Below are 57,671 nucleotides of genomic sequence, written 5' to 3'. Positions count from 1 at the left end.
GGTGGCAACTTTGGTGGACGCCGATGCCCTGATTATCCTGTCGGATATTGAAGGGCTTTATACAGCTAATCCGGCGACCCATCCGGAAGCTGAGCTTATCGCCGAAATTCCCGAAATCACGCCCGAAGTTGAAGCGATTGCCGGTGGTGCCGGTTCCAAGCTGGGCACGGGCGGCATGATGACCAAGATTCAGGCGGCACAAATTTCCATGAGTGCCGGCGTGACGATGGTCATTGCTTCGGGCTCACGGGAAAATGTGCTGAGGGATATTTTGAACGGTCAAAATATCGGTACAGTGTTCCCGGCACGGGAATCGCATCTCCGGGTGCGCAAGTCATGGCTTGCCTTTGGCAAGCGCCTGACCGGCGAAATCGTGGTGGATGCAGGCTGTGCCAAGGCCATGCGGGAACAGGGAGCAAGTATCCTGCCCGCAGGAGTTATCGCCTGTGACGGTGACTTTGCTGCCGGCAGTACCGTGCGGGTGCTGACCGAATCGCAGCAGGAAATCGCCCGGGGAATTGTGAATTTCTCTGTGGGAGATTTGCAAAAAATCCTGGGCTGTCAGACCGAGAAAATTACGGAGATATTAAATGGTGATGTACCGACAGAGGTTATTCACCGCGATAATATGGTGTTAATGGTGTGATGGTCTGGTAATGGACTGATTTTTGATGGGGAGGAATCGGATTGGATATTCAGGCAGAAGTACGCAAAAAGGCAGAAGCGGCAAAAGCTGCGTCCTATAAGCTGGGCACGCTTTCGACCAAGGTGAAAAATGAAGCCTTGCTGGCGATGGCACATGCCTTGGAACAGCGCAGCAGCATGATTTTGGCAGCCAATGCGCAGGACTTGGAAGAAGCCCGGCAAAAGGGCGTCAAGCGCTCCTATCTGGACCGTCTGATGCTCGATGAAAACCGCATTGCCGGCATGGCTGAAGGTCTGCGGCAGACGGCGGCTCTGCCTGACCCCATCGGTCAGGGCGATTATTCGTGTGTACGTCCCAATGGCCTTTCCATCCGTCGCGTGCGGGTGCCGCTGGGTGTGGTGGGCATCATCTATGAAGCCCGCCCCAATGTCACGGCAGATGCTTTGGCGCTCTGCCTGAAATCCGGCAATGCCGTGCTTTTGCGCGGCGGCAGCGAGGCGATTCGCTCGAATATCGCCATCAGTTCACTATTGGCAGAAGAGGCCTATAAGCATGGTATCCCCGAAGGGGCAATCCAGTTTATCGACTTTACGGACAGGGAAGCTGTGGGCGTAATGACTCATTTGACCGGTTTGTTAGACGTCATCATTCCGCGCGGCGGTGCAGGGCTGATCAAGCGGGTGGTGGAGGACAGTTCTGTACCCGTTATTGAAACCGGCACCGGTGTCTGCCATACCTATGTGGACGAAAGTGCGGATTTACAGATGGCGCTCGATATTGCTATCAATGCTAAGACCAGCCGTCCTTCGGTCTGCAATGCCATGGAAACGCTGCTTGTGCATAAGAATGCGGCGGAAAATTTCCTGCCCATGCTTTATAAGACCATGACGGCAAAGAAAGTGGAGCTGCGGGGCTGTGAACAATCAAGAGCCATCTGCCCGGAAATGCAGCCGGCAGAAGAAATTGACTGGTCAACGGAATATGGTGATTTGATCCTGTCCGTCAAGGTGGTAGATGATGTGGCAGCAGCGATAGAACATATCAACCGCTACAACACTGGTCATTCGGAAACGATTGTCACGAGTGACCTCGTGAATGCTACGCGCTTCCAGAAGGAAGTGGATGCAGCGGCGGTATATGTCAATGCTTCGACCCGCTTTACGGACGGTTTTGAGTTTGGCTTTGGCGCGGAAATCGGCATCAGCACGCAGAAACTCCATGCCCGTGGGCCAATGGGTCTTATGGAGCTCACAAGCTCCAAGTATCTCATCATGGGTGAGGGGCAGATTCGCTGATGTTTCATTTGCAGGGCTATTACCGGGCTATGCGCCAGTATCTGTCTACCCCCAAAGGGGCGCATGACAGCAAGGACTATGCTCAGGCAGTAGTGCTAATATTATTGACGGTAGCGGCAGTATATCTGTTGCTTTATGTATGGGGAGGAATCCGGTGATGAAAAAGCGAATCGGGCTGATGGGCGGTACATTTGACCCCATCCATCTGGCTCATTTGCATATTGCCGAGGAATCCCGGCAGGCTTTCCAACTGGACGAAGTGCGCTTTATCCCTGCTGCGCAGCCGCCGCACAAGCAGGGGCGGAAAATCGCCTCGGCAGAGCAGCGCATCAAGATGGTGGAGCTGGCTATTGCTGATAATCCGTTCTTTACGCTTGACCTTTTGGAAATGGAGCTGCAAGGGCCGTCCTATTCGTGGCGGACGGTGCAGGAAATGCAAAGACGTCTGGGGCAGGAGGCAGAACTATTCTTTATCACTGGCTCGGATTCCATTAACGATTTGCCCACCTGGAACCATCCGAAAGAATTGGCAGCGGCCTGCCATTTTATTGGCACAACCCGGCCGGAGGTGCCTTTTGATGAGGACATGCTGCTGGATTTTTTTGGTGCGGAGTTACGCAGGCGTATTCATGAACTCGAGGTGCCGCGTATGGAGATATCTTCAACCCTTATCCGGCAGCGTATTGCGCAGGGAAAGTCCATTCGTTATTTAGTACCAGAAGCAGTTGCAGAATATATCGAAAAAGAAGGGTTGTATCAATGAGTTTTGCTATGGGCTATGAAGAAATGCGCGCATTACTGGAAAAGAGCCTGAAACCATCCCGCTATCAGCACTCGTTGGGCGTAGCGGAGACGGCGGTGTTTTTGGCCCGGCGTTTTGGCGTGGACGAAGAGCAGGCTAAGATTGCCGGCCTTCTCCACGATTGTGCGCGGGAATTTCGCAACGAGGATTTAATTGCCGAAGCGGAAAAACGCCTGATTATGGTGGGCAATATTGAACGGCAGATGCCTTTGCTGCTTCATGCCTATATAGGTTCCCGGCTGGTGACGGAAAAATACGGCGTCAGCGACCATGCGATTGAGCAGGCGATCTGGCGTCATACCGTGGGCGGCGCGAAGATGACGGAGCTGGATAAGATTATCTGGTTTGCGGATATGATTGAACCGAACCGGGATTATCCTGGTGTAGAGCGCTTGCGTGAACTTGCCCAAACGGTTTCCCTTGATGATATGGTGCTGGCCGGTCTTACGCAGTCTATTGCCTTTGTCCTGCAAAAGGGCGGGCTGATTCATCCCAATACGGTGATTGCCAGAAATGAAATATTGCTTAACAGATAGAAGGTCAGGCCGATGGACAAGATAAATGTCACCCAGCAAAATATAAAACATAAACGTAAACTGCTGGCGCAAAGACGGCGGCGGGCACGTCTGCGGCTGTTGATTTTGTTGATTTTTCTAGGGCTGGTGCTTACCGGTGTACTTTTTGCCGGTTATGCGCTGGTTTCGCTGGGCGCCCGCATCAATCAGGAATACCAGGCCATGTATGATGGTTACAGCCAGCGCCAGCAGGCAAGGCGGGGACAGATAGACCCGCGGTTTGATGGTTATACCAATGTGCTGATTGTAGGGCTTGATGAAGGCGTGGATACTGATGGCAGCACGGAAAAGAAGGCCGATGGCATAGTCGTAGCCAGTTTTGAAAACAGCACGGGCAAGCTGCGCTTTATCCACATTCCGCAGGATACCTGGGTGAATGTTACGGGGAGCCGTGAGCAGATGAAGATGAAATATCTTTATGCCCTGGGCGGTGCGCCCCTGATGACTCGTCAGGTCAATGCGCTGCTGGGGATCTCCATTCACCAGTATATTGTGCTCGATATGCAGGTCTTTAGCGAGCTTATCGATGCTATTGGCGGCGTGGATATTTATGTGGAAGAGGATATGAACTACGACGATGCCGAGGGGGGCATTGCCATTCATCTGCCACAGGGCTATCAGCATTTAGATGGCAGACAGGCGCAGGGGTATCTGCGCTATCGCAGTGATGATTTGAACGATTTGGGCCGTATGCAGCGCCAGCAGCGTTTCTGTAAGGCACTTTACCAGAATCTCCTGCAGTTTAAGACACTGACGAAGCTGCCCGTTATTGCGGACATCATTAAGCAGCGGGTGGAAACCAGTGCAGAAATCTTTGATTCCATGTATCTGGCTAATACCTTGCGGCATTTGAGCAATGTAGCGCCGGAGAGCATTATTCTGCCCGGTGAGCCTGCCGCCGATGACCCTTCGATTTGGGTGATTGACGATACGGCGATGGAGCAGCGAATGAAAGAACTTTTCCCTGAGGCAGGCGCCAAGGAATGATGATAGGATAATGATATATCGATTGGAGGATTTTACATGACGATTGAAGAAATGAGCCAGGCAATCTGCAAGGCAGCCAGCGACAAAAAAGCGCGTGATATTGTGGTGATGGATATGCGGGAAATCTCCCCGTCCACGGATTATTTTGTGATTTGTTCGGCCAATACGGCAACGCAGGTACGCGCGATTGCCGACAATATCGAAGATGAACTGGGGGAGGCCGGTGTGGAATTTAACCACAAGGAAGGCTACCGGGAAGGCGAATGGGTGCTGCTGGACTTCGGTGATGTGGTTGCCCATGTCTTCATGCAGGAAGCCCGTGAATACTATGCACTGGAACAGCTTTGGGGTGATGCCAAGCTGTCCGTCTATGAAGACTGATTGAGGCCGTTATGGAAGAACAACGTAAGAAAAAATACGGCCCGAGCACAGTGGCCACGCTGAAGGTGGTGCGTGAGTCGGAGTTGGGCGCCTTCCTCGATGCGGAAACCGGCAATACCAATGATGATATTTTGCTGCATAAGAATCAGCAGACCCATCCGGTAAATATCGGTGATGAAGTGGAAGTGTTTCTGTACCTTGACCCGAACCGCAAGCTGACCGCCAGCATGCGGGTGCCGAAGATGAAGGAAGGGCAGATTGCCCGCCTGAAGGTCATCAACGTGAGCCGCGATGGTGCGTTTGTTGATGTAGGCGCGGAACGCGGCATCTTCATGCCCTATGCGGGTATGCGCGGTCGTCCGCAGATTGGTGAAGTGGTCTGGGCAAAGCTATACACCGATAAGTCGGGCAGACTGGCCGTCACCATGGAAGTCGAAGACGAAATGCGCCGCGCCTCCCAGCCGGCCAAGGGCGTCAAAAAAGGGCAGATGGTCACCGGTGCGATTTACAACTATACCGATGCCGGAGCCTTCCTGTTCAGCGAAGAACGCTATATTGTCTTTATCGCCAATAAGGAAATGAATCCGCAGTCCCGCCCCAAAGTCGGGCAGGTGGTCACGGCCCGTGTTACCTATATCCGCGATGACGGCCGCCTGAATGCTTCGTTAAAGGAGAGCAAGGAAAAGGCACTCATTACGGATGCGGAAAAAATCATGGAGCTTTTGCGTAATCGCAATGGCAAAATGCCTTACAGTGACGAATCCTCCCCAGAGGTTATCCGCGACAAGTTTGGCATTTCCAAGGCTGCGTTCAAGCGGGCTTTGGGTCATCTTTTGCGGGAAAATCGCATTGTGGAAGAAGATGGCTGGACCTATCTAAAAGAAAATTAAACAAATTCAAGCAAATTTTTTCAACAGTTGAAGGAATTTACCCGCAAAGGGCGAATTAAAAAGCTAGAGATGAATTTGATGGGATATAAAATATAGATGGGGGCGAAGTAGATGGCAGCAGAAACGAGTGGAGACAAGAAAGGAATCTTGCTGGAAACTGGCACTAATGAATTTGAAATTGTGGAATTCAGCATTGGACAAGTTAACTATGGCATCAACGTGGCAAAGGTACGCGAGGTAATTACCTGTCCACCGGTGACGGCTATGCCGCAGGCTCATCCCTATATTGATGGTCTGTTCACCCTGCGTGGCAAAGCAATTCCTTTGGTAAATCTGCCGCGATGCCTGAATGTGCAGTCCAAGGCAGAACCGCGCAATGTCATTGTGACGGAAATCAATAATTATAACATTGGTTTTTTGGTAGAAAATGTTTCCCGCATTCATCGCATTTCCTGGAAGGATATGGAGCCGGCTCCGGAAGTTGGCGACCAGTCCCGTGTAGTTGGCATTATCAAGATGGAAGACCGCATTGTCCTGCTTATTGACTTTGAGACGATTATTGCGGAAATCAATCCGGAAATCAATGCGAAACTGACGACGTATGAAGAGGCACCGGAAGATGTCAAGAGCAAACGCGCCGACGTTCATGTTGTTGTGGCAGAAGATTCGCCGATGCTGCGCGATTTGCTCGTTACGACGCTGCATGAATCCGGCTATCGTTATGTCCGTGACTTCGGTAATGGTCAGGATGCCTGGGATTATCTGCAGGGTCTGGCCAAGAAGCCGGGCAAAATCGAAGAGCATGTGCGCGTGATTATCTCCGATGTCGAGATGCCCAAGATGGATGGTCATCGCCTGCTCAAATTGGTGCGTGAAGATGAAACGCTTGGACAGGTGCCACTGGTACTGTTCTCCTCGCTGATCAGTGAGGAAATGCGCATCAAGGGCGAACAGCTGGGGGCTTCCGGACAGATTGCCAAGCCGGAAATCAATCAGCTGATTGGACTTTTGGACAATCTCGTGTTTGGGGTGCCCATCAAAGACCCCGATGCAGATGAAGAATAAGATTGGTTGACATATCCGTGTGATAAGACGCCCGATGGCTGATAATACTTTCCCTATGCTTATGCAGGCTTGCCTAACGCACCGGGAAAGCATCATCAGCCATCGGGCTGTTTTCTTGCATTACATGTAAAGGCTAAGATGCCTGCGGGGCTGGTAATATTTTTCCTTCGCATAGACAAAACAGGGTTCTTTTGTTACAATGATATATCGAGTTAGATTGTGTAAAAGGACTGAATAAATAAGTATGAAGATTATAGATGGCAAAGCCCAGCGCTATGTCAAATTTTTGGTTTATGGCTGTCAGATGAATGTTGCCGATGCCGAGCGCATGGCCGGGCAGCTGGCCGATATCGGCTATGAGCGCTTAGCTGATGATGCGCCGATGGAAGATGCTGACCTTCTCATCATCAATACCTGCGCCGTACGCGAAACGGCGGAGGACAAGGTCTATGGTAAAATTGGGGAAATCAAGAACATCAAGCGTAAGAATCCTAAGCTGATTTTCGGCATCACCGGCTGCATGGCGCAGAAGGAAAGCGACAAGCTCATCAAGCGGGCGTCGCATATCGACTTCGTGCTCGGCACGGGCAAGGTGCATGAACTCAACGCGGTTGTGCAGGAAATCGAACGTGAACGTGGTCATGTGGTCAATACGGAATTGGATGCCAAGACAGCACCGGCTATCGCGGAAGACCACCGTGTGGCCCGTGATGGCAAACTGTCGGCCTGGATTCCTATCATGTATGGCTGCAACAACTTCTGCACCTACTGTATTGTTCCCTATGTGCGCGGGCGGGAGCGCAGCCGCCGTCCCGAAGATGTGGTGAAGGAAGTCGAGCAGGCTGTGGCACAGGGCTATAAGGAAGTCACCCTGTTAGGCCAGAACGTCAACTCCTATGGCAAGGACCATAAACTCGCGACCTTTGCGGAACTCTTAAAGATGGTGGACAAGGTGGAAGGCATCAAGCGGGTGCGCTTTATGACCTCACATCCCAAGGACTTGAGCGACGAAGTGATTGAAGCCATTGCTACAGGCGAGCACCTTTGCGAGCATATCCATCTGCCGGTGCAGTATGGCAGCAATCATCTGCTGAAGGCCATGAACCGCGTTTATACGGTGGAAAGCTATAAGGAACTTGTGCGCAAAATCCGTGCCCGCCTGCCGCAAGCATCACTTACAACGGACCTTATTGTGGGCTTCCCGGGAGAAACGGAAGAAGATTTTGCACAGATGCTGGACTTCCTGAAGGAAATCCGCTATGATTCGGCCTATACCTTTATCTATTCCAAGCGCAGCGGTACGCCGGCGGCCACGATGGACAATCAGGTGGACGATGCGGTGAAGAAGGAACGGCTCAACGCCTTGATGGCGGTGCAGAATCAAATCAGCTTAGAGAAGAATCAGGCGTTACTCGATTCGGTTATGGAAGTTATGGTCGAAGGCCCCAGTAAGAATGATGATTCCGTCTGGACAGGCCACACTCGTACGAATAAAATCGTGCTTTTCAATCATCAGGATGAGCAGCCCGGTGATTTTATCAGTGTGAAGATTACGCACCCGCAGACCTGGGTGTTAAAAGGTATTCGTGTATAATAGTACGGAGAGCTCCCTCAGGTGAGGGAGCTTCTGCCGTTTTTTATGTTTATCGTTTTTGGGATTTTAGTGGAGGTGCAGCGCTTACATGGAACTTACGCCCATGATGCAGCAATATTTGGCTACGAAGGAACAGCATCCTGAGGCCATTTTATTTTTCCGGTTGGGGGATTTCTATGAAATGTTCTTTGACGACGCCCGTATTGTGTCCAAGGAACTGAGTCTGACGCTTACAAGCCGCAGCGGCAATACGGATAAGGCGCCCATGTGCGGCGTGCCCTATCATGCGGCTGAAGGCTATATCAATAAGCTCGTGAGCCGCGGCTATAAGGTGGCCATTGCCGAGCAGATTGGCGACCCCAAGGCCAAGGGGCTGACCAAGCGTGAAATCATCAAGATCATCACGCCGGGTACGGTACTGTCTGAATCCGCGCTCAAGGATTCGGCCAACAACTATATTGCCCTTGTCTATGAAAAGGGTGAGCAGATTATCTTAGCAGGCGCCGATATTTCCACCGGTGAATGTTTCTATGGCCTTTATGGCGGCGGCAGCCGGGAACAGATGCTTTATGATGAACTTTACCGTTTGGCGATGCCGGAACTTTTGGTGGTGGGGCAGCCCTCCTTTATGGAACGGCTCAAGGAATTTACGGACTTGCGCCTGCCGGCAACGTCCTATACCCGTATTGCCGAGGTTTCGGCGGCTGTAGAGGATCGCATTATCGAGCATTTTGCCGCGGATGTCCGTCCGGCTGACGAAGGGGCAAAAGAGGCTGTGGCCACGCTGTTGGATTATCTCCATGATACGGTGATGACGGACTTAACCCACCTCAATCAGCTGGCTTTTCTGGATGCCTCGGAAAATCTCGTCATTGATACCTATACCCTGCGGAACCTCGAAATCACGCGCAATCTGCGGGACGGAGGCAAGAAGGATACCCTGCTCGATGTGCTCGATTTCACCAATACGGCTATGGGCAGCCGCCTGCTGAAAAAATGGCTCGAATATCCGCTGTTGAATATCCTGCCCATCAATCAGCGTTTGGATGCGGTGGAAGAACTCACAAAGGACTTTGCCCTGCGCGGGGGGCTGAGGGAAGCCTGCAAGGATATTCACGACTTTGAGCGCCTGCTTACGCGTATTGAAGTGGGCACGGCTAACGCCCGCGATTTAATTGCGCTGAAGATTTCCCTGATGAGCCTGCCGGCTATCAAAAACAAGATGGCGAGTGTGCAGGCTAATGTGCTGGTAAACTGTCAGCAGAATATTCATGTGTTCGACGATTTGGTGGATTTACTGCAGCGTGCCATCGTGGATGAACCGGGGATTTCCCTGCGGGATGGCGGCATTATCAAGACTGGCTATAATGCCGATTTGGACGAATACCGCCGCATTGCCCACGACAGCAAATCCATGCTGCAGGAAATCGAGGAGCGGGAGAAGGAAGAAACCGGTATTCGCTCGCTCAAAATCGGTTACAACAAGGTTTTTGGCTATTATATCGAAGTGCGCCACAGCGGCGCGGATTTGGTGCCGGACAGGTATATCCGCAAGCAGACACTGGCTAACGCCGAGCGCTATATCACCGAGGAACTCAAGGAATTTGAAACCAAGATTCTCGGCGCACAGGAAAAGATTGTCAGCATTGAGTACAACCTCTTTACCGAGGTGCGCGAGGTCGTCAAGAGCCGCCTGACGGAGATTCAGGGCACGGCCCATGAAATCGCCATTGTCGATGTGCTGAGCAGCTTGGCAGAGGCGGCCGTTGCCTATAACTATGTACGCCCCCGTATGGCAAATAACGGCGAGATTGATATCAAGGACGGCCGTCACCCGCTCGTGGAACGGATTCTGACGCGCGACCTTTTTGTGCCCAATGACACGAAACTCAACCATAGCAGCTGTGAAATCATGCTGATTACCGGGCCGAACATGGCGGGTAAATCCACCTATATGCGGCAGACGGCGCTCCTTACACTGATGGCGCAGATTGGCAGCTTTATTCCCGCCCGCGAGGCAACGATTTCGCCGGTGGATAGAATCTTTACCCGTATCGGCGCCAGTGATGACCTCGTCAGCGGGCAGAGTACCTTTATGGTGGAGATGAACGAAGTGGCGCAGATACTCAAATACGCCACGAAGAACAGTCTGGTAATTCTCGATGAAATCGGCCGCGGCACGAGTACCTTTGACGGCATGAGCATTGCCCGCGCCGTGATTGAACATATCGAGCAGAAAATTCATGCCAAGACCCTCTTTGCGACACATTACCATGAACTCACGGATTTGGAAGACGATATCGTCAAGAATTACTGCGTGGCGGTAAAGGAGCGCGGCACACAGGTGGCCTTCCTGCGGCGCATTGTGCCCGGGGCGGCAGATAAGTCCTATGGTATCCATGTGGCGCGGTTGGCGGGGCTTCCTAAGAGTGTGACCAAGCGGGCGGAGGATATTCTCGCTGAACTCGAGTCGGAAGCGGCCACCGCTGTGCCCGCAACGGAAAATGCCAAGCAGGCCCCGGCGTCCATGGATATGATGGGGTCGCTCTTTGCAAACAGCCTGAGCGACAAGCTGCTCGCACTTGACGTAATGACCATGACCCCGCTCGAGGCCATGAATGAACTCTATAAACTGCAGGAGCAGGCGAAAAGGGAGGCAGGACAGGCATGACGAAGATTCATGTGCTTGACGATAACACCATCAACAAAATCGCCGCAGGCGAAGTGGTGGAGCGTCCGGCATCGGTAATTAAAGAACTCATCGAAAATGCCATGGATGCGGGGGCAACCCGCATTGAAGTGGAAATCATGGCAGGCGGCACATCCTTTATGCGGGTGACGGATAACGGCAAGGGCATGAGCAAAGAAGATGCCTCCGTGGCTATCCTGCGCCACGCCACGAGCAAGATTCAAGAGGTTTCGGACCTCAACAGCATTTCTACCATGGGCTTCCGTGGTGAGGCCCTGCCGACCATTGCTTCCGTGTCCCGCTTTACCATGCTGACCCGTGAGCCGGGCAGTGATTTGGGGACGAAAGTGGAAATCAGCGGCGGCAAGGCGCCGGATATCATCGAAATGGGCTGCAATGTGGGCACGAGCATCAAGGTGGAAGACTTGTTCTTCAACACGCCCGCCCGCAAGAAGTTCCTCAAGACCAACCATACCGAGGGCGGCAAAATCAACGATTTCATCATCAAGCTGGCACTGTCCCGTCCCGATATCGCCTTTCAGTTTATCAACAACAACAAGACCTCAGTGGTGACGCCGGGCAACGGTAATCTTTTTGATACCGTGCAGGCCATTTATGGCGGGCAGGTAGCGGATTCTTTGCTGACCCTTAATCTGGAGGATGAAGACCTGAAGATTTCGGGCTTTATCACCAAGCCCTCCATGCTCAAGAGTTCCCGCACCTGGCAGACCTTTATCGTCAACGGCCGTATCATTCAGAACCGCGCCATTGCCAAGGCGATTGACAATGCCTACCGCTCACTGATTCCGAAAAGCGGCTTTCCCTTCACGGTGCTCAACATCGAAGTGCCCCAGCGTACGATTGATGTCAATGTCCATCCGCAGAAAAGCGAAATGAAGTTCGAGGACGAGAGCCGCATTTTTAAGGCTGTCTATAAGTCGGTCTTAGATGCCATTCGTCCAAGCTCTGGCAATTTGACGGAAGTGGCGGCGGTCGTGGAAAAGCCCAAAGTGGAATACAGCATGGAGCCCATGCAGTTTGTGCCGGCCAGTGCTCCGGCACCGCAGGTGAGCGCGTCACAACCTGCACAGGGAAGTTACCAGCCCAAGACCATTTACGAGGCAGTCAGCCGTCCGGCAGTGAAACCTGCGGTAAGCTTTGCCGAAGCACAGGCTAAGCTCCAGCAGGAGCGGCAGGTGCATTACCAGCCGCAGGAGCGCCATGAGCAGGTAGCCGACAGTCCACAGCCTGACCTGTCCAATGCTGACAATGCTGACGCGTCAAATGACCCGTCAAAAATGGACCTGTCAACTGTTGACCAGTCAATTGCAGAGAAGCCTGCCGAAAATACAGGGCGCATGATTCCCATTGGACAGGTCGACTTGACCTATATTATCGCGCAGGATTTGAAAGGGCTATACATAATCGACCAGCATGCCGCCCATGAGCGCATCTTGTTTGATAAGCTCTCCGCTATGGCGGATGGCATTCCCTCCCAGCAGCTTTTGGTGCATCAGCTCCTGACCTTTGACCGCAAAGAAGCGGCCTTGGTGGAGGACAACAAGGAACTCTTTGCCAAATTGGGCTTTCATTTGGAGGCGGCAGGCGACTATGACTACCGCCTGATGGAAGTACCGGCTGATGTGCCTGTGGGAGAGGCCGAGGATATTATCCGGGAAATCTTGACGGATTTGGGCAATATGCATGAGACAACCGCCAAGGAAATCCGTCAGGCGTGCCTTGCGACAACCGCCTGCCGGGCGGCCATCAAGGCGGGCGAAGAACTCAATATGCGGCAGATGGAGATTTTGCTCGATGAGCTTTCTACGACGGCCTTTCCCTATACCTGCCCCCATGGCCGCCCGACGATTTTGAAATTCAGCAGTGAAGATTTAGCCAAGATGTTCAAGCGGACAGGCTTTGGCTTTTGAGAAAGTGTGGATAGATATTGAACGAAAATAAATTGTCGGCCATAGCGACTACCGGCCGCAAATGGAACCGTCCCAGTGAAAAACTGGCCCGGGAGATGGCAGAGCGGCTGCATATTCCCTATGCCGAACGCGGGCGCACGAATATACCAGAGCTTTGCCAAAGCTATGACGCCAAGTTTGCTTTGGTGGCGAAAAAAGGCCTGCTGACCCTCGTTACACCGGAAGCGGAGCTCTTTTTTCACCCGAATATGGCACATCTGCGCATGAAAAATCTGCGCTTCGGTGATGGCGACCGCATGGCAGAAGCTATGGGGCTAAAACCGGGCATGGATGTGCTGGATTGTACATTGGGATTCGGCGCAGATGCCATTGTGGCCAGTGCTGTAGTGGGCGAGAGCGGCAGCGTTACGGGCCTTGAATCCCAGCCGCTCATTGAAGCGGTGGTGGGCTATGGGCTGGCCAATTATGAAAAGGACACCGAACAGATTATTATGGCCATGCGCCGGGTAAAGACCGTCTGCACCGAGGCTTATGAATACCTCAAAGCCCAGCCGGACAATTCCGTGGATGTCATCTACTTTGACCCCATGTTCCGCCATCCCTTTGCCGAGAGCAAAAACATTGCACCTTTGCGGCCCGTGGCCAACAAAAATCCGCTGACACTGGAAACCATCGCCGAAGCCCGCAGAGTGGCAAGACAGCGCGTGGTGCTTAAAGAATCCAGCAAGAGCCGGGAATTTGCGCGCCTAGGCTTTACGGAACGGGCTGGGGGCAGGTATAGCAAAGTGCAGTATGGGGTAATGCGGCTGTGCTAAAGCAACATATAAATTGCAGTTTGTCAGCGCGTTCGTGCTAAAGGTATCCTGTTCATACGCAGTCAGGGGTTCACGGGGGAGTACTTTTTCTGTTTCCGCTAAAACGACCCTCTCGGCAATTTTAGAGCTGTTTAGCCAGATGGCGCCGGGCAAGACCGGCGCAGGTTACTGGAAGATGCGTACTTCTGCTGGCGGGACATTTAGTGAAGCGGCGGAAAAGTATTCCCACCGCCGCCTCACTGAGCTGTACCAAATGTGTTCAGGCTCGCACCTACAAACTGCAATTTATCAAAAAATCCGTTGACCTTTGTTCTATCAACGGATTTTTTTGCAATGAGGAGCAGGTCACAGTGTGTAATTATCTTGCCTGAATTTTGCCTTTATGTTACACTTTGTGTAAGATGATTACACAAAGTGGAGGGCTTTTTATGAAGCGTGTCATCATACATGTGGATATGGATGCTTTTTTTGCCTCTGTGGAAATCCGGGACAATCCTAAACTAAAGAACAGGCCGGTAATTATCGGTGCCAAGCCCCATGAGCGAGGCGTTGTCTCCACCTGTAATTATATTGCCCGGAAGTATGGCGTTCACTCGGCCATGAATATCAAGGAGGCTTACCGGCTTTGCCCGCAGGCAGTCTTTATGCACGGTGACTATGAAAAATACCGTCGGATATCAATGGAACTTCATCATATTTGGGAAACTTATGCGGATGTCACGGAGTACATTGCCTGCGATGAAGGCTATTTGGACGTTACCCGTTCCGTAAAAAATTTTCATAGTCCCGAGGAACTGGGCCTCTTGATAAAAGCCCGGGTAAAGGCCGAGACGGGACTGACCTGTTCTGTGGGTATCGGCTATTCCAAGTCGGCGGCTAAGATGGCGAGCGAGGAGAAGAAGCCGGACGGCTTTTTTGTGATTCCTGACCGGGAGTCGTATTGTAAGCTGATTAGCGAGCGGGATATCCGCGTGATTTTCGGCATTGGCAAGCGCACGGCAGAAAAATTAAATGGCTATGGTATCTATAAGGTCAAAGATATCATTGCCAAGTCGAAACAGGTGTTGGAAATGTTTGGGCCAAAACACGGCAGCTTTATCCTCAATTCTGCATTAGGGTTGGATGAACGCCCGGTGATTCATTATGATGCCGCCGATGCCAAGTCATTGAGCAGGGAAATGACCTTTCAAAAGGACCAGCGGAACTTTTTCTTTTTGCAGGATGTGCTGCTGATTTTGGCCCGCAATGTGGATGAACGGCTCAAGAAACGGGAACTTTACGGCCGGACGGTAACGCTGAAGATTACCTATGGGGATATGAAATCCATTACCCGTTCCCAGACCTGTGAAAGTACCAATGATGGCTATGAGATTTACAAAATTGCGGTGGAACTGCTGCGAAAGGTAAAGCGCCAGCCTGTGCGCCTCATAGGTCTGGGCATGCAGAATCTCAGCAAGGACTATATCCGTCAGCTCTCGTTTGCCGATTTGCAAGCCGGGAAGCAAACAGACGGCATGGAACAGGGGATAGGTCAGCTGGAACGACGTTATGGCGTGGATTTGTCGCCGGAAAAAATGCATTCTGCCCTGGGCTATATCTATCAGGTGGTGGAGGAGATGGCGGCAGGGAGTTTGCAATAATACAGTCCAAAACAATAAACATTCAACCGTCATTTTTTTCTGCGCATAGCGGTGTCTTCGAAGCAAAAGTAATCTGGCTGATGACGGGATTGTGTGTATTCGAACTGTACGCCGTCAGCGTTGTAGGTTTGTCCGGTAATTACGGCCAGACAGTTGTAATCGCCCAAGGCCAGAAAAGCTTCGTCTTCGCGGGTGGCCCGTTCGACGGTCATACGCCGCTTACTGGTGACAATGGTCATACCCAGAACATCCTCGATGTATTCGTAAATGGAAGTGGCGGCAATGGCTTTTGTGAGGCCGGGAACGAGATCCTTGCGGAACATGTTGATATCCATAATCAGGGCTTTGCCGTCTAAGCAGCGTACCCGCCGGATATCGTAAAGAACGCTGCCTGCGGGAAAGCCGGTTTTGCGGGAGAGACGCTCGTCGGTGACGATTTCTGCAAAGCGCAGCACTACCGTAGAGGCCTTCATGTGATTCCGGGCAGCGGATTCTTTGAAGGACTCGATGCCGCCGATGGTGAATTCATTTTGCGCAATGGGCTGGTAGATGACGCGAACGCCCCGGCCATGAAGGGGCTGTACATAGCCAAGTTCTGCCAGGCCGCCGACAGCACGGCGGATGGTGTTGCGGGAGCAGCTGTAGATTTCTGTCAGTTGGTTTTCTGAGGGCAGCAGACTTTGGAAGGGATACTGTCCTTCTTCTATGCGCTGTCTGAGATCGTGAAAAATGGAATCGAATTTTGCTTTAGGCATAAAATCACCTCTGGTCTTTCTTGCAGATTTCATTATAGTATAGATTCAGGTCTTTTACCAGCGAAGAATTTACTGATTATTCTTTCTTATCGAAAAAGAATAATTACACTTGACTTGTTTGAACAAGTGTGGCATGATATAAATAAAGTTGTTTAAACAAGTTCTGGAAAGGGGCATGAATATGGGTCAGTATACGGAGGACGCAAAGGAACTTTTACGTCTGGTAGGCGGCAAGGAAAATATCGCTGCTGTATCGCACTGCATGACGCGGATGCGCTTTGTGTTGGGAGACCCCAAGAAAGCAGATGTCAAGGCCATTGAAGCGATGAAGGTAGTGAAGGGCAGTTTTACCCAGGCCGGACAATTTCAAGTCATCATTGGCAACACGGTAAGCGAGTTCTACAAGGATTTCACGGCGGTCGCCGGAATTGAGGGCGTTTCCAAGGATGCAGTCAAGGAAGCAGCCGGGGCCAATCAGAATGTTTTTCAGCGGGGCGCGGCGATTGCTGCAGAGATTTTTGCGCCGCTGATTCCGGCGATTATTACCGGTGGTTTGATTTTAGGTTTTCGCAACTGCATTGATTCCTTGTATCTTTTCGAGAACGGCACCAAGACTTTGGTGGAGCTCAGTCCGTTCTGGGCAGGCATGGACCACTTTCTCTGGCTGATTGGCGAAGCGGTCTTCCATTTAGGGATTCCCGTGGGTATCTGCTGGTCTGTGGTACGGAAGATGGGAGGCACGCCCATTTTGGGCATCGTGTTGGGCCTGACCTTGGTTTCCAGCCAGCTGTTGAATGCTTATGCGGTGGCCACGACTCCGGCGGACAAGATTCCCTTTTGGGATTTTGGCGGCTTCAAGGTGGATATGATTGGTTATCAGGCGCAGGTCCTGCCTGCTATTCTGGCGGCTTTGACCCTGGTCTATCTGGAGCGGTTCTTCCGTAAGATTACTCCTGCCGTGATTTCCATGATTGTGGTGCCGTTCTGCAGTCTGGTGCTGACCGTATGCGCTGCTCATTTTATCCTGGGGCCGATTGGCTGGAAGATTGGTTCGGCGATTTCGGCCGTGGTTTTCTCTGGTATTACGGGGGATTTCCGAGTGATTTTTGGCGCCATCTTTGGTTTCATCTACGCGCCGCTGGTTATCACGGGGCTGCATCATATGACCAATGCCATTGATTTGCAGCTGATTGCCGATTACCATGGCACCATGCTCTGGCCCATGATTGCCCTTTCCAATATCGCGCAGGGTTCGGCAGTCCTGGCCATGATTTACCTGCAGCGAAAAAATGCAGCTGCGCAGGAAATCAATGTACCTGCCTGGATTTCCTGTTATCTTGGCGTTACGGAACCGGCTATCTTCGGTGTAAATTTGAAATATTTCTTCCCTTTCATCTGTGGTATGACCGGTTCTGCTTGTGCAGCCGTGATCTGTGTGTCCACATCGACCACAGCCAATGCCATCGGCGTAGGCGGTGTTCCCGGCATTCTCTCTATCCAGCCCCAGTATATGCCCAGCTTTGCGCTGAGCATGTTGGCTGCCATTGCCGTACCGTTTATCCTTACCGTGCTCGTGGGCAAGAAAAAGGGCGTGGACAAAGAGATGGTGCTAGAAGAGGTTTCTGCGGCCTTTGCAGAGGAGCATATTGTACCGGTACAGGCTGCTGCAGGTGTGCATGAATTCCGGGCTTATTTGGACGGCGAGGTGATTTCTTTGCCGGAAGTGAATGATGGCGTATTCTCGGCAGGATTGGTTGGCGAGGGGCTGGCTATCCGTCCGCATAGTGAAACCTTGCTTGCTCCTGTGGCGGGCAGAGTAGCGGTACTTATGGAAGATTCCCGCCATGCAGTGGGACTGGTGCTGCCTGATGGTGTAGAGATTTTGCTCCATGTGGGCCTGGATACAGTCGATATGCAGGGCGATGGCTTTGCGTATCTGGTGAAGGTGGGCGATGAAGTGCAGGCTGGTACGCCGCTGCTGAAATTCGACCGTGAAAAGATTAAGGGAGCAGGTCATGACGATGTGACGGTCTGCATCATCACCAATAAAAATGGGGTGGACCGTTTTGACTTCCAAACCGGCATGCAGGGCAAGGCCGGTGAAACGGTCATCGCTGCATATTGATAAGGAAATAGGAGGAGTGTTTATTATGGCAGATTTCCATAATAAAGTTGTCTATCAGATATACCCAAAATCCTTTCGCGATGCCAATGGCGATGGTTTGGGCGATTTGCCGGGCATCCTTGAGAAAATGGATTATCTTGCTGAGCTGGGGGTAGATTACCTTTGGCTTACGCCGTTTTTCGTATCGCCTCAAAGGGATAATGGTTATGATGTAGCGAATTACCGCTGCATTGACCCGCGCTTCGGCACCATGACCGATGTGGAGCGGCTTATTGCTGAAGCAGATAAGCGTGGCATAGGCCTCATGTTTGATATGGTGTTCAACCATACGTCCACGGAACATGAATGGTTCAAACGCGCTCTGGCCGGGGAAAAGGAATATCAGGACTACTACATTTTCCAAGCTGGTGAGCCGGACAAACCGCCGACCAATTGGGTTTCCAAATTTGGCGGCTCTGCCTGGGAATATGTCCCTGAACTGGGCAAGTGGTATTTGCATCTCTTTGACAAGACCCAGGCCGACCTCAACTGGGAGAATCCAGCTGTGCGGCGTGAACTTCAGGATATCCTGCGCTTTTGGAAGGCAAAGGGATTAAAGGGCTTCCGCTTCGACGTAGTGAACCTTATTTCCAAACCGGAAGTCTTTGCAGACGATTATGAGGGAGATGGCCGCAGGTTCTATACCGATGGCCGCCATGTACATGAATTTTTGCAGGAAATGGTGCGAGAAAGCGGTATTGAAGGCATGGTGACGGTGGGGGAAATGTCCTCCACCAGTCTGGAAAATTGCATTCACTACTCCAGTCCCCGGTATAAGGAACTGGCCATGGTGTTCAGCTTCCATCATTTGAAGGTGGACTACAAAGCTGGGGACAAATGGCAGCTGATGAAGCCGGATATCACAGAGCTCAAGCGCCTTTTTACCCAATGGCAGGAAGGTATGCAGGACGGGGAAGGCTGGAACGCCACCTTCTGGTGCAATCACGACCAGCCCCGGGCTGTTTCACGCTTCGGCGATGATGGCCCCTTGCGGAAGGAATCGGCTAAAATGCTGGCAGCCTGCATTCATCTCATGCGGGGAACGCCTTACATCTACCAAGGGGAAGAAATCGGCATGACCAACGCACATTACAATTCCTTGGAACAGTATCGGGATGTGGAAAGCCTTAACTATTGTAAAATCCTGCAGCAGCAAGGGAAAACTTCTGAGGAAGCCTTGGAAATTCTTGCAGCCCGTTCCCGGGATAATGGCCGCACGCCCATGCAGTGGTCAGCAGAAAAATATGCGGGCTTTTCTGCGGTCACACCATGGATACTGCCGCCTGACAATTACCGCCAAATCAATGTGGAGTCCGAACGGCAGGAGCAGGATTCCATCTTTTCCTTCTATCAGCAGCTTATCCGTTTGCGTCATGAACGGCCAATCATTGCCGAAGGTTCAATCACTTTTCTGGAGAGAGAAAACACGGATGTAATTGCCTATCAGCGGGAACTGGACGGGGAAAAACTTGTCATCTTCTGTAATTTCCGCAGCCATCCGGTTTCCTTGCAAGAAAAATCTTTGCAGGAATACAGCAAGGCTGGTTTCCGTAAATTACTTGGAAACTATGAAGGAGTGGAAAAAAATCTGCGTCCCTTTGAGGTGGTGGTATTCATTTGGCATATTGACAGTTCCGTTAAAAAAGGGTATACTGACAGAAAATAATAAACAGGCCATGCAGGGCTGACGGATAAGTGGAAATGACCACATGCACTGTATGGTTAAGATAAGCCGACCGTCTGGGCAGAGATTTTTGTCCAGGCGGTTTTTGTTTTGCCCGCCGGGAAAAATCTCTTTTCGCTTGCTGTTTATACAGCAGAAAGGATGGTTTTCATGCGGAATCGTTGGCTGATTGCTCTGGCTGCAGTGGGAATCCATATTTCCATCGGCAGCGTCTATGCCTGGAGTGTTTTGACCCGTCCGATTATGGCGGAGATGGGCTTTACCCTGTCGGAGACGACCTGGACGTTTTCTTTGGCTATTCTGTTTTTGGGCATGTCCGCAGGGTTCTTGGGGCGGTTTGTGGAAAAACATGGCCCGAAGAAAAGCGGACTTCTGTCCATGGCCTTCTTCGGCACAGGAATGTTCGGTACGGCGCTGGCTTTTTATCTGCACAGCCTGCCGCTGCTCTATCTCTTTTATGGTGTGATTGGCGGTATTGGTTTGGGCGTGGGCTACATTACGCCGGTATCAACATTGGTCAAGTATTTTCCCAATCATCGCGGCTTTGCCACGGGGCTGGCCATTATGGGCTTTGGCTTTGCGGCCTTGCTTGCCGGGCCGGTGATGCAGTATCTGACGGCGCAGTTTGGTCTGGTGGAAAATTTCCTGATTTTGGGCACGGTCTATATGGTGCTGATTGGCGCGTCGGCCATGTATCTGCAGCCGCCGGTACTGCCGGAGGGCAGTTCCGTAGTCAAGAAACTGCAGCATGGTGCTACGGCGGCCGAAGCCATCAAGACCTGGCAGTTTGGTGCTCTCTGGTGGATATTCTTTGTCAACATCACCTGCGGCATTGGCCTTTTGGCGGTGGCTTCGCCGATGGCGCAGCAGGTCACGGGCATGGATGCGGCGCAGGCAGCTTCGATGGTGGGCATTATCGGCCTCTTAAATGGCGGCGGGCGCATCCTTTGGTCAACCCTTTCGGACTATCTGGGGCGCGGGCTTACCTATATGGTGTTCTTTGCCTTGGAAACAGCTGCGTTCTGGCTGCTGGCAGGCACGCGTGATGCCATGTTGTTCCAGATGCTGGTGTTTCTGATTATCAGCTGTTACGGCGGTGGCTTTTCCTGCATGCCGGCCTATCTTTCCGATATCTTTGGCACGAAGGAACTCAGCGCCATCCACGGCCGCGTGCTCACAGCCTGGGGCATAGCCGGTGTCGTGGGGCCCACCATTGTAGCCTGGTTTTGGGAACACACCCATAGTTATGCAGATACCTTGTACTTCTTTGGCGCCTGCTTTGTGCTGAATCTTTTGATTGCCACGGTGCTGAAATTCCATGGCAACACGGCGGCAGTACCGGTGCAGACGCCGCAGGTTCATTAAAAAATCTAGTTGGCCATCAACTTCTGATTAACATATCAACCGTTTGGAACAAGAATTTTGTCCAGACGGTTTTTTATTTGGTAAAAACATAAAATAATTTTACTTGCTTAATCTTTTAAGAAACTGTAAAATTTTAGAAGTAACGACATTAGTGATAATTGTCGGAATCTTTATCTGGGAGGGGAAAATGGATAGAATCAGTCAACATACGGCCCCTGTATACGAAGCCATGTTAGAATTGCGCAAGCGGCGCGTTGTGCCCTTTGATGTGCCCGGGCATAAGCGGGGGCGGGGCAACCCGGAACTCGTGGATTTTCTAGGCGAAAAATGCGTGGGCGTCGATGTCAATTCCATGAAGATGCTGGATAATTTAAGTCATCCGGTTTCGGTAATCAAGGAAGCGGAGGAACTGACCGCCGATGCCTTTGGCGCGCAGAAAGCGTTTTTTATGGTGCATGGCACCACTTCGGCGGTGCAGGCGATGGTGCTCGCGACGGTGCGGGCGGGGGAAGAAATCCTGCTGCCGCGCAATGTACATAAAAGCGTCATCAATGCGTTGGTGCTCTGCGGCGGCATACCGGTTTATGTGCCGGTACGGGTCAATCATCAGATTGGCATTGCCACGGGCATGGCGCTGTCGGATGTGGAGAGGGCCATCCGCGAGCATCCCCAGGCCAAGGCCATCTTTGTCAACAATCCCACTTATTATGGCATCGCATCCGACCTAAAGGGCATTGTGGATATTGCCCATAAGGCCGGCATGAAAGTGCTCGTGGACGAGGCGCATGGCACGCATTTGTACTTTGGTGATAATCTGCCGATTTCGGGCATGGCTGCCGGAGCGGATTTGGCGGCTGTTTCCATGCATAAATCCGGCGGCAGTCTGACGCAGAGTTCCATTATGCTCTGTGGTAAGGGTGTGGACGCTGAATATGTGCAGCAGATTATCAACTTGACGCAGACGACGAGTGCGTCCTATCTGCTGATTTCCAGTCTTGACCTGTCCCGCCGCAATCTGGCCCTGCATGGCCGCGAGTCCTTTGAGAAGGTCAGCTCCATGGCGGAGTATGCCCGCGCGGAAATCAATGAGATTGGCGGCTTTTATGCCTATGGGCGGGAACTTATCGATGGGGACAGCGTATTTGACTTTGATGTGACGAAACTTTCCGTTTTCACGCAGGGCATTGGCATGACGGGCATTGAGGTCTACGATATGCTGCGCGACGAGTACGATATTCAGATTGAATTCGGCGATATCGGCAATATTCTGGCCTATATTTCCATCGGCGACCGCATTCGCGATATCGAACGGCTCGTAGGTGCGCTCGAAGATATTGCCGACCGCGCCGGCAAGGACAAAAAGGAACTTTACTGCGGGGAGTTCATCGCCCCGGAGCTCGTGATGAGTCCGCGGGAGGCATTCTATGCACAGGGCGAGAAATTGCCCTTGGAGAAAACTGTAGGACGGGTGGCAGGGGAAATGCTTATGTGCTATCCGCCGGGAATTCCCATTCTGACACCGGGCGAGCGCATTACCCAGGAGATTCTCGACTATATCGAATACGCGCGGGAAAAGGGCTGTTCCCTGCAGGGAACGCAGGATTTGGAATGCCGGGAAATGCGCATTTTGACGGAAATTTGACCAGTCAACTTGACCGGTCAGATTGACGGGTCAAAAGGAGGCAGATACATGGAAATATGGTTTTCCCAGATGGATACGGAAAATGTCAAAACCTCTGTGCGGGTGGATAAACAGCTTTTTTCCAAGCAGAGTGAATATCAGCGCATTGATGTGTTTGAATCGCGGGAATTTGGCAGGATGATTGTGCTCGATGGCGAAATTATCTTTTCGGAGGCAGATGAATTCATCTACAACGAAATGGTGGTGCATGTGCCCATGGCCGTTCATCCAAGCGTAAAAAATGTGCTGATAATCGGCGGCGGCGATGGTGGTGTCGCTAAAGTCCTGACCCAGTACCCGGAGATTGAGTCCATCGATGTGGTGGAGCCGGATGAAATGTTCATCGAAGTATCGCGGGAGTTTTTCCCCGAAACGGCTAAGGGGTTTGATGATGCACGGGTGAAGATTACGAATATGGATGGTCTGCGCTTTTTGCGGCGCTGCCGGGATAAGTATGACCTCATCATCAACGATTCGACCGACCCCTTTGGCCATACGGAAGGACTCTTTACGCGCGAGTTCTATGGCAACTGTTATCGTGCCCTGCATGATGACGGCATTATGGTTTATCAGCATGGCAGCCCGTTTTATGATGAGGATGAGGCAGCATTCCGCGCCATGCACCGCAAGGCCTATCAGAGCTTTCCGGTGAGCCGCGTTTATCAGGCGGGAATTCCGACCTGTCCGGCAGGGCTTTGGATGTTCGGTTTTGCGTCCAAAAAGTACCATCCCTTGAAGGATTTTGACGCCAAGCGTTGGAACAAGCGCGGACTCAAGACCTGGTATTATACGACCCATCTGCATAAGGGCGCTTTTATGCTGCCCAAATATGTTGAGGATATTTTATCGGAGGAGGAACAGAAATGAGCAGATTAATGATTATTGGCTGCGGTGGTGTAGCCAGCGTAGCTATCCATAAGGTATGTCAGAATGATGAGGTATTCGACGAACTGATGATTGCCAGCCGCACGGTTTCCAAGTGCGATGCCTTGAAAGAAAAACTGCAGGGCCAGACGAAGACGAAAATCACCACAGCGCAGATTGATGCCGATGATGTGGAAGCACTGACCAAGCTGATTAAAGATTATAAGCCGGATGCTGTGCTCAATGTGGCTCTGCCTTATCAGGATCTGACCATTATGGATGCCTGCCTGGCTGCCGGCGTGGATTATATCGACACGGCAAACTACGAGCCGGAAGATACGGAAGACCCGGAATGGCGCAAGATTTACGAAAAGCGCTGCCAGGATTTGGGCTTCTCCGCGTACTTTGACTATTCCTGGCAGTGGGCCTATGAAGATAAGTTCAAGAATGCGGGCCTGACGGCACTTTTAGGCACAGGCTTTGACCCGGGCGTAACCTCGGTATTTGCCGCTTATGCCAAGAAACATTACTTTGACACCATCGACACCATTGATATCCTCGACTGCAACGGCGGCGACCATGGTTATCCCTTTGCCACGAACTTCAACCCCGAAATCAACCTGCGCGAGGTTTCTGCGCCCGGCTCCTATATGGAAAATGGCAAATGGATTGAGATTCCGGCCATGAGCATCAAGCGGGAGTATGACTTCGAGGGCGTGGGCAAGAAGGATATGTATTTGCTGCACCATGAGGAAATCGAGGCTCTCGGCCGCAATATGCCCGAAGTCAAGCGCATCCGCTTCTTTATGACTTTTGGCCAGAGCTATCTGGACCATATGCGCTGCCTCGAAAACGTGGGCATGCTCTCCACGACGCCGATTAACTACAACGGGCAGGAAATCGTGCCGATTCAGTTCCTTAAAGCCCTGCTGCCCGACCCGGCCTCCCTCGGCCCGCGCACGAAGGGCAAGACGAATATCGGCTGCATCTTTACGGGCAAGAAGGACGGCAAGGAACGTTCCATCTATATCTACAATGTCTGCGACCATCAGGAATGCTTCAAGGAAGTCGGCTCGCAGGCCATCTCCTATACCACCGGCGTTCCCGCTATGATTGGTGCTATGCTTGTCGCCACGGGCCAGTGGAAAAAGCCCGGCGTGTTCACCACGGACGAGTTCGACCCGGACCCGTATATGGAAGCCCTCAATAAATGGGGCCTGCCCTGGAAGGTCGAAGAAAATCCGGTGCTGGTGGACTAAGAAATGCGCATGAAAATCGACAAAGTGCCCACGCCCGCCTATGTGGTGGATGAGCAGGCCTTAGAGAATAACCTGCGGACTTTGCAGCAGGTCAAAGAGGCGGCAGGCTGCAAAATCCTGCTGGCGCAGAAATGCTTTTCAATGTTTGCCGAGTATCCCTTGATTGGCAAGTACCTTGACGGCGCTACCGCCAGCGGCCTTTATGAGGCGCGCTTGGGCCATGAGGAAATGACGGGGGAGAACCATGTGTTTTCTCCTGCCTACCGTCCTGAGGAAATCGAAGAGATTGCCGCTATCTGCGACCATGTAATCTTCAATTCCTTTTCCCAGTTGCGCCGCTTTGGCGCCAAGGTTAAGGAAATTCAGCAGGCGCGGGGCATAGCGCATGGCATTGGCCTGCGCATCAATCCCGAATGCTCGACGCAGGAACATGCCATCTACGACCCCTGTGCACCCGGTTCGCGCTTGGGCGTTACGGCAGAGGATTTTGCCCAGGCGGTAGAAGCTGAACCGCAGCTTTGGAATTTGCTTGACGGTTTGCACTTCCATACCCTTTGCGAACAGAACAGTGATGCTTTGGCCAAGACTTTGCAGGCCGTAGAGCAGAAATTTGGCTGCTGGCTGGAAAAGGATAATATTCATTGGCTCAATATGGGCGGCGGCCATCATATCACGCGGGCGGATTATGACCGTCAGCTATTGATTGACCTGGTTAAGGGCGTCAAAGAAAAATATACGGTGGAAGTCTATCTTGAACCCGGCGAAGCCGTGGCGCTCAATGCGGGTTATCTCGTTACGGAGGTGCTGGATACAGTCAAAAATCATGGCGTAAATATCCTGCTCCTTGACGCGTCAGCCGCCTGCCATATGCCCGATGTGTTGGAAATGCCCTATCGGCCGCCCCTCAAGGATTCCGGCGAGGCAGGGGAGAAGGCATATACCTACAAGCTTTCCTCCTGTACTTGTCTGGCGGGGGATATTATTGGCGATTATTCCTTTGACCGGGAAATCCTGCCGGGAGACAGGCTCTATTTTGAGGATATGGCCATCTATTCCATGGTCAAGAACAATACCTTCAATGGCATGGCTTTGCCTGCCATTTGGAAGATGGCTGCTAATGGAGATTGCACTTTGGTTAAAAAATTTGGTTATCAGGACTTTAAGGAACGATTGTCATGAGGATAAAGGATAGTACACCCAAAGCCGATGGCTTTTATATGCCCGCTGAGTTTGCACCCCATGCAGGAACCTTCCTGATTTGGCCCACCCGGCCCGGCTCGTGGACGAATAATGGCGCGGATGTGCAGCCGGTGTTTGTGGAGCTGATTCGCGAGATTTCTGCCGTGGAAGAGCTTTATCTGCTCGTGGATGAATCGCACCGCGCGCAGGCAGAAGCAATGCTGGGGGGCCTGCCGCAGGAACATATCCATTATCTGGCCATTCCCACGGACGATGCCTGGGCTAGAGATATGGGGCCGACCTATGTCGTTGATGGCCAAGGCCGGCGCCGGGGCATTAACTGGCGCTTCAATGCCTGGGGCGGCAATTTTGACGGTCTTTACTCGGATTACGCGCAGGATGATGCGGCGGCGGAGAAGATGTGCACGGCCCTGCATGATGATATTTATGATGCCGGGGATTTCGTGCTCGAAGGCGGCTCCATCCATGTGGATGGTGAAGGAACGGTCGTTGTGACCGAAGCCTGCCTGCTGTCCAAAGGGCGTAACCCTGAATTATCAAAAGAGCAGATTGAAGCAAAGCTGCTGCAATATCTCGGCGCAGAAAAGGTCATTTGGCTGCCACGGGGCATTTATAATGATGAAACCAACGAGCATGTGGATAATGTCTTTGCCTTTGTAAAGCCCGGTGAAGTCCTGCTGGCGTGGACGGAGGATAAGATGGACCCGCAGTATGCGCTAAGTCAGGCAGATTTAGCCGTGCTGGAGGCGGCTACGGATGCCAAGGGGCGTAAGTTTATCATTCATAAACTGCCCATTCCTCAAAAGCCTGTCTGCATCACCGAGGACGAAGCAAACAGCTTTACCTTCGAGGACGGCGAGGACAGGCGGGAGCCGGGGGAACGGCTGGCGGCCAGCTATGTGAATTTCTATCTTTGCAACGGCAAGGTCATTCTGCCGCAGTTTGGTGATGAAATGGACAGGGAGGCACAGCGTATCTTAGGGGAATGTTTCCCGGAGCGCCAAGTTGTGCCCTTGCCTGCCAGAGCCGTAATCGTGGGTGGCGGTAACTTCCATTGCCTGACCCAGCAGATTCCTTCCATCACGCAGAGACACGAGGTGAGATAATGCGCAAAGTAACCGTTGCCGCCATTCAAATGCAAATGACGGCAGACGTAAGCGAGAATATAGACAAGGCCGAACAGCTGGTACGAAAAGCCGCGGAGCAGGGCGCACAGATAATCCTGCTGCCGGAGCTCTTTGAACGCCCTTATTTCTGCCAGCAGCGGCAGTATGATTTTTATGATTATGCCACATCCGTAGAGGAAAATCAGGCTGTGCAGCATTTCCGGCCCATTGCCAAAGAACTGGCCGTGGTTATGCCCATCAGTTTCTATGAAAAGGATGGCACGCGGCTCTTTAATAGCATTGCCATGCTTGATGCGGATGGTGAGGTTTTGGGCGTTTACCGCAAGACCCATATTCCCGATGACCATTACTATCAGGAAAAATTCTACTTCACGCCGGGCAATACGGGCTTCAAGGTTTGGGATACCCGCTATGGAAAAGTGGGCGTAGGCATCTGCTGGGACCAGTGGTTCCCCGAAGCTGCCCGCGCCATGGCCCTGCAGGGGGCAGAAATCCTGCTCTATCCCACAGCGATTGGCTCCGAGCCAATCCTCGAAACCGACAGCATGCCCCATTGGCGGCGCTGTATGCAGGGGCATGCGGGCAGCAACCTCGTGCCCGTAATGGCGGCTAACCGCATTGGCGTAGAGAAAGTGGAACCTTGCGTAGAAAACGGCGGCCAGTCCTCGTCGCTTAACTTCTATGGTTCTTCCTTTATCACGGATAATACCGGGGCGCTTATCGTAGAAGCAAGCCGCACGGACGAACAGGTTTTGACCGCTTCCTTTGACCTTGACCAATACGCCAAAGACCGCATGAGTTGGGGACTGTTCCGCGACCGGCGGCCAGAGATGTATGGGGATATCGTAAAGTAAAATTATCGAAGAAAATAATGCTGTTGTAACTTCGGCAGGCAAAGAGGGATTATTCTTAAGCGATTTACACGCGCAGCGTGTACTAACGCAGGAATAATCCCTTTTTGTCTGCTGTCATCGAGCGTGAGGTGTCATATTACGTTGAGGGAAAGAATGACGCTCAAGATGACGCCCAAGGTGACGCTCAAGATGTCGCTTAAAGATAAAAGTTCGGACAAGTTCGGAGAAAAATGGCGGTGATTGGCGGTGAAATGGCGGTAATATACAGGAGAGGATTATTGAAGCTGTATGTGAGCGTAACAAAAGGCGATAGCCATTCGTTGGGGAACGGAGGCTGTCGCTTTTTTGAAAACAAAGAATAAATCTAGTATAATAGATACCAATGGTACAAGATTCTGATTAATTAGGGCAAGGGATGATAGAGATATGGCATCACAGGAATTGAATCAGGCGTTATGGAACGCCGCTAATGTTATGCGCAGTACGATGAGCGCGGACGAATACAAGGATTATCTTCTCGGCATGATTTTCTACAAGTATCTGTCTGACCGTCAGCTTTATACGGTGGTTGACTTGTTGGAAGACCGTCAGCCGGAAAGTCTTGATGAAGCGCAGCTGTTGTATGAGGAAGCGCGTCAAGGCGAGGATTGGGATGACTTAAAGGCCGAGCTGGAGGCAAATTACAGTTTTGCGATTGAGCCGCAGTATACCTTTACGGCGCTGTACAATGAAATCAACAACAAGACTTTTATCACCGACCATCTGCGTCAGGCCATGCGGGATATTGAGCAGGGGGGCGAAGCTATCCGCGGGCAGAAGCTCTATGAAGACCTGTTCGAGGATTTTGATATTGATTCCAAAAGCCTTGGCACGACTCCGGCAAAGCGCAATGCGATGCTTTCGGATGTGATGAAGGAACTGGCGCATATTGACTTCACCCAGTATGGTGCGGATGCCCTGGGGGATGCTTACGAATATCTGATTGGCCAGTTTGCCGCCGGTTCCGGGAAAAAGGCGGGCGAGTTCTACACCCCGCAGGCGGTTTCGGAACTTATCACCCGTATCGTGACCAAAGGCAAAGAAGGGGAACCTGCTTTTTCCATCTATGACCCTTGCATGGGTTCGGGTTCCCTGCTTTTGCATGCCCGCAGCTATATCAATGAGGACTGCCGCAATGGCATTCAGTTCTTCGGGCAGGAAATCTCCCATACCACCTACAACTTGGCCCGCATGAATATGATTTTGCATAATGTGCCGTTCCAGTATCAGCATTTCCGCAATGGCGATACCTTGGGGGCTGACTGGCCTACGGAGGAGCCGACGAACTATGATGCTACTGTGATGAATCCTCCATACAGTCAGCATTGGAGCGCGGCGGCAGGGTTCTTGACGGACCCGCGCTTCCAGCGTTATGAAAAACTGGCGCCGAAGTCAAAGGCTGATTTTGCCTTCCTGCTTCATGGCTTCTATCACCTGAAAGAAAACGGCACAATGGGCATTATCCTGCCGCATGGGGTTCTGTTCCGCGGGGCTGCAGAGGGGACAATCCGTAAACACCTGCTGGAAGATGGCAATATCTACGCGGTTATCGGCCTGCCAGCGGGGATTTTCTTCAATACGGGCATTCCGACCTGCATTATCGTGCTGAAAAAAGACCATGTGAGCCGTGATGTGCTCTTTATTGACGCGTCAAAAGAGTTCCGCAAGGAAAAGGCGCAGAACTTTATGGATGCGGAGCATATCGACAAGATTATGGCGGCTTATGATGAGCGCAAGGATGTGGACAAGTTCGCCCATTTGGCCACCTTTGAAGAAATCAAGGAAAATGACTACAATCTCAATATTCCCCGCTATGTGGATACCAGTGAACCCGAACCGGAAGTTGACCTTAAAGCTGTCTGCGCCAATATCCAGTCGATTGACCTTGACATTAAGCAGGTAACGCATGAGCTGCTTGACATGTCAAATAATTTGACATGTCAGGATAAGGAAACGGAAGAAGTCCTGGCAGACTTCATTAAGGTATTGCAGGAGGGCTGAAATTTAGTGGCGTTTCGGGGCCTTGTGGCGATGTGTAACTTACTGTTGGGTGAGTTCAATGTGCTGAAAAATCGCTATTTGCATGTGGATTGGAAAGAAGATACAGCATATTGGGGCAAAAAAAGCCTATTCGCCAGATTAGAGACAGCCAAGGTCAATGTAAAGACCCAAAATAATATAATCACCTTGTATAAGGTTTTTGGCAAAGAAAAGATATTTGGACGTGGTGATGTGGTGAGTGTATTGTTAATCACGGCGCGTCCGGCAACAGACTTGATAAAGAAAATGCAGGCTTAAGGGTTGCTAGAAAGCGTACACGGCTTAGGAAAATATCGCTTTGTGGTCAAGGACGCTGACTGACGGAATTTTAGGTCAACGCGATTGACATTTGACTTTTGACAAGTCAAACAGGCGATTTTGACTGGTCAAGTCAAAGACGAATAATGATGAATGATGAGGGATGCGTATGCCTAAATTGCGATTTAAGGGATTTACGGATGATTGGGAACAGCGGAAGTTGGGAGAAGTATTTGAGCAGACAACAAATTATGTCAATCCTGCAGAGGATGAAGTGGAATTATGGAGCCTTACGGTTGAGGCAGGATTAACGCCAAAGACTGAAAGATACAACAGAGAGTTTCTCGTAAAGAAGGAAGATAATTTTAAGGAAGTTCGTCCTGGCGATATTGTTTATAATCCTATGAACATGACATTAGGGGCTGTTGGGTATAACGGAATGGCCAAAAGTGTCGCTGTTTCAGGATATTACACAACTATGATTGCGAAGGATGGCTATGATTCTTATTACATCAATACATGGTTAAAAAGTCCACAAGCCATATTACTGTACAAAAACTATGCAACTGGGACACTAATTGAGAAGCAACGTGTTCAATTTCCTACATTGTCAACTATTCCCGCTTCATTCCCTGAATTTGAGGAGCAGAAGCAGATTGGGGCGTATTTTGCTAATCTGGACAACCTTATCGCCCTTCATCAGCGTAAGTGTGATGAACTGAAAAAAGTAAAGAAGTATATGCTTCAAAAAATGTTTCCGAAAAAAGGAGAAAAAGTTCCAGAGATTCGCTTTGCTGGATTTACTGGCGATTGGGAACAGCGGAAGCTGGGTGATATTGCAACATCATTCGATTACGGACTTAACGCTGCTGCCAAGGAGTACGATGGAATCAACGCATATATTCGTATAACAGATATTGATGATGATTCGCATAATTTTATAAGTGAAGGCATAACTTCACCAGATACAGATTTATCAAAAGCTGATGACTATAAGGTAGCTGAAGGGGACATTTTGTTTGCTAGAACAGGTGCCAGTGTAGGCAAAAGCTATATTTATAAGCCGTCTGACGGGCTGATGTATTTTGCTGGATTTCTAATTAGAGCAAGGGTAAAACCTGAATATGATGCCCAGTTTGTATTTCAGAACACATTGACGGAGGCATATTCAAAGTATATAGCTGTCACATCACAGCGTTCAGGGCAACCTGGTGTTAATGCACAGGAATATGCGGAATATGGGATTATGTGCCCAACAAAAGAAGAACAGACCAAGATTGGTGAGCATTTTAACAATCTGGACAACCTTATCGACCTTCATCAGCGTAAGCATGAGACCTTAAAAGAAATCAAGAAATATATGTTGCAAAATATGTTTCCTGAGAAATAAAGTCGTTGGGGGTGATGGTTATGAATGAAGTTGAAAAGGTATCACAGGATATTTACGGCGAAATCAGACAAAGCATAATTCATGTACAGCATAAGGTACAACAGACAGTAAATGCTGGCATGGTGCAGATATATTGGGAAGTTGGTCAGCAGTTGGACAAGGCTTGTGATGGCAAGCAGGCAGAGTACGGAAAAGGAGTTCTGCAACAAGTTTCCGCTAAGCTGACGGCTGAATTTGGCAAAGGTTATTCTTATGCCAATTTGCGGAATATGCGGCAGTTTTATCGGTGCTTTCCAAATTGCTACGCACTGCGTAGCAATTTGAGTTGGACGCATTATCGTATGTTGATGCGGGTGGCGGATTCCAAGGCTAGGGAGTTTTATGCCGAAGAATGTGCTGCCGCAGGATGGAGCAGTCGGGAACTGGAGCGACAGATTACGACCTTTGCCTATCAGCGCACGGTTTCTCAGCAAAAGACAACCGAAAGACTACCACAGACAGCGACGGATAAGGGAATGGCACCTTATCGCGATTTTATTCGTGACCCTTATGTGTTGGAGTTTCTGGAACTGAAGCCTTCACCAGAGTTCTATGAGCGGGATATTGAACAGGGGATTATTGAGCATTTGCAACAGTTCCTACTGGAGCTGGGGCGTGGCTTTTCCTTTGTGGCCAGACAGAAGCGTATTTCGCTTGACGGCGATGATTTCTATATTGACCTTGTGTTCTATAACTACATTCTCAAATGCTTTGTTCTTATTGATTTGAAGCTGGGCAAGGTTAAACATCAGGATATTGGTCAGATGCAGATGTATGTGAATTATTACAAGGCCAATATGCGCAATGAAGGCGACAATGAGCCTATTGGGATTGTCCTTTGCGCGGAGAAGAATGAGGCCGTAGTGAAGTATACGATGGGGAGCGACAACAGCACCCATATTTATGCGTCAAAATATATGCCTTATATGCCCACGGAGGAAGAACTCAAAAAGGAACTGCGCTTGCAGGAGCTTCCTCTGGCGAAAGAAGAATAACATAGCAGGAGGAATTGAGCATGGCACAAAGCGAAGTGTCGATGGAATGGGCGCTGATTAAGCAGCTCACGGGAGATGTTTCCCAATGGACTTATCGTAAGGATATTGTAGACGAGGAATCCCTTTGGGCAAATTTCCGGGCGAAGCTGAATCAGAACAATCTTGCTGTGCTTGATGGTGAGCCTGTAACGGATGCCGAGTTTCATCAGATTCGGGAATATATGCTGGATGTAGCCAAGACTCCTTACAAGGCGGCTTTGTGGCTGGCGGGGGAGAATGGTGAAGCGGTTATCCCTTTGACGCGTGAAGATGCGGCCAAAGGCACAATCCACCTCATGGCGGTTAGCAATCGGGAAATCGCCGGGGGCAGGTCATCTTATGAGGTCATCAACCAGTTTGTTTCCGACAAGCAGGATGATGATGACCGTGAGCGCCGCTTTGATGTGACTTTGCTGATTAACGGCCTGCCCATGATTCATATTGAACTCAAGAACCAGGACCATCCCTATATGGATGCTTTCCGTCAGATAAAGAAATACAGTCTGGAAGGGAAGTTCCGTGGGCTTTTTGGCATGGTGCAGATGTTTGTCATCAGCAATGGCAGCAACACCCGCTATATTGCCGCCGATACCGGCTCAAACCTCAATGAGCGTTTTTTGACTTCGTGGGTTAACAAGAACAATGAGCCGGTGGAAAATTATCTGGAATTTGCCAAGGAAGTTTTGCGGATTCCAGAAGCGCATGAGATGGTGGGGCATTACAGTGTGGTGGATGCGGAGCGGCATAAGCTGATTTTGCTGCGGCCCTATCAGGTGCATGCCATTGAAGCCGTCAAGCAGTCCTCCCAGCGGCAGGAGTCGGGCTTTGTCTGGCATACGACGGGTTCCGGCAAGACTTTGACTTCTTACACGGTAGCCAAGAATCTCATTTTGATTCCGGGGATTGATAAGACCATTTTCCTCATTGACCGCAAAGACCTCGATCAGCAGACTTCGATTTCTTTCAAGGCTTATGCGGAAAATGACATCATTGATGTGGACGAAACCGATAATGTCCATGACCTGTTGCAAAAACTCAAGAACAAAGACCGCGTGGTGATTGTTACCACCATTCAAAAGATGCAGATTATCATGAAGCGCTACAATAGCGAAGCAAAGAAGGATTCCGCTACGGCCAAGCGCCTGCATGGCATGTGCATTGCTTTTGTGGTGGATGAGTGCCACCGCACGGTTACGCCGGAAACCCAGCGGGAGTTGCAGAAGTTCTTTAGTAATTCCCTGTGGTATGGTTTTACCGGTACGCCGATTTTTGACGAGAACAAGCGCCAGCGCAAAGGGGATTTGGCCCGCACCACGGAAGCGCTGTATGGCCCCTGTCTGCACAATTACACCATCAAGGAGGCCTTGCATAATAATGCCGTTCTGGGGTTCCAGATTGATTACAAGGATTCTGTGTCCCATGACCAGCTGCTGGAACTTGGCGAGAAATTGCAGGTGGCCAATGCTGATGAACTGGCCAATATGGAGCCGGACAAGCTGGAGGAAAAGGTTTTCGCCGCTTATTACAAGAATGTAGGCACGGATATTTACGACAATGACAACCATCGCCGTGGTGTAGTGAAGTACATCATCAACAAGGCGGCGGGCAAGTTTCGTCTGAATGCCCCGCAAGGGGAGGCTTATGAGGCGATTCTTACTGTGCCTTCCATTGAGATTGCTCAACGGTACTATCAACTGTTCAAGGAATTCATTGCGGGCGGGAATGTGTCGCCCTCCATTCGGGAGAAGTGTGTGGACTTCCCCAAGATTGCCATTACCTATACGGTGACGGAAAACGACGAAGATTCGCTAGCCAATCAGCAGACGATGAAGGAATCTTTGGCCGATTACAACGAAATGTTTGGCACGAAATTCGCGCTGGACAGTTTGCAGGCCTACAACACCAATCTCAATGACCGTTTGGCTCGGAAGAAGGGGCGTTATAAACAGCGGAAAGAACAGTTGGATATTGTCATTGTGGTTGACCGTCTGCTGACCGGTTTTGATGCGCCACCCTGCGCAATTCTCTTTGTAGACCGCCCGCCGATGGCCCCGCAGAATATCATTCAGGCATTCAGCCGCACCAACCGCATTTTTGACAAGAGCAAGCGTTATGGCATGGTGGTGATTTTTCAGCGGTCGGCGCAGTACCAGACTGCTGTGGATGGTGCTTTGCTCCTGTATAGCAACGGCGGCACAAAGGAAGTCAGTGCTCCGACCTTTGCGGAAATCGAAAAGGAGTTTCAGGAAGCATTGGCAGAACTTAAAAGCATTGCTGCAACGCCGGAGGCTGTGGAAACAATTATGGGTGACCGCAGCGCCATGCAGAAATTTGCCAAGGCCTTTCAGAAAGTTGACCGCCTCAGCGGTGAGATTCAGGTTTATCAGGAATGGGAGGACAAGGAGTTCGGCGATTACGGCATTGTGAAGGAGTGTCTGACGGAGTACGGCGGCAAGTATCATAATGTCATTGAAGAACTGAAAACGCCGACGAGTGATGAGGAGCCTGTGGTGGTGGATATCGGCTATGAGATTGAGAATATCCGCAGCGTGACCATTGACTACCGTTATATCGTGTCGTTGATTCAGAACTATATGCCCAGGGAAGATGAGCTTATCGTGGAGCCTATCGAAGATACTGCCATTGACAGCCATATCGATAAACTCCGTGAAACGAATCCGGCGCTGGCGGATGTCATTGGCGGCTTCTGGGAAGATATGAAGAAAGACCCGCTGAAATATAAGGGCCTTGATGCCATGACGGTGATTGAAACCCGTATCGAGGAAATTATCGCGCAGCAGATTAACAGCTTCACGAAAGAATGGTGTGCACAGAAAAAAGATGTGCTGGCCATATTGAATACCTTTAGAAAGGGCGATAAAATATCCCTCGTTACAGACTACGAAGCCTATAAGCAAAACCACGAGGGCGTCAGCAAGTTAAAATACAATCGCAATGCCAAAGACGCTGTTATCGAGCTGATTGAAAAAATCCGGCCATTGCGGGAGAAGTGAGGAGCTTTTGTAAATATATATTGTGATTTGAGTAGTGCCCTTCGCCCTTGGCGAGGGCGTTTTTATTGACAAGATATAAAGTAAAAGTGCATTAGGAAAAGATTATATGAAATTGTGAGTGTAGAATGGAGAAAAATAGAATAGATGACAATGGTATTGTGTTTGAAAAGTTGTTCTGCTAATATAAGAGTGATGAGTGGAATACAAGGAGGTAAGGAAATAATGACATATGAATATCAAAAATTAACCCCTACAATAGATGCGAACATCAAAGGATATGAAAAAGAATTGGATTATATATTTAGGGAAGATGAATTAAAAAATATAGCAATTTCTGGCTCGTATGGTGCAGGGAAGAGCAGTGTTTTAGAAACATACAAGAAAAAACACGATGATATAAAATTTATACACATATCTTTATCTCAATTTAAAAATGTAGATGGACAAGATGATGATAGTGATGAAAAAAGTAGTTCAATTAGTGAAAAAAGATTAGAAGGTAAAATTTTAAATCAGTTGATACATCAAGTTGGTGTAGATAATATTCCTTTAACAAAGTTTCAAATAAAGCGGGAAGAGAAAAAATGGCCGATAATAGGTAATGTTTCGGTTGTAGCTGTATGGGGAATATTGATTTGGTATATTGTTAAATATGATTTATGGAAACAGTATTTAACTAGTGTGGGGGGGATACTTGAGAACTGGCTGTGGTTTACTCTGTATCCGTGGATGGTATTTGTGGTCGGATTTATTGTTGTTATTATATCTGTTCTTTTGATTGGTAAGGTGGTGCTATATCAGAAGCGTCAAGGATGCTTTAAGAAAATTAAGATAGCCGATAGTGAGATTGAATTATTTGACAAGAAGGAAGAATCCTTATTTGATAGACACCTTGATGAAGTGTTGTATATTTTTAATCAATCAAAAGTAAATGTGATTGTGTTTGAAGATATTGATAGATATAATTCGGTATATATATTTCAGCAACTAAAAGAAGTTAATCGTTTGGTTAACATTAAAAGAATAAGAGATAAAGCTAAACCACTAAAATTTATATATTTGCTTAAGGATGACATGTTTATGTCAAAGGATAGAACGAAGTTTTTTGATTTTATTCTTCCGATTGTCCCTGTTATGGATGCTTCGAATTCATATGAAAAGATTATTGAAATTTTTAAATCAATGCAAGCGTGGCCGTCTTTTGATTCGCAATTTTTACAAGAAGTATCTTTTTATATAGATGATATGAGATTATTGAAAAATATAGCTAATGAATTTAGCGTTTACAGCAAGAACATAATAACGACAGGGCAAGATGTCAATAAGATGCTGGCGATGATGATATATAAAAATATATTTCCTAAGGATTATAGCAATTTGCAATTGGGGCGAGGCTATGTACATAGTCTTTTCGAATATAAAAATGAAATTGCAAATATCGAAAAACAAAATATTAGTCATCAAATAAAAGAATTGGAAAAAGAAAATAAAGAAATGGCATTGGTGTGGCAAAATTCGAAAAATGATATTAATGAGTTTTATAATTACAAATTGAAAGAAAAGGGATGGAATCAGCAGATAAGAAACGATTTGATGTCTAAAAAAGAAAAATGCATTGAATTGTTTGATGCACGAAATAATAATAAAACAAGCAAAAATTTAAAAGAAATTAATAGGTTAAAAAGATTGATAGAAGAATTACCATCTTGGCGATTAAGAGAAATGATTAATCGTGAAAATATTGACGATATTTTTGATGGAAAAGATATAGAATCATTTAGTGGGAATGATGCGTTTGGAGAAATTAAAGAGAGTCAATATTTTTCATTGATAAAGTATTTAATTCGTAATGGGTATATTGATGAAACCTATGCTGATTATATGACATATTTTTATGGGAAAAGCATTTGTCATGGAGATAAAGTTTTTTTACGAGGTATAACTGATCAAAAGGCAAAGGAATATACATACGAATTAAGGGAACCTGATAAAGTCGTTTCGATGATGAATCCTCGGAATTATAAACAAGTGGAAGCGTTGAATTTTGATTTGCTAGATCATTTGTTGGAAAACAATGAAAAGGAAAATGTTCAAAGCTACATACACGATATATTACAGCAGATAATTGATGCTCGAAAAAAGGAGTTTATTTTTCGATATTTAAGAAGACATAAAAATGTGAAATTGTTCGTACAACAATTGAATATGCAGTGGGAAAATATTATGAAGTATATGTGTGAATCTGAGGATGTCACAGATGAGGAAAGAGAAAAATATGTTTGGGAAACACTTTGTCTGTCAAACGATGTGGATTTGTCCGTGATAAATGTTGATGGCGTGTTAACAAAATATATCTCTCAAAACTCAAACTTTTTATGCATGGAAGATGGAAGATTTGAGGCTGCTATAAAAAATATGGAAAATATTGATGTAAAATTCCAAACAGTTGATTCTGATTGTGCAAATGATGATGTGCTAAAAGGTGTATATGAGAAGAATCTGTATGCGTTGACGTTTTCAAATGTGTGCATGATGTTAAAAAGATTCTATGATATTTCAGATAACCAAAAAATGATACATTGCAATTTATCATGTATAATATGCAGAAATGATGAGCCTTTGTATAGTTATGTTGTCGATAATATAGAAGAATATATTGGTGTTATTATAGAGAATTGCCAAGAATATATTTTAGATGAGTCGGATGCTATATATTTTGTGCTGGGTGATAAGAATATTACAACGGATACTAAGGTGGGCTATATTTCAAATTTACAAACAGGAATTGAACAAATTGAAAAGGTGGAAGATAGAGGATTGTGGAGGCCTTTGTTTCAGTATGATATCGTGAATTATTCGTTGGAAAATATTTTTTCTTTCTTTGCAGAAATGCCTAGTGATAGCAGAAATGATTTATATAGATATTTGAATAACCATTCGGATGAAGTGTTGTTGGGAGGTTGGCACGATGAATTTAGGGCTTTGGATGAAAAGTGTCAGTCTGATATGTTTGATGCTGTTGTCATTGCTAACCAACTAGATAACAATATTTATAGATTTATTTTACAAAATATGAATTATTTCTATGAAGAATTTAACGTAAAAGATATTAAAGAAGAAAAGGTGAATATACTAATAGAACTTAATGTTATACTTATGACAGATGAAACGTTGAAATTTATGCGCCAAGAGTATCCATCAACTGTTGCAAGATTAATCTGCAATAATGTAGAACACTATTGTAAGGATATATCTAAAAATAATATTAGTGCACAAGAGATATTGGAGGCGATAGAAGAAGATATAACGATAGAAGATAAGTTATCGTTACTAACATTGATTCCAGACGAAAAGATTTCTATGCAAGGTAAGAATTATGAAGAGAAAATGAAGAAATACATAGTTAAAAATAATTTTGATAAAAATGATGTCGGACAGCTAATAAAAGAATATGAAAAAGCATCTTCAGATTTCAAGAAGATAATAATTGATAAATTGGCAGACTGTGCAGATTATTTAGTGGAAAGTGAAATTAGGGTTCCATATGATGTTTGTTCACAATTATTGCCACGAATTGATGAAAATAACAAATGGAAAATATTCATTAATTCGTTGTTAATTATTTCGCCGTACAATTGTATAAAGTGCTTGGATTTGCTTGGGTGTAATGAAGATGTGGATAATTTGAAAAGGATTTTTATAGGAAAACGCCCTAAGTTTGAGAATAAAAAATACATCAAAGATATTCTAACAGTTTTTGAGAAAAAGGGATGGGTGTCATCTGTTAGTGAATCTAATGAACACCTCATTGCATATGGGAGAAGAAATAAAATAATTATAAAAATGATAGAAGATGAGACTTTAATGATTAATTGAGTGTATGTGATGATATAAGTTTGTAAATTGTTTATAGATATGCATGGAATCTAGTGATGTCGAGGTGTTGTGATGCTTGGAATCTGACATGTCAATTTGACAAGTCAAAAAGCTGGTGACGGTCAAAATATCATTTGACTAGTCACCAGCTTTTTTAGGTGTCAATTAAAGTTATTTTTTGCTACTTCTGCTCATCCGCTGAATTTGTCTTTGCCAGGTTTTTTCAATTTGACTTGTCAAAAATTCCTTTAGGGGAGCTAACTCCTGTTTTGTGTCCCAGCTTTCCAGAGCAGCGTAGTAGTCGTTGCGGTCTTCTTCGTGGATAATAAGGGGCGGATGGTTATGGTTCATCAGAAAATAGTTGGTGGCCAGACGCCCTGTGCGGCCGTTGCCATCGGCAAAGGGATGGATGTTTTCAAATTTGGCGTGGAAGTATGCGGCGGCAGTCAGGATATGTTTAGGGGAATCAAGATTTGTTTCCGCAAGGTCACTGAGGAGTTCGCCGATTTCTTCGGGTACATCTTCAGGGAGAGCACCGACTTCTTCCCGACCTGTGACGTAATCGTGCTTCTTGTATTCACCGGGACGCTCGCCGATGCTGTAACGGCGTTCATCGTAGGTGTTCTTGGTGAGCTCGTATTGCAGTTCTTTGATGAAGCTTTCATCGAATGCTCGCTGCTGGTCGAAGGCTTCCATAACAAAATTCATGGCATCCTTGGCGTTGCGGATTTCAAAAATGGTGCGCAGGTCGCCAGTATAGTTGGAGAGGGTGTCCCGCTCGAAAATATCCCGGGTGTCGTTGTAGGTGATGTTGTCGTTTTCGATTTTGCCGGAGTGATAGGCAAAGTTGATGATTTGTCCGTTCAATATGGTTTCTAAATCTGCCCGGGTCTTTATCTGACTGCTTGTCCAGTAGCTGATGATTTTTTCGTAACTCATAGTTTCACCGCCTTTGTCTCTAAGTATAGCACAAACCTATGGCGAATGGCTAAAGGCTCGTGCCGATTTTCCTATTTTATGGTAGAATTATCAATAAAGTTCACCACAAAAGGCGGGCCGCCGACTACTTCGAGTCAGCGGCCCGCCTTGGTTGTTAGGGGCATGTTAGTTTACAGTCTCATATTTTTATTCTAACAATTGCGTTTCGCCAAGTTTTTCCAACAACAGATTGGTTTCCTTGGTGGAAAGATTCTGCCCGATTGCGGATATGACAATGGAATCCCAGGGATTTCGGGGATAGAGTATCCCCAACCCCGCATAGCGCAGTAAATATTGCGTTTCCTCGAGGTTCAGGGAGAAAGCTCTGGCCAGCGCCAATAATTTAGGACGGGAGGGTTTTTCCCGGCGGCCGGAGAATATTTGATAAGCATAGATACGGTCAAGTCCGGATTCTTTAATGACAATGCTTTTTTCCAAGCCCTTGGCGACCAATAACTGCTCTAAATATTGGGAAAGGGGGAGCGTGAATTCCTCCTGATTATCCGTCAGGAAACGCTCGATTCTTTTGTCAGCCTTCAATTCGGCAAAGAGACTATCCGTGTCTTTGGTACGCATCGTGTGATCACCTCAGCAAGATTTTGATTATCCTAATGTTAGTACAGTTCGGATAGAAAGGCAAGTGGATTATGAATGCGTGGCAAACCTATCTCGGGGATACCTATGAACTGATTGATGTGCTCAAGGAAACAGAGGAAGGAAGCGTAGCGCTGGTTTATGACCGGCTGGGCAGGGAAGTCGCTGTGATGAAGCGGCTGAATCTTCGTGTCCAAGAGCTGTACCGGATATTAAAAGAAATGGCCGAGCCGCATATCCCTGCAATTCATCATTTATGGGAGCAGGACGGACAGCTGCTCGTTATCGAGGAACGCATCGAAGGCAGTACGCTGGAAGAACATTTGGCGCATATTCCCAGCGGAAAAATTACAGAAGCAGAGGCCATGCATATCCTGCGGGAAATCGGCGCTTGCCTGACGGTCATTCATGCAAGAGGCATCATCCATCGGGACATCAAGCCTGCTAATATCATGCTGGGCAGGGACGGTACGGTAAAGCTGATTGATTTTGGCATTGCCCGCCTGGTAAAGGAAAAAGGCAGGACAGATACGGAAATCATGGGGACGAGGGGGTATGCAGCCCCGGAGCAATATGGCTTTGGGCAGACCGATGCGCGTTCAGACATCTATGCGTTGGGCGTTACTTTGTGGGAGTTGTTGGGGAAGGATTATCACGGCTGTCTGCGCAAGGTGCTGGAACATGCGATGGAGCTGAATCCTGCGCATCGTTATGCTTCGGCTGCGGAATTGCTGCAGGATGCAGAGCGCTGCCAAAGATGGAAATGGGGCAGGTTTTGGCTGGCGGCAGCTGGGCTGGGAATTGGCATATTGGCAGTATGGTTGGTGTTCCAGTTCCGTCCGGCAGAGATTGGAGAAACACCTCAGACGGTTGAGGTCGAGGAGGAAAACAAGCAAGAGCCAATAGTGCCGGCAGCCAAAGCAGATACAGCTAAAACTTTGGAACAGACACCTGTACCACCGCCAACGGCAGCAGCTGGAGAACCAGTATCATCTGCAGAAGTCCCGTCCCCAACAGCTGCTGATGAAATAAAGCCCGCTGCAAATTCCCGCAATTATGCAGGTGAAGGAAGACTCAAAACGGAGGTATATTTGAATGGCGGTGCATGGCAGCGTGATTTCGTTGTCGCAGAAACAGCCTGGACAAGCTGGCAGCGGGAAGATGGCAGCATTCATACGCCTGCGGACTGGAATGTGCTTGTTCATGCAGACAATACAACAGCAAAAAGTTATGTGCGTACTTGCTGGGTAGTCCGTCGAATTTATCCCGGAACGAATCTGTCTGCGATGACGGAAACCATCGAGGCAGGGCCGCTGCCTGCTGGAAAAAGTGAGGACTTTGTCCTGCCCTTGTCACGCTATCCGCTGCATCAGGATACGACCTTGCAGGTCAGCTTTGAACTTTATCGGGAAGATGGCAAGCGGGAGCGTCCGGTATGGAATCTGCAAACGAGTATTAATCTATCTGCACAGATGAATAAATCCTCCCTGCCATAATGGGCAGGGAGGATTTTTCATGAAAAATTTTCATCAATAGTATGCTGTCCGCATACCAAAAAAATCATCATCTGTGTTATGCTAACTTCAAGCATCAGCAGGAGGTGATTTCTCGGCACAAGCTTTGCGTTCCCGTTCGTGGAGGGCATCAAGCATGATATCGGCTAAGGCTTTGTTTTCGCTGCTGAGTCCAAGGTATTTCTGTATCTGGTTGTAGTCATGAGAAGCCAGACCAGTCACTTGATTTTCAAAGGCTGTGGCATCCCTGCCGAGCAGGTAGTCTGTGGTGACGCCGAACAGGGCAGTCAGTTCATTCAGCTTACGAACCGGACGACTGGTGCCGCGCTCGTATTTGTTATAAGCGGTCCGTGTCATGCCAATGCGCTCTGCCACTTCCCGCTGGGAAAGTCCTTTGGCCTCACGGAGTGAGCGCAGGCGGTAAGATGTGATATTCATGGGGAAGTTCACTCTTTCGTTTCACTAATTCATCAATTCCATTATAAGTGACATATAATCAATAACAAAGGCGTTTATTTAATAATACAAATCTTGACTGTATCATTTAATACACTTATAATAAGAGGAAAGACGACAAAATGACACCTGCGGGAGGTGCCTCGATGAGATTAAAAATCAGAGAATTCCGAGAAAAACGCGGACTGAATCAGGATGAGCTGGCCAAGATTCTGGGCGTAGACCATTCGGCAGTGACCAAATGGGAAACCGGCGTCAACACACCAAGGCTGGAAACCGTGGTGGAGATTGCCAAAACACTGCGATGCAGTGTGGATGAACTGCTGGGATTGCGGCGCAGGAAGTAAGGCAAAGGATTGGAGGGAATCATCATGTCTATTGATTTCAGGTTGGTTCTTTTGGTGGTGGGATTTCTCATATATGCGTTTTTTAAGTTTTTGAGCATGTTTTCGGTTCAGACGATATTGGGATTTTTGTTTGTGGGCTGGTTGCTCTATACGATCTTTTTCAGCGAAGACGATAAGCCAACACAGAAAGAACTTCCAGCCGTTTCTCACAAAAAGACTGAATATAATGATGTTTACGAAAAAGCGAATGCAGATTACCGCTTCCTGCAGACCTCCCTGCCGCAAATTCAGGATAAGGAACTGCATTACTGGCTGGATTCCATGCAGCAGGTGGCAGGAAGACTGCTGGCTTACCTGACCAAACACCCGGAGCGTATACCCGCAGCTATGCGCTTTGTGACTTATTATCAGGATCGAACGGTTTCGCTGGTACGTCAATACCTGTCCATGCGGGAAGTGGGCCTGCGGCCGGAACTACAGCAAAACCTGCTGGTGGAAATGAGAAACACCTTCCGTGGCTTTCTGGCTGCCTATGAAACGCAGCTGGCCAAGGTCACAGAAGCCGAAATGAAGGATATGGAAGCCGAGATGAAAGTAGCGCAAGAAGTCATGGAACAGGAGGGTATCCAGCCCAAAACGGCAGACTATCAGCCAATCGCTGAAACAGAAACGAAAAAAGAAGAAAAAGCACAGGATACATCCACCCCGCTGAAATATGCCGGGATTGCCCTGGTTGCGTTGCTGGGGGCAGTGGGGATATATAAAATGGCGGACAAGAAGAAGGAGGACTAACTATGGCCACGAAACGTATTGAGTATATGTGCAGTCATTGCGGAAAAAAAGAAATCCGTTTCGTATCAATGGGCAAGCCATTGCCGGGAAAGTGCCCTAGAAAACAGGGGGATAAACCGCATACATGGACGGTGAATCGGAGATTGGAAAATTGAGGGGGCGTTTAGAGTGAATTCTGTATTGGAAAAGGAATTAAGTGAGTGTGTAGCATTTGCCAAAAGAGGCTCGGAATTGGCAGATAATAATTATGCTGATATAAAAAATATATTGCATAGAGTTAATGAAAGATTAGAACATGCCGACAAAAGACAGGGGAAACTTTTACGCTTTGCCAATATTGACTTGATGCATGAGCAACATTTGCAATTGCGTAAATTAGAAGAAAAAATAGATTCAATTCAAAACGATGTGGAAATGTTAAAAAAGAAGAAAAAAGATTTTTCAATTGTCATATATGGCAGAACCATGGCTGGTAAATCAACGCTGATGGAGATTCTTACACATGGTACTGGTAATTCAATAGGAAAGGGTGCGCAACGAACCACTCTGGATGTTAGAGACTATTATTGGCAAGGATTAAAAATAACGGATGTTCCGGGAATATGCTCATTTGATGGACGTGAGGATGATAAATTAGCTTTCGAGGCAGCAAAGAGTGCGGACTTGATAGTTTTTTTATTGACAGATGATGCGCCGCAAGCAGGTGAAGCAGAATGTTTGGCACAGTTGCGCAGCTTAGGAAAGCCGGTATTAGGTATCATAAATATTAAAATGGCATTTAATGTAAATAATTATAAAATGTCATTGGCAAGGATGCAAAAACGTCTTAGCGAGAAAGATAGAATAGATGAGGTTTGTGAACAGTTTAAAGCATTTGCTGATAATTATCATCAAAATTGGAAAGATATTGTGTTTGTTCCTACACATTTGCAGGCAGCTTTTATATCGCAATCAAATAGTAATCAGGAAATGTTTCAAGCTAGTAATTTTGCAGAAGTAGAAAAGTTCATTTTAAAGAAAATACAGCAGGATGGTAAATTTATCAGTTTTAAGACCTTTATTGATAGTACAGCTGTGCCTACACAAAAAATAATAAAGAATATCTATGCGCAGGCAAGTGAAAGTATATGTAATTATTTGGAATGGAAAGAAAAGGAAACTGCATGGAGTAAGTGGGCGGCTGCCTTTCAGGCAAGAGCTACTGAGAAAATAAGAAAAACACATGAACGCTTAAAACATAAAATGTATAGTGATATAGATAGATTTGTAGATAAGCATTATGAAGATGAAAAAGCTGGAGAAAAATGGGTGGAACATGTAAAAAGTATTAAGATAGATAAAGATTATATTGGGGCTTTGCAAGAAATAGCTGAGGAATATGATAAAAAAAGAAAAGAAGTGCAAGATAAATTGCAATCTAGTTTAAATATTGCAGTGAATACAAATATTAAATGTGATACAAAAATGGACGATACGACACCTATTGCCAAATGGGTGGTGGCTATTGCACCTAATCTTTTACTATTTGTACCAGGAATCGGTTGGGCTGCAAGGATTGGAATCAGCTTGGCGGGCGCAGTGATTGCGTGGCTTATGGATGATAAAGAAGCAAAAATTAAAGAGAATAAAGGCAAATTAAAAAAGGCTTTATTGGAGGCAACCAATGAAATGCTGGATAATATGCGTAAAAGTATATGGCAAACATATAAGATAGAAATCGTTGAAAAAGGGATATATGACCTTAAAGAAACAATGCATGATATGTCGGAAATTTTATTTTACTTAGCTAAAGGACAGAATCAATTGGCGACAGAGTTATGTGAAAAATATCAGGAACTTAATCTTGAGTTGTTGCAGGAAGCTGTAGTGTATTCTGAACAGGGTGGTTTTTTGGGAGCTGATGTAAATATAGCCAGAATTCCAGGAAAAGATTTTTATGCAATTGGAAGACGGTGTAAAATAAACGAAGAAAGAGTGTCTGAACTGTTAGGAGAAAAGCTTTTGTGTTGGGCAACAGCGGATAATGCTAAAGATTGTGCTTTATTGATTGCCAGTAACTGGTCAACTGGTGCAAAAATATATGATTATAAATTAGAAGGATATAAAGAAGTTATACAAACTTTAATGGTAGATGATATGAGCAAAGAAAATGAAGTGATGATGGCACAGCAGATTGTTAAGATGCCAGTGATAAGGAGTGTATAATTATGAGAGATTTTAATTTGGAAAAATATAGCCAGCAAAATAAATCATTGTTGAATAAAATAAAGATGAAGTGTAATGAATTGGGGATAGACAAAGAATTGCTTGACGATTTGGATGGTAAAGATGCAAATGTAAAGATAGTATTTGTGGGGCAGTTTAGTGCTGGAAAATCTAGCATTATAAAAATGTTAACAGGGGAAGATATAGCTATTGGTGCAAAGATAACAACGCAAAAATCAACTACTTATACATGGAATGGAATAGATATAATTGATACACCGGGCATTCATACGGAACTACGTTTTGACCATGATGCGATAACATATAAGCAAATCAACAAGGCAGCACTGTTGGTATATGTTATTAGCAATGAAGGATTTAGTCAGCATATAGGAGAGAATTTTCGTAAATTAGCAATAGATCAAAAAAGGGCAGACCATATGGTGTTGGTAGTCAATAAAATGGATAGAGCACCTATGGGAAATGTGCCAGAGCAACAAAGTATTATTGAACAGGATTTACAGAAAGTAACGTCACCATATAAGCCAAGTGATTTGTATCTGTCTTTTTTGGATACAAATTCATATTTTGAAAGCTTGACAGAAAAAGATTTAGATTTGAAAGAAGAATTGCTCCAAGCAAGTGGCTATGAAAATTTTATTGATAATTTAAATCTTTTTGTAAAGGAACATGAGTTAATAGGTACACTGATAAAACCTTTATACCATGCCAGAGAATTTCTGGAAACATCCATAAGCGCGAACAATGTAATGGAAGATAAGGATATTGCAGATTTAGAAAAAACAATACGTGAAAGAAGAAAAATTCTTATGGATGGTAAAGAAAAATGTCAGCGAGCGGTGCGGGATATTGTGCGTACATGTCGGGAGGAGATAAAATCAAAGGGTAGGTTAGGTGCTGAAGAGGCATTGAATGCTTCAGAGCAATTAGAAGCAGATAATAAAATGGCAGATGTTAATAATGAAATAGAACAATGTATGATTAAATGTCAGGATGATGTTGATGCAAAAATAAAAGAGTCTTTAGTAGCGTTGGGCGAAGAGATAAAAGATTATGATAATTCTTACTTTGTAAAGTCTGTAAGTGTGAATATTAGAGAACGTGTGGCAGATACGCCGATTAATAGTCGGGGTATTATTGTCAAAGCTATGGGGATGGCTGCACAAAGAGCGAAAGAAGCAGAAAATCCTGCTTTGGAAGCTGTGGCAAAACCGGGAGTAGCAGCGTTAGCAGCAGGAAAAGCTGCAGATGCAGCTGTGGCTGCGGTATTTCCAGATTTAGCAGTTGGAGCACAAGCGGTAGGCGGCATAGGCGGCTGGGTAACAAAATTATTTACTCCCGAACCAACAGTATGGGAAAAAGGTGCAGCATTTTTAGGAAGGAATGCTGGAAAGATTGTTGGTGTAGCAGCTATGGGTTATGCTTTATGGGCGGAAGTTAAAAATAATGAAGAACAACAAAAACAAGAACAGGAAAGGCAAAAGCTTAAATCAGAGCTTGCAAAAAAATACAGTGACTTAAGTGACGATTTTCAGAGTAAAATTATTACTGAAGCAAATAAATTAATAGATGCTAATATTACACCTGCTATAAATTCGCAGAATGATGAATTAGAGAAGATAAGCCAGGCAAAAATTGATGGAGAGCGATTGAATAAAGAGTTAGGCAAATTATTGGAAGAGGTGAATCGTAAAATAGATGAACTTAAGTGAAGGTGTCAAGTAGATTTTGAAAAATAGGAAAATAAGTGTAAAGCTAAGAATAAGTGAATTAAAGAGCACAGATTTTATAGGTCTGTGCTCTTTATCTAGAGGGGTGAATAATGTGACCAATGAACAAAAAGCAATAACCATATTGCTAATCGCAACAGCTGGTTTTATAGCGACATTTTCGCAAAGGGATGATGGGCTTATATATGGGGTAATTAATAGTGCCTGCTGTGCGGCAATGATAGGCGGATTGGCTGATTGGTACGCGATAACGGCGTTATTCAATAGGATTCCTTTGGATAATCATTCCAATATATTATGCAGAAAGCGCAAAGATCTCACGAATGCTATTGTTGATTTTGTCACCAAGGATTTGCTCAATACCAGTAATATAAATGATTCCATAAAGAATATGGAATGGTCAGCTTTTTTGGTTAGATATATTGAAAAATATAATGGGAAAGAAAAAGTGCGCCGTACTGTCCAGTCGGCTGCGAAGAGTATATTGTCACAAATAGATTTGTGTACGATAGTGAAGAAAATCGAACCGGATATAAGGCGCAGCTTGCGGGAGAGTTCGGTGGAACTAGTTGTGCCGAAAATCGGAAAACGCATTGTGGAAAGCGAATATTCACCGTTGTTTTTCAAAACGTTCTTGGACTTAGGAAAAATAATGTATAACCAGCCAGAGTTTCAGGGCGTACTGCAGGAGTATATCCAAAGATTGGGGGATAAGTACGATAAAAAAGGCTTTGGGAGAAATACCCTTCGGGGAATGGCTTTTAATGATGAAGATATTTTGCAGAATCTAAATGATTTTATAAATGGGCGTTTTGATTACTGGATTGCTAATACGGACTGCGTGTATGGTGAAATCCGTACTGAGATAAATGAGCTTTTACAGTCACAATTTATTAAGGAGCTATTGTTGGATAAGAAAGATGAGCTGCTATCTGATGATGATTGGATGCAATGGATTTATGAAAAGTTATCCATATATCAAAAGGAGAATTATCTGGAAATATTGAATTTTATAGACGGGATGCTGGTGAAAGGATTAGACAAGTTCACTAACGATAAAGAGGTGCAAAAGAAGGTTGACGATTGGTTGAAAGAGCAGGGAGCTATTGTAGTTGAAGATAATCATAGCGAATTGGGGAAGATGATACATAGTAAATTGGATAAGCAAACGGATAATGAAATTGTGAGTATGGTTCGTGAAAAAGCAGGTGATGATATTCATTCTATACGCATAAGCGGCGCCTTGATTGGCGGAGGTGTTGGGCTGACTCTTTATTTATTGGGCGTATTTGTTGAGGTAGTATTGAGGTGAATGTTAAATGGGGTGCAGGGAATATAACAAAGCGGATTATTGGCTGTTAGCAGCGGCAGTTGGTTTTTTGATTACATTAATGCTGAAAATATTTTTCCCGGAATATGTTTTAATCAGAGGTTTGAATTTTGCTTGTGAGGCAGCATTTGTAGGTGGGGCTGCAGATTGGTTTGCTGTTACGGCAATATTCAAACATCCATGGGGGTTGAAGATACCGAACACGGCAATACTGCCCCAAAAACGTGATGATTTTGCAGAAGGGGCAGCTGCTTTCGTGAAAGAGATGCTGAATGAGGAAACCGTAGTCAGAGAGATTCGCAATAAGAATATAATGGGGCTGATTGTCCGGCAATTAAAGGAGACTGAAAAACGTGATTATATGATTGCGAAACTGCTTGACTACATTCGCGAAAAGCTGAGTCAGGCAAGCCGGGGAGAGAATGTACAGGAACTGGCTGATGGCATACGCGAAAAATTGCTCTCTTATCCGTCAAAATATTTATTAAAGCAGGGCTTGGCTTGGTTAAAAACGGATGATAATGGTGCGATTGTATTAGAAAGTGTGGTGCCATTACTAAAAGATAAAATCAATTCCAGTGATTTCAAAGATTGGCTGCAAGACAACTACGATAATTTACAGAAGGAGTCGCTGGCGTCATTGGTATCTTGGGCTTTGGAGCGTGCGAACTTGCTGAATGTAAAGGAGGCTGCAGAGGACACGCAGAGCGAATTGTTGGCCATGGTAGCAGAGATGGGCATAAGGAATTCTGATGTTCAGCGCAGAGTGCTGCGTTTGTTGGTGGAACGATCCGATGAAATCGCGAATGATAAGCGTTTAATCCGCTCATTGGATGAGTTCAGGGTGAAATTGATAAAAAAAATACCATTGGAAGATGTTTTGTATGATGTTATTTCACGCTTGTGGAAGAATTTCAAGGAAGAAGAAAGTCGTAAAGTAATATCGGAACATGCCCAAAAGGCCTTGCGCTCCCATATTGTGGAGGTATTGTTATATCAATTGGATTTGCTGATGAATTTATTGAAAAATGATGCAGATTTGCAAAGGGATATTGACAAATTCATCAAGGAATTAATTAGTGAATTCGCAACAGGGATGGCACGTCCAGAAGCAGAAAAAATTGTAAAAAGAGTGCTGCAAAATATGAAAGATGATGAATTGAATGAGATTGTGAAGGGAAAGATCAATGATGAATTGATCGGGATAAGAGTCAATGGAGTGGTCGTGGGGTTCATTTTAGGCTCGATATTGTATGCAGGGGTACAGTTCACTAAATTGGTACTATAGTATAGGCGTTGAAAGCAGTGGAGGTTGGGGAGACAAGGGAAATTTGACGGAAGAGGGGAATCGTAGTATAATACTACCGTTATTAATGAAATTTTCCTCGCTACATCGAGGGTAAATAAGCAAAAGGAGCGAATTTTGCATGTCAGGACATTCCAAATGGGCCAACATTAAACGTAAAAAAGGTGCTAACGACGCCATTCGTGGCCGTATCACCACGAAAATCGGCCGTGAAATCACCATTGCTGTACGTATGGGCGGCGGTGACCCCACGGGTAATATGCGTTTGAAGCTGGCTCTTTCCAAGGCCAAGGCCAACAATATTCCGAAGGACAACATCAACCGCGCTATCCAGAAGGGCCTCGGTGCTTCTGAAGGCAGCAACTACGAAGAACTCACTTACGAAGGTTACGGCCCGGCTGGTACGGCTGTTATGCTCGATATCCTCACGGATAACCGCAACCGTACGGCTGCTGATGTGCGTCACCTGTTCTCCAAGTTCGGCGGCAACCTCGGTCAGGACGGCTGCGTAGGCTGGATGTTCAACAAGAAGGCCATTTTCGTAGTTGAAAAAGAAGTGTTCGACAACGAAGACGAACTCATGGAAATCGTGCTCGAAGCTGGCGCAGATGACATGAAGGACGAAGGCGATGTATTCGAAATCACCGCTGAACCGGATGCTTTTGACGCTATCGAAGCTGCTCTGGGTGAAAAGGGTATCGAAACGGCTTCCGCTGAAATCACGATGGTTCCGGAAAACACCGTAAAACTGTCCGGTGAAGATGCTGAAAAGATGCAGAAGCTCGAAGACGCTCTGGAAGACAACGACGACGTACAGAACGTATACAGCAACTACGAAACGGACGAAGAATAAAATAAAAGGCCACAGGATTTAAGTTCGTGGCAATAAGGCGCCCGCTGGGTTGACGATAACTTTCCTTTGCCATAGACAGGCTTGTCAAAAGCTACGGAAAGTCATCATCAGCCCAGCGGGCTTTTGTATTTGTATATTATTTTGGAAAGGAATTAAATGCTTGCATTAGGAATTGACCCTGGTACGGCCATCTGCGGTTTTGGCTTGGTAGAATCGCGCGGCAGCCGCCTTATCCCGATAAAATACGGTTCGGTATTCACCTCGCCCAAGATGCGCATGGAAGACCGGCTGGTCAAGATTTACGATGAACTCGATGCGCTGATGAAGGAGTACAAGCCCGACATTATGGGGATTGAAAAACTCTTTTTCAACCGCAATGTCACGACAGCCATTCCTGTAGGACAGGCGCGCGGTGTTGTGCTGCTCGCGGCGGCCAAAAACAATATTCCCATCGTGGAGCGCACGCCGATGCAGATTAAGCAGGATGTGACGGGGTATGGCAAGGCGGACAAAAAGCAGGTCATCTATATGGTGACGAAACTTTTGCACCTGCCTGAGCCGCCCAAGCCTGATGATACCGCCGATGCTTTGGCTGTGGCCATCTGCACGACCTATTGCATGGGCAATGCGGCTTTCCGCAACAGCATCAGCTAAAGGCTTTCATCAGCCAGAGCACGAAGTAGGTCAGGCCGCCTGCAATCAAGGGGCCAACGGCAACGCCGTGGAACAACAGAACGCCTGCCATGGTGCCGATAATCAGCGCCGGAATGACATCTGGCGTATTTTTTAGCAGGTCAACACCGCTGCCACCCGCAACAGCGGCTAAGAGGCCGGCTACGATGGCGATTACCCCGGCGTGGGTGCGGAAGGCATCAATCATGTTGTTGATGGTGATGGTGCCATTGGCAATGGGAACTAAGATTGCGGCCGTGAGAATGATGATGCCCCAGTTAAGCCCCTGTGAACCAAGGGCATTCAGCGCGGTGGTCAAACCCAAAAGCTTTAAGCCCAGGACAATGGCCGTGGCATAGACCACCGTCATATTATGGCCCAGATAACTGAGCAGCAATACTGCTCCCAAAGTAATATATTCGATATACAAAAAAGACATCTCCTTTGATAAAAAAATACTTTACTATTATACACGAGAGGAGACGATTATGGAAATAAATACGCTAAGCTATTTTTTGACCGCGTCTGTGCTGTTGACTTTAGCACCCGGTCCGGATAATCTGTATCTGCTGGCCAAGAGTCTGGCGAGTGGGGCAAAAAGTGGTGTTTTTCTGAGTGCTGGTCTGGCCAGCGGCATTGTCTTTCATACGGGACTGGTCATCTTAGGCGTTGCGGCACTTATCCAAAGTTCGCCGCTGGCTTTTGCCGGGCTGAAATTCGTTGGTGCAGGTTATCTCTTGTATCTGGCATGGAAAGCTTTTCATGAAACGGGGGAACTGCAGATGGGACAGGCAGATGAAACGTCATCTTATGGGGCGGTTTATCGCCGTGGGGTGCTGATGAATATCTTAAATCCCAAGGTGCTGCTCTTTTTTCTGGCATTCCTGCCGCAGTTTGTGGACGCAGCAAGTGCGGATTTTGCCTGGAATATCGCCCTTTTGGGAGCGGTCTTTGCCTTGCAGGCGTTTGTTATCTTTTCGGGCATTGCTCTTTGTGCAGGCAGAGTCCGGACGTTTATTTTGGGCACCAGGAATCTGAATCGGATTTTGGGCATTGTGCAGGGGCTGGTTTTAACCATTATTGCTCTGGCGATATTGTTATCATGAAATAGGGACACGAAAAAACGCAGGTCGATTCAGATCTGCGTTTTTGCAGGCAGTTCAACTATTTTTTCTGTACAGCAGGAGGAAATGATGAAATAGTCGAAATAGTCAATAGAGTTTTGTGTGATAGAAGGAGAACGCTATGGACTATAAGATTGGACGCAGTCAGGCAACGCCGGTGGACAATGCTATCAGCCAGGCTTGCCAGACCATGACGCAGGCAAAGTTTGTTTGGTTTACGACGACGGTTGCTGCTTTTGCAGAGACCAGCCAAAAGATGCAGGCGCGGTTTCCCCATAGCATTGTCATGGGGACGACTTCGATTGCCGCATATTCCAATGCGGGGATTTTTCATGATACTTTGGAAGTGTTGGCGATTGAAAGTGGTATTGAGTGTGTGGGAAATGTCTTGGAGGAAGCAGACTGCTGTCCGCTCAAGTATGTGGAGCGCGTGCAGGAAGCTGTACGGAAGCTGGGTACCCATCGTGCAGATGATACGATTTGTCTGACCGCGACAAATGGTTTGATTTCCTGTGAGGAATCGGTGCTGGCTGTGCTGAATTCTGTGCTGCGCAAGGAGCATATCCCTGTTTTTGGCGGCACGGCAGGTGACCGCGGCTTAGCGGAAAAGACATTGGTTTCCCTGAATGGCAAGGTTTACGAAAAGGCGAGTGTATTTGTGCTGATCCGCAATCTGGGCGGCCGCATCCATCTTTATCGGGAAAATATCTACAAGCCCATCTGTGAGCCATTGACGGCTACGAAGGTCGATGCGTTTACGCGTAAGGTCATGGCTTACAATGGGAGGCCTGCTTCGGAAATGGAAGCGAAGATGCATGGTCTGACTACTTCGCAGATGGACAGGAACTTTTTGGACAGCAATCCGGTAGGTCGTATCATTGGCAAGGATATGTACATCATTGCCAATGATGATATGGACACCGACCGGCAGACGATGAAGTACCATGCACGCATTTACGAAAATGACCAGATCGTCATGCTGCAGCCGGACGATTATCGACAGGTCAATCGGGAAACCATGCAGAAAATCAAGCAGGATGTGCCCCGTCCGACGCTGTCCATTATGGTGAATTGTCTGGCGCGTACCTTGCTCTTTGAAAGTGAGGGCTATGCAGATGAATTCTTCCGCAGCATGGGAACGGTGCTTGGCGATTATATCGGCTGGGGTGGATATGGTGAGCAGATTTACGAGCAGCACTTTAACCAGACGATGATTGCCGCTGTTTTTGAATAAGGGGGGCGTGTTATGGGATTCTTTGATTTTGGCAGAAAAAAGGAGCCGTTTTATAACCAAAGGTCAGCAGAAAAAAAGACACAGACGATGGATCATACATCATCAAGACCACCAACGGCAGCAAGTATGCCGAATATGACGACGTCCGTGAATAAACAGATTGCTTATGGGATTGATTATCTTGATGAACGCATGAATGAACTTACGCAGGCTGAAGCCGGCATAGCGGAATACGTGCAAAAGATGCAGGAAACCTATGCGGGAATCGGTCAGGTGAATGAGGACTTCACTTATTTGAATGAACACTTTAATAATCTGGAGGAATATGCCCAAAATATTTCCACCATCATGGATAATTCCCGAACGGTGGTCAGCGGCGCGGGCAATGATATCGGTGCACTGTCGGAAAAAATGCAGGAGATAGAAGGCAAGCTCGATGAAATTAACGCGGTATTTCAGGAAGTAGAAGGTAAATTTGCTAATATCAAAAAAATGTCGGAAGGTATCGAGGGCATCGCGACCCGCACCAACCTGCTGTCCCTGAATGCCTCTATTGAAGCAGCACGGGCAGGTGAGGCAGGTCGTGGCTTTAGCATCGTGGCCGAAAATATCCGTGAGCTGGCCGCTTCGACCAAGGAATTGGTCGAGGGGATTGATACGAATATCAATGCGTTGTATCAATCCATCGGCGAAATGAGTCAGGCGATTGAGCAGACCCGGCAGAAAACCTTGGAAAATGCCGATTTTGTGGGCAAAGTACAGGAAAGTTTCGCCGATGTAACCAAGAGTACGGAAAGTGTAGGCGACTACAGTCATCGGATTGTGGAGGGTATTCATAAGACCAGCAATATGATGGGTGACGTAGCTGAAGGTGCAGGTTCCGTAGGCGGTTTGGTCACTACGATGCGCCAGAACATTTATGGCTTAAAAGAGTTGATGAGCGAAAAGAATGTGATTGCCTGCAGCATGATTGATTTCTTGCGTCAGGTCAAATGGCTGATGAGAAATGGGCGATAAGTGCACCATATTTCATATAGAAGTGATAGTAAAGCAGGAGCAGTACGAGTACCGCCAAATTGCTGCCGGTAAAGGTCAACAGATAGTAGCCGGGCTTGCTGAAACGGGTTTGCAGGTAAGCCTTAAAGGAAATCACGCTGGCCATGGACGCGATAATGGTGCCCAGCCCGCCGATATTTACGCCTAGAAGCAGAGGTGCGTAGCTTTCGGTGTAACTGGCCAGTAAAACTGTGGCCGGCACATTGCTCAAGACCTGGCTTAGGAGCAGGGATACCCAGAATTCATGACCGTTTAGCATTTTTGCGGGCCAGCTTTGGAATAGTTCAATATGGCTCAGATTGCCCACACCGATAAATAACAGGGCAAAGAGCAGGAGCAGTTTATAGTCCGCTTCTTTGAACAAGTGGTAATTGAGCAGAGCCAGGGCGGGCAGCACGAAACCTGCCAGCAGGGAAAAACTCAGCAGATGTACGACATGCAATAGGCAGAGTGTGAACAGGAACAGCAGGGGAAGGATTTTCTTCCAGGGAAGTGCCGTATCCGGCTGAGCAGGCAGGGGGACCATGCAATCGGTGAGTGTGTAGGTGGCGAGATAAATCGCCAGGCCGCTGATTATTACGATAGGTGCGGTAATGGATAAGAAAGCTGCTGGTTCAAGGCCATAGTGGGAATAGATAAAGAGATTCTGCGGATTGCCAATGGGCGTGAGCATGCTGCCTAGGTTTGCGGCAATGGTCTGCCAGCAGACGGTTGGCACCATAAGCCGTATGCGCCGCGCCTCGGTAAAGATCATAATGGCCAGCGGCACAAAGATAATCAGCGCCACGTCATTGGTGATAAACATGGAACTGAAATAGCAGCTGAAAATAAAGAACCGGCCCAACGACCGCCCTGATGCGCTGCCTTGAAACAAATGCTGAAAGATAGCTGCAAAAAAGCCGCTGAGCCGCAGCCCCGCCACAATACACATCAAAAACAATAATAGCCCCAACAGCGGCAGATTAATGCGCTGCAAAATATCGCCGGGGGCAGGCGGGGCGATAATACTTGTAATCACGGCAAAAACAAGTGCTGCAGCCAAATCTGGATTTTGGCGCAGCTTTTGGTATATCAGCATGGAAAGGCTCCTTTCAATCCAACAATCAAGAACAAAGTATAGCTTGACACTCCCATGCCTAAAGGCAGGGGATTCTTGGTTCGCTGAACACTGCGGCCTAGTCGTAACCAGTTCGACTTACACGTTCTCCCCAAGCGTAAATTCCCGTGTGTCCCACGGTACTAATTTATGTTAAGCAACCTGTTTTTGTTCTATTGCCTTTCGCAGTATATTTATTGCTGCATTGGCATCTCGGTCATGATGTGAACCACATGCAGGGCAAGTCCAATCCCTGATACCAAGATTCTTAGTTTCCTTGTTCTGGTATCCGCATTTTGAACAGGTCTGGCTTGACGGGTAGAATGTATCTACCTTCAAGATTTCAGAGCCATGCAATTCTGCCTTGTATTCAAGCTGACGGAAGAACTCAGACCAGCTTACGTCTGATA

At 47.5% G+C, this 57,671-nt stretch carries 49 protein-coding genes and 1 riboswitch (1 of these 50 running past the window's edge); of the genes, 42 read left to right on the top strand and 7 right to left on the bottom strand.

The window, feature by feature from the left end:
- The 14 genes from proB to dinB form a co-directional block, all read left to right on the top strand.
- A protein-coding gene (gene proB, locus G598_RS0107990) for a glutamate 5-kinase (RefSeq protein ID WP_026766526.1) crosses the window boundary here: on the top strand, window positions 1-646 show its 3' portion. 485 nt of this gene lie to the left of the window's left edge; the window shows 646 of its 1,131 coding nt (coding positions 486-1,131); its start codon lies beyond the left edge, outside the window; it ends in the stop codon at window positions 644-646.
- A 41-nt stretch (window positions 647-687) separates the two neighbouring features.
- On the top strand, window positions 688-1,941 hold the full coding sequence (locus tag G598_RS0107985; protein ID WP_026766525.1) for a glutamate-5-semialdehyde dehydrogenase: 1,254 nt from the start codon (window positions 688-690) through the stop codon (window positions 1,939-1,941).
- Complete coding sequence (locus G598_RS19945; protein ID WP_169534978.1) at window positions 1,941-2,099, top strand: hypothetical protein; 159 nt, start codon at window positions 1,941-1,943, stop codon at window positions 2,097-2,099. Before G598_RS0107985 ends, G598_RS19945 begins: the two co-directional genes overlap by 1 nt.
- Entirely contained in the window at window positions 2,099-2,704 is a 606-nt protein-coding gene (gene nadD / locus G598_RS0107975; protein WP_026766524.1) for a nicotinate-nucleotide adenylyltransferase, read from the top strand. Before G598_RS19945 ends, nadD begins: the two co-directional genes overlap by 1 nt.
- Entirely contained in the window at window positions 2,701-3,279 is a 579-nt protein-coding gene (yqeK, locus tag G598_RS0107970; protein ID WP_245582780.1) for a bis(5'-nucleosyl)-tetraphosphatase (symmetrical) YqeK, read from the top strand. The genes nadD and yqeK overlap by 4 nt, the downstream gene beginning before the upstream one ends.
- Window positions 3,280-3,291: 12 nt before the next feature.
- Window positions 3,292-4,305, top strand: coding sequence for an LCP family protein (locus G598_RS0107965; RefSeq protein WP_026766522.1), 1,014 nt, complete (start codon window positions 3,292-3,294; stop codon window positions 4,303-4,305).
- Between the two features lie 36 nt (window positions 4,306-4,341).
- Window positions 4,342-4,686, top strand: coding sequence for a ribosome silencing factor (gene rsfS, locus G598_RS0107960; protein WP_026766521.1), 345 nt, complete (start codon window positions 4,342-4,344; stop codon window positions 4,684-4,686).
- Window positions 4,687-4,697: 11 nt separating this feature from the next.
- Window positions 4,698-5,576 (top strand): CvfB family protein, encoded by an 879-nt coding sequence (locus G598_RS0107955; RefSeq protein ID WP_026766520.1) that lies wholly within the window; start codon window positions 4,698-4,700, stop codon window positions 5,574-5,576.
- 111 nt (window positions 5,577-5,687) lie between these two features.
- Window positions 5,688-6,641, top strand: coding sequence for a chemotaxis protein (locus G598_RS0107950; protein WP_026766519.1), 954 nt, complete (start codon window positions 5,688-5,690; stop codon window positions 6,639-6,641).
- Window positions 6,642-6,885: 244 nt separating this feature from the next.
- Window positions 6,886-8,235, top strand: coding sequence for a tRNA (N6-isopentenyl adenosine(37)-C2)-methylthiotransferase MiaB (gene miaB, locus G598_RS0107945; protein ID WP_026766518.1), 1,350 nt, complete (start codon window positions 6,886-6,888; stop codon window positions 8,233-8,235).
- Window positions 8,236-8,323: 88 nt separating this feature from the next.
- Entirely contained in the window at window positions 8,324-10,906 is a 2,583-nt protein-coding gene (gene mutS, locus G598_RS0107940; RefSeq protein WP_026766517.1) for a DNA mismatch repair protein MutS, read from the top strand.
- Window positions 10,903-12,855: a DNA mismatch repair endonuclease MutL gene (mutL, locus tag G598_RS0107935; RefSeq protein WP_026766516.1), complete on the top strand. Its 1,953-nt coding sequence runs from the start codon at window positions 10,903-10,905 to the stop codon at window positions 12,853-12,855. The genes mutS and mutL overlap by 4 nt, the downstream gene beginning before the upstream one ends.
- Window positions 12,856-12,872: 17 nt before the next feature.
- The gene (locus G598_RS0107930; RefSeq protein ID WP_026766515.1) at window positions 12,873-13,670 is read left to right on the top strand and encodes a class I SAM-dependent methyltransferase; all 798 of its coding nucleotides are present in this window, start codon (window positions 12,873-12,875) and stop codon (window positions 13,668-13,670) included.
- A 428-nt stretch (window positions 13,671-14,098) separates the two neighbouring features.
- Window positions 14,099-15,310 (top strand): DNA polymerase IV, encoded by a 1,212-nt coding sequence (dinB, locus tag G598_RS17435; RefSeq protein ID WP_037363616.1) that lies wholly within the window; start codon window positions 14,099-14,101, stop codon window positions 15,308-15,310.
- A gap of 29 nt (window positions 15,311-15,339) precedes the next feature.
- On the opposite strand, the gene treR is transcribed toward dinB, so the two are convergent.
- Window positions 15,340-16,065 (bottom strand): trehalose operon repressor, encoded by a 726-nt coding sequence (gene treR, locus G598_RS0107920; protein WP_026766514.1) that lies wholly within the window; start codon window positions 16,063-16,065, stop codon window positions 15,340-15,342.
- Between the two features lie 181 nt (window positions 16,066-16,246).
- Between treR and treP the strand changes: the two genes are divergently transcribed.
- The 15 genes from treP (at window position 16,247) to G598_RS0107840 (ending at window position 39,953) form a co-directional block, all read left to right on the top strand.
- Window positions 16,247-18,190 carry a PTS system trehalose-specific EIIBC component gene (gene treP, locus G598_RS0107915; RefSeq protein ID WP_026766513.1) on the top strand — a complete coding sequence of 648 codons (1,944 nt, stop codon included), beginning with the start codon at window positions 16,247-16,249 and terminating at the stop codon, window positions 18,188-18,190.
- 25 nt (window positions 18,191-18,215) lie between these two features.
- Window positions 18,216-19,895: an alpha,alpha-phosphotrehalase gene (gene treC, locus G598_RS17430; RefSeq protein ID WP_051180084.1), complete on the top strand. Its 1,680-nt coding sequence runs from the start codon at window positions 18,216-18,218 to the stop codon at window positions 19,893-19,895.
- A 4-nt stretch (window positions 19,896-19,899) separates the two neighbouring features.
- A riboswitch (ZMP/ZTP riboswitch) is annotated at window positions 19,900-19,982 on the top strand.
- A gap of 81 nt (window positions 19,983-20,063) precedes the next feature.
- A complete protein-coding gene (locus G598_RS0107905; protein ID WP_026766512.1) occupies window positions 20,064-21,278 on the top strand; it encodes an L-lactate MFS transporter in 1,215 nt (404 codons plus the stop codon).
- Window positions 21,279-21,465: 187 nt separating this feature from the next.
- A complete protein-coding gene (locus G598_RS0107900) occupies window positions 21,466-22,920 on the top strand; it encodes an aminotransferase class I/II-fold pyridoxal phosphate-dependent enzyme (RefSeq protein ID WP_026766511.1) in 1,455 nt (484 codons plus the stop codon).
- A gap of 48 nt (window positions 22,921-22,968) precedes the next feature.
- Window positions 22,969-23,826 (top strand): polyamine aminopropyltransferase, encoded by an 858-nt coding sequence (gene speE / locus G598_RS0107895; RefSeq protein ID WP_026766510.1) that lies wholly within the window; start codon window positions 22,969-22,971, stop codon window positions 23,824-23,826.
- On the top strand, window positions 23,823-25,082 hold the full coding sequence (locus G598_RS0107890; RefSeq protein WP_026766509.1) for a saccharopine dehydrogenase family protein: 1,260 nt from the start codon (window positions 23,823-23,825) through the stop codon (window positions 25,080-25,082). Before speE ends, G598_RS0107890 begins: the two co-directional genes overlap by 4 nt.
- Window positions 25,083-25,091: 9 nt before the next feature.
- Window positions 25,092-26,261: a carboxynorspermidine decarboxylase gene (gene nspC, locus G598_RS0107885; protein WP_026766508.1), complete on the top strand. Its 1,170-nt coding sequence runs from the start codon at window positions 25,092-25,094 to the stop codon at window positions 26,259-26,261.
- Entirely contained in the window at window positions 26,258-27,388 is a 1,131-nt protein-coding gene (aguA, locus tag G598_RS0107880) for an agmatine deiminase (RefSeq protein ID WP_026766507.1), read from the top strand. The genes nspC and aguA overlap by 4 nt, the downstream gene beginning before the upstream one ends.
- Window positions 27,388-28,263: an N-carbamoylputrescine amidase gene (gene aguB, locus G598_RS0107875; protein ID WP_026766506.1), complete on the top strand. Its 876-nt coding sequence runs from the start codon at window positions 27,388-27,390 to the stop codon at window positions 28,261-28,263. The genes aguA and aguB overlap by 1 nt, the downstream gene beginning before the upstream one ends.
- A 426-nt stretch (window positions 28,264-28,689) precedes the next feature.
- Window positions 28,690-30,303, top strand: a complete 1,614-nt coding sequence (locus G598_RS0107865; protein ID WP_026766505.1) for a type I restriction-modification system subunit M — start codon at window positions 28,690-28,692, stop codon at window positions 30,301-30,303.
- Between the two features lie 30 nt (window positions 30,304-30,333).
- The gene (locus G598_RS0107860) at window positions 30,334-30,600 is read left to right on the top strand and encodes a hypothetical protein (RefSeq protein ID WP_157833299.1); all 267 of its coding nucleotides are present in this window, start codon (window positions 30,334-30,336) and stop codon (window positions 30,598-30,600) included.
- Window positions 30,601-30,769: 169 nt separating this feature from the next.
- Window positions 30,770-31,990, top strand: a complete 1,221-nt coding sequence (locus G598_RS18975) for a restriction endonuclease subunit S (protein ID WP_169534976.1) — start codon at window positions 30,770-30,772, stop codon at window positions 31,988-31,990.
- 20 nt (window positions 31,991-32,010) lie between these two features.
- Window positions 32,011-33,024, top strand: a complete 1,014-nt coding sequence (locus tag G598_RS0107850) for a PDDEXK nuclease domain-containing protein (RefSeq protein ID WP_026766502.1) — start codon at window positions 32,011-32,013, stop codon at window positions 33,022-33,024.
- A gap of 20 nt (window positions 33,025-33,044) precedes the next feature.
- Window positions 33,045-36,077, top strand: a complete 3,033-nt coding sequence (locus tag G598_RS0107845) for a type I restriction endonuclease subunit R, EcoR124 family (RefSeq protein ID WP_026766501.1) — start codon at window positions 33,045-33,047, stop codon at window positions 36,075-36,077.
- A 144-nt stretch (window positions 36,078-36,221) separates the two neighbouring features.
- The gene (locus tag G598_RS0107840) at window positions 36,222-39,953 is read left to right on the top strand and encodes a YobI family P-loop NTPase (protein ID WP_157833298.1); all 3,732 of its coding nucleotides are present in this window, start codon (window positions 36,222-36,224) and stop codon (window positions 39,951-39,953) included.
- A gap of 171 nt (window positions 39,954-40,124) precedes the next feature.
- On the opposite strand, the gene G598_RS0107835 is transcribed toward G598_RS0107840, so the two are convergent.
- Together G598_RS0107835 and G598_RS0107830 are read right to left on the bottom strand one after the other, a co-directional pair.
- Window positions 40,125-40,892, bottom strand: coding sequence for a Fic family protein (locus G598_RS0107835; RefSeq protein WP_037363609.1), 768 nt, complete (start codon window positions 40,890-40,892; stop codon window positions 40,125-40,127).
- Window positions 40,893-41,078: 186 nt separating this feature from the next.
- A complete protein-coding gene (locus G598_RS0107830) occupies window positions 41,079-41,507 on the bottom strand; it encodes a helix-turn-helix transcriptional regulator (RefSeq protein WP_026766498.1) in 429 nt (142 codons plus the stop codon).
- A gap of 71 nt (window positions 41,508-41,578) precedes the next feature.
- Between G598_RS0107830 and G598_RS18605 the strand changes: the two genes are divergently transcribed.
- Entirely contained in the window at window positions 41,579-43,021 is a 1,443-nt protein-coding gene (locus G598_RS18605) for a serine/threonine protein kinase (protein WP_051180082.1), read from the top strand.
- Window positions 43,022-43,108: 87 nt separating this feature from the next.
- On the opposite strand, the gene G598_RS18600 is transcribed toward G598_RS18605, so the two are convergent.
- Complete coding sequence (locus G598_RS18600) at window positions 43,109-43,477, bottom strand: helix-turn-helix domain-containing protein (protein WP_051180081.1); 369 nt, start codon at window positions 43,475-43,477, stop codon at window positions 43,109-43,111.
- 164 nt (window positions 43,478-43,641) lie between these two features.
- On the opposite strand from G598_RS18600, the gene G598_RS17410 reads away from it, so the two are divergent.
- The 9 genes from G598_RS17410 to ruvC all read left to right on the top strand — a co-directional run bounded on the left by G598_RS17410 (window position 43,642) and on the right by ruvC (window position 52,733).
- Window positions 43,642-43,842, top strand: coding sequence for a helix-turn-helix transcriptional regulator (locus G598_RS17410; protein ID WP_051180078.1), 201 nt, complete (start codon window positions 43,642-43,644; stop codon window positions 43,840-43,842).
- A 24-nt stretch (window positions 43,843-43,866) separates the two neighbouring features.
- Window positions 43,867-44,634, top strand: coding sequence for a 5-bromo-4-chloroindolyl phosphate hydrolysis family protein (locus G598_RS0107810; protein ID WP_026766497.1), 768 nt, complete (start codon window positions 43,867-43,869; stop codon window positions 44,632-44,634).
- A 2-nt stretch (window positions 44,635-44,636) separates the two neighbouring features.
- Window positions 44,637-44,789, top strand: a complete 153-nt coding sequence (locus G598_RS19940; RefSeq protein WP_169534975.1) for a hypothetical protein — start codon at window positions 44,637-44,639, stop codon at window positions 44,787-44,789.
- Between the two features lie 13 nt (window positions 44,790-44,802).
- The gene (locus G598_RS0107800) at window positions 44,803-46,839 is read left to right on the top strand and encodes a GTPase (RefSeq protein ID WP_026766496.1); all 2,037 of its coding nucleotides are present in this window, start codon (window positions 44,803-44,805) and stop codon (window positions 46,837-46,839) included.
- A 2-nt stretch (window positions 46,840-46,841) separates the two neighbouring features.
- Window positions 46,842-48,572 (top strand): GTPase, encoded by a 1,731-nt coding sequence (locus G598_RS18595; RefSeq protein WP_026766495.1) that lies wholly within the window; start codon window positions 46,842-46,844, stop codon window positions 48,570-48,572.
- Between the two features lie 112 nt (window positions 48,573-48,684).
- Window positions 48,685-49,902, top strand: coding sequence for a DUF445 family protein (locus tag G598_RS0107790; protein ID WP_026766494.1), 1,218 nt, complete (start codon window positions 48,685-48,687; stop codon window positions 49,900-49,902).
- A 7-nt stretch (window positions 49,903-49,909) separates the two neighbouring features.
- Window positions 49,910-51,208 carry a DUF445 family protein gene (locus tag G598_RS0107785; RefSeq protein ID WP_026766493.1) on the top strand — a complete coding sequence of 433 codons (1,299 nt, stop codon included), beginning with the start codon at window positions 49,910-49,912 and terminating at the stop codon, window positions 51,206-51,208.
- A 139-nt stretch (window positions 51,209-51,347) separates the two neighbouring features.
- Window positions 51,348-52,079 (top strand): YebC/PmpR family DNA-binding transcriptional regulator, encoded by a 732-nt coding sequence (locus G598_RS0107780; protein ID WP_026766492.1) that lies wholly within the window; start codon window positions 51,348-51,350, stop codon window positions 52,077-52,079.
- Window positions 52,080-52,235: 156 nt separating this feature from the next.
- Window positions 52,236-52,733, top strand: coding sequence for a crossover junction endodeoxyribonuclease RuvC (ruvC, locus tag G598_RS0107775; protein WP_026766491.1), 498 nt, complete (start codon window positions 52,236-52,238; stop codon window positions 52,731-52,733).
- On the opposite strand, the gene G598_RS0107770 is transcribed toward ruvC, so the two are convergent.
- On the bottom strand, window positions 52,726-53,190 hold the full coding sequence (locus G598_RS0107770) for a DUF441 domain-containing protein (protein ID WP_071837962.1): 465 nt from the start codon (window positions 53,188-53,190) through the stop codon (window positions 52,726-52,728). The two genes, ruvC and G598_RS0107770, sit on opposite strands and share 8 nt — an antisense overlap.
- A 49-nt stretch (window positions 53,191-53,239) precedes the next feature.
- Here G598_RS0107770 and G598_RS0107765 point away from each other — a divergent pair, with 49 nt between their 5' ends.
- The 3 genes from G598_RS0107765 (at window position 53,240) to G598_RS0107755 (ending at window position 56,126) form a co-directional block, all read left to right on the top strand.
- Window positions 53,240-53,857, top strand: a complete 618-nt coding sequence (locus G598_RS0107765) for a LysE family translocator (RefSeq protein ID WP_026766489.1) — start codon at window positions 53,240-53,242, stop codon at window positions 53,855-53,857.
- A gap of 139 nt (window positions 53,858-53,996) precedes the next feature.
- Window positions 53,997-55,109: an FIST signal transduction protein gene (locus G598_RS0107760; protein WP_026766488.1), complete on the top strand. Its 1,113-nt coding sequence runs from the start codon at window positions 53,997-53,999 to the stop codon at window positions 55,107-55,109.
- A gap of 12 nt (window positions 55,110-55,121) precedes the next feature.
- Window positions 55,122-56,126 (top strand): methyl-accepting chemotaxis protein, encoded by a 1,005-nt coding sequence (locus tag G598_RS0107755; RefSeq protein ID WP_026766487.1) that lies wholly within the window; start codon window positions 55,122-55,124, stop codon window positions 56,124-56,126.
- Here G598_RS0107755 and G598_RS17400 read toward each other — a convergent pair.
- Entirely contained in the window at window positions 56,098-57,243 is a 1,146-nt protein-coding gene (locus tag G598_RS17400) for an SLC13 family permease (RefSeq protein ID WP_051180077.1), read from the bottom strand. The genes G598_RS0107755 and G598_RS17400 overlap by 29 nt on opposite strands.
- Before the next feature lie 171 nt (window positions 57,244-57,414).
- Window positions 57,415-57,671: RNA-guided endonuclease TnpB family protein (locus tag G598_RS17395; RefSeq protein ID WP_037363604.1), on the bottom strand; the 257-nt coding region annotated here is incomplete at its 5' end.

Source organism: Selenomonas ruminantium subsp. ruminantium ATCC 12561 (genome assembly GCF_000424065.1).
GTDB lineage: Bacteria > Bacillota > Negativicutes > Selenomonadales > Selenomonadaceae > Selenomonas_A > Selenomonas_A ruminantium.
The sequence above is the reverse complement of the archived record's forward strand: the minus strand, read 5'-3'. Positions and strand labels throughout refer to the sequence as shown.

Coding starts and splice junctions, on each gene's coding strand:
- G598_RS19945 (WP_169534978.1), top strand. CDS start 1,941: ATGTTTCATTTGCAGGGCTATTACCGGGCTATGCGCCAGTATCTGTCT.
- nadD (WP_026766524.1), top strand. CDS start 2,099: ATGAAAAAGCGAATCGGGCTGATGGGCGGTACATTTGACCCCATCCAT.
- yqeK (WP_245582780.1), top strand. CDS start 2,701: ATGAGTTTTGCTATGGGCTATGAAGAAATGCGCGCATTACTGGAAAAG.
- G598_RS0107965 (WP_026766522.1), top strand. CDS start 3,292: ATGGACAAGATAAATGTCACCCAGCAAAATATAAAACATAAACGTAAA.
- rsfS (WP_026766521.1), top strand. CDS start 4,342: ATGACGATTGAAGAAATGAGCCAGGCAATCTGCAAGGCAGCCAGCGAC.
- G598_RS0107955 (WP_026766520.1), top strand. CDS start 4,698: ATGGAAGAACAACGTAAGAAAAAATACGGCCCGAGCACAGTGGCCACG.
- G598_RS0107950 (WP_026766519.1), top strand. CDS start 5,688: ATGGCAGCAGAAACGAGTGGAGACAAGAAAGGAATCTTGCTGGAAACT.
- miaB (WP_026766518.1), top strand. CDS start 6,886: ATGAAGATTATAGATGGCAAAGCCCAGCGCTATGTCAAATTTTTGGTT.
- mutS (WP_026766517.1), top strand. CDS start 8,324: ATGGAACTTACGCCCATGATGCAGCAATATTTGGCTACGAAGGAACAG.
- mutL (WP_026766516.1), top strand. CDS start 10,903: ATGACGAAGATTCATGTGCTTGACGATAACACCATCAACAAAATCGCC.
- dinB (WP_037363616.1), top strand. CDS start 14,099: ATGAAGCGTGTCATCATACATGTGGATATGGATGCTTTTTTTGCCTCT.
- treR (WP_026766514.1), bottom strand. CDS start 16,065: ATGCCTAAAGCAAAATTCGATTCCATTTTTCACGATCTCAGACAGCGC.
- treP (WP_026766513.1), top strand. CDS start 16,247: ATGGGTCAGTATACGGAGGACGCAAAGGAACTTTTACGTCTGGTAGGC.
- treC (WP_051180084.1), top strand. CDS start 18,216: ATGGCAGATTTCCATAATAAAGTTGTCTATCAGATATACCCAAAATCC.
- G598_RS0107905 (WP_026766512.1), top strand. CDS start 20,064: ATGCGGAATCGTTGGCTGATTGCTCTGGCTGCAGTGGGAATCCATATT.
- G598_RS0107900 (WP_026766511.1), top strand. CDS start 21,466: ATGGATAGAATCAGTCAACATACGGCCCCTGTATACGAAGCCATGTTA.
- speE (WP_026766510.1), top strand. CDS start 22,969: ATGGAAATATGGTTTTCCCAGATGGATACGGAAAATGTCAAAACCTCT.
- G598_RS0107890 (WP_026766509.1), top strand. CDS start 23,823: ATGAGCAGATTAATGATTATTGGCTGCGGTGGTGTAGCCAGCGTAGCT.
- nspC (WP_026766508.1), top strand. CDS start 25,092: ATGAAAATCGACAAAGTGCCCACGCCCGCCTATGTGGTGGATGAGCAG.
- aguA (WP_026766507.1), top strand. CDS start 26,258: ATGAGGATAAAGGATAGTACACCCAAAGCCGATGGCTTTTATATGCCC.
- aguB (WP_026766506.1), top strand. CDS start 27,388: ATGCGCAAAGTAACCGTTGCCGCCATTCAAATGCAAATGACGGCAGAC.
- G598_RS0107865 (WP_026766505.1), top strand. CDS start 28,690: ATGGCATCACAGGAATTGAATCAGGCGTTATGGAACGCCGCTAATGTT.
- G598_RS0107860 (WP_157833299.1), top strand. CDS start 30,334: ATGTGTAACTTACTGTTGGGTGAGTTCAATGTGCTGAAAAATCGCTAT.
- G598_RS18975 (WP_169534976.1), top strand. CDS start 30,770: ATGCCTAAATTGCGATTTAAGGGATTTACGGATGATTGGGAACAGCGG.
- G598_RS0107850 (WP_026766502.1), top strand. CDS start 32,011: ATGAATGAAGTTGAAAAGGTATCACAGGATATTTACGGCGAAATCAGA.
- G598_RS0107845 (WP_026766501.1), top strand. CDS start 33,045: ATGGCACAAAGCGAAGTGTCGATGGAATGGGCGCTGATTAAGCAGCTC.
- G598_RS0107840 (WP_157833298.1), top strand. CDS start 36,222: ATGACAATGGTATTGTGTTTGAAAAGTTGTTCTGCTAATATAAGAGTG.
- G598_RS0107835 (WP_037363609.1), bottom strand. CDS start 40,892: ATGAGTTACGAAAAAATCATCAGCTACTGGACAAGCAGTCAGATAAAG.
- G598_RS0107830 (WP_026766498.1), bottom strand. CDS start 41,507: ATGCGTACCAAAGACACGGATAGTCTCTTTGCCGAATTGAAGGCTGAC.
- G598_RS18605 (WP_051180082.1), top strand. CDS start 41,579: ATGAATGCGTGGCAAACCTATCTCGGGGATACCTATGAACTGATTGAT.
- G598_RS18600 (WP_051180081.1), bottom strand. CDS start 43,477: ATGAATATCACATCTTACCGCCTGCGCTCACTCCGTGAGGCCAAAGGA.
- G598_RS17410 (WP_051180078.1), top strand. CDS start 43,642: ATGAGATTAAAAATCAGAGAATTCCGAGAAAAACGCGGACTGAATCAG.
- G598_RS0107810 (WP_026766497.1), top strand. CDS start 43,867: ATGTCTATTGATTTCAGGTTGGTTCTTTTGGTGGTGGGATTTCTCATA.
- G598_RS19940 (WP_169534975.1), top strand. CDS start 44,637: ATGGCCACGAAACGTATTGAGTATATGTGCAGTCATTGCGGAAAAAAA.
- G598_RS18595 (WP_026766495.1), top strand. CDS start 46,842: ATGAGAGATTTTAATTTGGAAAAATATAGCCAGCAAAATAAATCATTG.
- G598_RS0107785 (WP_026766493.1), top strand. CDS start 49,910: ATGGGGTGCAGGGAATATAACAAAGCGGATTATTGGCTGTTAGCAGCG.
- G598_RS0107780 (WP_026766492.1), top strand. CDS start 51,348: ATGTCAGGACATTCCAAATGGGCCAACATTAAACGTAAAAAAGGTGCT.
- ruvC (WP_026766491.1), top strand. CDS start 52,236: ATGCTTGCATTAGGAATTGACCCTGGTACGGCCATCTGCGGTTTTGGC.
- G598_RS0107770 (WP_071837962.1), bottom strand. CDS start 53,190: ATGTCTTTTTTGTATATCGAATATATTACTTTGGGAGCAGTATTGCTG.
- G598_RS0107765 (WP_026766489.1), top strand. CDS start 53,240: ATGGAAATAAATACGCTAAGCTATTTTTTGACCGCGTCTGTGCTGTTG.
- G598_RS0107760 (WP_026766488.1), top strand. CDS start 53,997: ATGGACTATAAGATTGGACGCAGTCAGGCAACGCCGGTGGACAATGCT.
- G598_RS0107755 (WP_026766487.1), top strand. CDS start 55,122: ATGGGATTCTTTGATTTTGGCAGAAAAAAGGAGCCGTTTTATAACCAA.
- G598_RS17400 (WP_051180077.1), bottom strand. CDS start 57,243: ATGCTGATATACCAAAAGCTGCGCCAAAATCCAGATTTGGCTGCAGCA.